The sequence below is a fragment of the Heliomarina baculiformis genome (assembly GCF_019966545.1).
Classification (GTDB): Bacteria; Pseudomonadota; Alphaproteobacteria; order Rhodobacterales; family Rhodobacteraceae; genus Heliomarina; species Heliomarina baculiformis.
This window is the reverse complement of the sequence record NZ_JAIMIC010000005.1, coordinates 400,730-458,239: the sequence shown is the minus strand read 5'-3', so window position 1 is coordinate 458,239 and position 57,510 is coordinate 400,730. Positions and strand designations below refer to the sequence as shown.

53 protein-coding genes and 1 tRNA gene (2 of these 54 only partly in view) are annotated in these 57,510 nt (G+C 59.9%); 38 read left to right on the top strand and 16 right to left on the bottom strand.

All coding sequences use genetic code 11. The features are described from left to right. The 6 genes from MF268_RS14265 to MF268_RS14240 all read left to right on the top strand — a co-directional run. Positions 1-383: the 3' end of an iron-siderophore ABC transporter substrate-binding protein gene (locus tag MF268_RS14265; RefSeq protein ID WP_238371531.1), read on the top strand. The gene continues 607 nt to the left of window position 1, outside the view; 383 of the gene's 990 nt are visible here — the last part of the coding sequence; the start codon falls outside the window, past its left edge; the stop codon is at positions 381-383. Beyond that, positions 380-1,411 (top strand): FecCD family ABC transporter permease, encoded by a 1,032-nt coding sequence (locus tag MF268_RS14260; RefSeq protein WP_238371530.1) that lies wholly within the window; start codon positions 380-382, stop codon positions 1,409-1,411. Before MF268_RS14265 ends, MF268_RS14260 begins: the two co-directional genes overlap by 4 nt. Further along, the gene (locus MF268_RS14255; RefSeq protein ID WP_238371529.1) at positions 1,408-2,454 is read left to right on the top strand and encodes a FecCD family ABC transporter permease; all 1,047 of its coding nucleotides are present in this window, start codon (positions 1,408-1,410) and stop codon (positions 2,452-2,454) included. Before MF268_RS14260 ends, MF268_RS14255 begins: the two co-directional genes overlap by 4 nt. Continuing rightward, positions 2,451-3,272: an ABC transporter ATP-binding protein gene (locus tag MF268_RS14250; protein ID WP_238371528.1), complete on the top strand. Its 822-nt coding sequence runs from the start codon at positions 2,451-2,453 to the stop codon at positions 3,270-3,272. Before MF268_RS14255 ends, MF268_RS14250 begins: the two co-directional genes overlap by 4 nt. Then, a complete protein-coding gene (locus tag MF268_RS14245) occupies positions 3,269-4,303 on the top strand; it encodes a siderophore-interacting protein (RefSeq protein WP_238371527.1) in 1,035 nt (344 codons plus the stop codon). Before MF268_RS14250 ends, MF268_RS14245 begins: the two co-directional genes overlap by 4 nt. A gap of 273 nt (positions 4,304-4,576) precedes the next feature. Beyond that, positions 4,577-6,043 (top strand): mechanosensitive ion channel family protein, encoded by a 1,467-nt coding sequence (locus tag MF268_RS14240; RefSeq protein ID WP_238371526.1) that lies wholly within the window; start codon positions 4,577-4,579, stop codon positions 6,041-6,043. Between the two features lie 73 nt (positions 6,044-6,116). Here the strand turns inward: MF268_RS14240 and MF268_RS14235 are convergent, their stop codons facing one another. Continuing rightward, the gene (locus tag MF268_RS14235) at positions 6,117-7,475 is read right to left on the bottom strand and encodes a phospholipase D family protein (protein ID WP_238371525.1); all 1,359 of its coding nucleotides are present in this window, start codon (positions 7,473-7,475) and stop codon (positions 6,117-6,119) included. 1,095 nt (positions 7,476-8,570) lie between these two features. On the opposite strand from MF268_RS14235, the gene MF268_RS14230 reads away from it, so the two are divergent. From MF268_RS14230 to MF268_RS14220, 3 genes are all read left to right on the top strand, one after another. Continuing rightward, positions 8,571-9,086 carry a GNAT family N-acetyltransferase gene (locus MF268_RS14230; RefSeq protein ID WP_238371524.1) on the top strand — a complete coding sequence of 172 codons (516 nt, stop codon included), beginning with the start codon at positions 8,571-8,573 and terminating at the stop codon, positions 9,084-9,086. Between the two features lie 190 nt (positions 9,087-9,276). Further along, entirely contained in the window at positions 9,277-9,630 is a 354-nt protein-coding gene (locus MF268_RS14225) for a carboxymuconolactone decarboxylase family protein (protein WP_238371523.1), read from the top strand. Between the two features lie 320 nt (positions 9,631-9,950). Further along, entirely contained in the window at positions 9,951-10,826 is an 876-nt protein-coding gene (locus tag MF268_RS14220; protein ID WP_238371522.1) for a DUF2189 domain-containing protein, read from the top strand. A gap of 287 nt (positions 10,827-11,113) precedes the next feature. Here MF268_RS14220 and MF268_RS14215 read toward each other — a convergent pair whose 3' ends face one another. Then, positions 11,114-12,988 (bottom strand): amidohydrolase, encoded by a 1,875-nt coding sequence (locus tag MF268_RS14215; RefSeq protein ID WP_238371521.1) that lies wholly within the window; start codon positions 12,986-12,988, stop codon positions 11,114-11,116. 199 nt (positions 12,989-13,187) lie between these two features. On the opposite strand from MF268_RS14215, the gene MF268_RS14210 reads away from it, so the two are divergent. From MF268_RS14210 to MF268_RS14200, 3 genes are all read left to right on the top strand, one after another. Next, a complete protein-coding gene (locus MF268_RS14210) occupies positions 13,188-14,357 on the top strand; it encodes an MFS transporter (RefSeq protein WP_273545023.1) in 1,170 nt (389 codons plus the stop codon). A 1,062-nt stretch (positions 14,358-15,419) separates the two neighbouring features. Continuing rightward, positions 15,420-15,495, top strand: a tRNA-Thr gene (locus tag MF268_RS14205). A 215-nt stretch (positions 15,496-15,710) separates the two neighbouring features. Further along, positions 15,711-16,007, top strand: coding sequence for a hypothetical protein (locus tag MF268_RS14200; RefSeq protein WP_238371519.1), 297 nt, complete (start codon positions 15,711-15,713; stop codon positions 16,005-16,007). A gap of 43 nt (positions 16,008-16,050) precedes the next feature. Here the strand turns inward: MF268_RS14200 and MF268_RS14195 are convergent, their stop codons facing one another. Continuing rightward, positions 16,051-16,707: a L,D-transpeptidase gene (locus tag MF268_RS14195; RefSeq protein ID WP_238371518.1), complete on the bottom strand. Its 657-nt coding sequence runs from the start codon at positions 16,705-16,707 to the stop codon at positions 16,051-16,053. 354 nt (positions 16,708-17,061) lie between these two features. Here MF268_RS14195 and MF268_RS14190 point away from each other — a divergent pair, with 354 nt between their 5' ends. From MF268_RS14190 to MF268_RS14160, 7 genes are all read left to right on the top strand, one after another. After that, the gene (locus MF268_RS14190; protein ID WP_238371517.1) at positions 17,062-18,630 is read left to right on the top strand and encodes an MHYT domain-containing protein; all 1,569 of its coding nucleotides are present in this window, start codon (positions 17,062-17,064) and stop codon (positions 18,628-18,630) included. A 298-nt stretch (positions 18,631-18,928) separates the two neighbouring features. Beyond that, a complete protein-coding gene (locus tag MF268_RS14185) occupies positions 18,929-20,059 on the top strand; it encodes a TRAP transporter substrate-binding protein (protein WP_238371516.1) in 1,131 nt (376 codons plus the stop codon). A gap of 77 nt (positions 20,060-20,136) precedes the next feature. Then, on the top strand, positions 20,137-20,721 hold the full coding sequence (locus MF268_RS14180; protein ID WP_238371515.1) for a TRAP transporter small permease subunit: 585 nt from the start codon (positions 20,137-20,139) through the stop codon (positions 20,719-20,721). Continuing rightward, positions 20,718-22,136 carry a TRAP transporter large permease gene (locus MF268_RS14175; RefSeq protein ID WP_238371514.1) on the top strand — a complete coding sequence of 473 codons (1,419 nt, stop codon included), beginning with the start codon at positions 20,718-20,720 and terminating at the stop codon, positions 22,134-22,136. Before MF268_RS14180 ends, MF268_RS14175 begins: the two co-directional genes overlap by 4 nt. Further along, a complete protein-coding gene (locus MF268_RS14170) occupies positions 22,126-23,496 on the top strand; it encodes an amidase (RefSeq protein ID WP_238371513.1) in 1,371 nt (456 codons plus the stop codon). Before MF268_RS14175 ends, MF268_RS14170 begins: the two co-directional genes overlap by 11 nt. A 1-nt stretch (position 23,497) precedes the next feature. Further along, positions 23,498-23,659, top strand: coding sequence for a hypothetical protein (locus MF268_RS14165; RefSeq protein WP_238371512.1), 162 nt, complete (start codon positions 23,498-23,500; stop codon positions 23,657-23,659). A 3-nt stretch (positions 23,660-23,662) separates the two neighbouring features. Continuing rightward, positions 23,663-24,622, top strand: a complete 960-nt coding sequence (locus MF268_RS14160) for a 2-hydroxyacid dehydrogenase (RefSeq protein ID WP_238371511.1) — start codon at positions 23,663-23,665, stop codon at positions 24,620-24,622. A gap of 51 nt (positions 24,623-24,673) precedes the next feature. On the opposite strand, the gene MF268_RS14155 is transcribed toward MF268_RS14160, so the two are convergent. The 9 genes from MF268_RS14155 to MF268_RS14115 form a co-directional block, all read right to left on the bottom strand. Then, positions 24,674-25,657, bottom strand: coding sequence for a peptidase C39 family protein (locus tag MF268_RS14155; protein WP_238371510.1), 984 nt, complete (start codon positions 25,655-25,657; stop codon positions 24,674-24,676). Next, entirely contained in the window at positions 25,657-26,649 is a 993-nt protein-coding gene (locus tag MF268_RS14150) for a succinylglutamate desuccinylase/aspartoacylase family protein (RefSeq protein ID WP_238371509.1), read from the bottom strand. Before MF268_RS14150 ends, MF268_RS14155 begins: the two co-directional genes overlap by 1 nt. Then, complete coding sequence (locus MF268_RS14145) at positions 26,646-27,701, bottom strand: ABC transporter ATP-binding protein (RefSeq protein ID WP_238371508.1); 1,056 nt, start codon at positions 27,699-27,701, stop codon at positions 26,646-26,648. The genes MF268_RS14150 and MF268_RS14145 overlap by 4 nt, the downstream gene beginning before the upstream one ends. Beyond that, positions 27,698-28,723 carry an ABC transporter ATP-binding protein gene (locus MF268_RS14140; protein WP_238371507.1) on the bottom strand — a complete coding sequence of 342 codons (1,026 nt, stop codon included), beginning with the start codon at positions 28,721-28,723 and terminating at the stop codon, positions 27,698-27,700. The genes MF268_RS14145 and MF268_RS14140 overlap by 4 nt, the downstream gene beginning before the upstream one ends. Further along, positions 28,720-29,571 (bottom strand): ABC transporter permease, encoded by an 852-nt coding sequence (locus tag MF268_RS14135; RefSeq protein ID WP_238371506.1) that lies wholly within the window; start codon positions 29,569-29,571, stop codon positions 28,720-28,722. Before MF268_RS14135 ends, MF268_RS14140 begins: the two co-directional genes overlap by 4 nt. Beyond that, complete coding sequence (locus tag MF268_RS14130; RefSeq protein ID WP_238371505.1) at positions 29,568-30,509, bottom strand: ABC transporter permease; 942 nt, start codon at positions 30,507-30,509, stop codon at positions 29,568-29,570. The genes MF268_RS14135 and MF268_RS14130 overlap by 4 nt, the downstream gene beginning before the upstream one ends. Positions 30,510-30,570: 61 nt before the next feature. Beyond that, positions 30,571-32,175, bottom strand: coding sequence for an ABC transporter substrate-binding protein (locus MF268_RS14125; protein ID WP_238371504.1), 1,605 nt, complete (start codon positions 32,173-32,175; stop codon positions 30,571-30,573). Positions 32,176-32,356: 181 nt separating this feature from the next. Further along, positions 32,357-33,250, bottom strand: coding sequence for a LysR substrate-binding domain-containing protein (locus MF268_RS14120; RefSeq protein ID WP_238371503.1), 894 nt, complete (start codon positions 33,248-33,250; stop codon positions 32,357-32,359). 142 nt (positions 33,251-33,392) lie between these two features. Further along, the gene (locus MF268_RS14115) at positions 33,393-34,358 is read right to left on the bottom strand and encodes a helix-turn-helix transcriptional regulator (protein WP_238371502.1); all 966 of its coding nucleotides are present in this window, start codon (positions 34,356-34,358) and stop codon (positions 33,393-33,395) included. Between the two features lie 128 nt (positions 34,359-34,486). Between MF268_RS14115 and MF268_RS14110 the strand changes: the two genes are divergently transcribed. Both MF268_RS14110 and MF268_RS14105 read left to right on the top strand, forming a co-directional pair. Continuing rightward, the gene (locus tag MF268_RS14110; RefSeq protein ID WP_238371501.1) at positions 34,487-36,595 is read left to right on the top strand and encodes a TonB-dependent siderophore receptor; all 2,109 of its coding nucleotides are present in this window, start codon (positions 34,487-34,489) and stop codon (positions 36,593-36,595) included. After that, positions 36,595-37,458, top strand: coding sequence for an alpha/beta hydrolase (locus tag MF268_RS14105; RefSeq protein ID WP_238371500.1), 864 nt, complete (start codon positions 36,595-36,597; stop codon positions 37,456-37,458). Before MF268_RS14110 ends, MF268_RS14105 begins: the two co-directional genes overlap by 1 nt. Here the strand turns inward: MF268_RS14105 and MF268_RS14100 are convergent. Next, positions 37,455-38,057, bottom strand: a complete 603-nt coding sequence (locus MF268_RS14100) for a LuxR C-terminal-related transcriptional regulator (protein WP_238371499.1) — start codon at positions 38,055-38,057, stop codon at positions 37,455-37,457. The genes MF268_RS14105 and MF268_RS14100 overlap by 4 nt on opposite strands. 101 nt (positions 38,058-38,158) lie before the next feature. Here MF268_RS14100 and MF268_RS14095 point away from each other — a divergent pair, with 101 nt between their 5' ends. From MF268_RS14095 to MF268_RS14070, 6 genes are all read left to right on the top strand, one after another. Beyond that, on the top strand, positions 38,159-39,358 hold the full coding sequence (locus MF268_RS14095; protein WP_238371498.1) for a substrate-binding domain-containing protein: 1,200 nt from the start codon (positions 38,159-38,161) through the stop codon (positions 39,356-39,358). Positions 39,359-39,421: 63 nt separating this feature from the next. Beyond that, the gene (locus MF268_RS14090) at positions 39,422-40,186 is read left to right on the top strand and encodes an ABC transporter ATP-binding protein (protein WP_238371497.1); all 765 of its coding nucleotides are present in this window, start codon (positions 39,422-39,424) and stop codon (positions 40,184-40,186) included. Beyond that, on the top strand, positions 40,183-40,887 hold the full coding sequence (locus tag MF268_RS14085; protein WP_238371496.1) for an ABC transporter ATP-binding protein: 705 nt from the start codon (positions 40,183-40,185) through the stop codon (positions 40,885-40,887). The genes MF268_RS14090 and MF268_RS14085 overlap by 4 nt, the downstream gene beginning before the upstream one ends. Before the next feature lie 13 nt (positions 40,888-40,900). After that, positions 40,901-41,890: a branched-chain amino acid ABC transporter permease gene (locus MF268_RS14080; protein ID WP_238371495.1), complete on the top strand. Its 990-nt coding sequence runs from the start codon at positions 40,901-40,903 to the stop codon at positions 41,888-41,890. 11 nt (positions 41,891-41,901) lie between these two features. Beyond that, entirely contained in the window at positions 41,902-42,975 is a 1,074-nt protein-coding gene (locus MF268_RS14075) for a branched-chain amino acid ABC transporter permease (protein WP_238371494.1), read from the top strand. Then, complete coding sequence (locus MF268_RS14070; protein ID WP_238371493.1) at positions 42,972-43,814, top strand: alpha/beta fold hydrolase; 843 nt, start codon at positions 42,972-42,974, stop codon at positions 43,812-43,814. The genes MF268_RS14075 and MF268_RS14070 overlap by 4 nt, the downstream gene beginning before the upstream one ends. 6 nt (positions 43,815-43,820) lie before the next feature. Here the strand turns inward: MF268_RS14070 and MF268_RS14065 are convergent, their stop codons facing one another. Continuing rightward, the gene (locus MF268_RS14065; RefSeq protein WP_238371492.1) at positions 43,821-44,390 is read right to left on the bottom strand and encodes a PAS and helix-turn-helix domain-containing protein; all 570 of its coding nucleotides are present in this window, start codon (positions 44,388-44,390) and stop codon (positions 43,821-43,823) included. A 99-nt stretch (positions 44,391-44,489) separates the two neighbouring features. Between MF268_RS14065 and MF268_RS14060 the strand changes: the two genes are divergently transcribed. Beyond that, on the top strand, positions 44,490-45,659 hold the full coding sequence (locus tag MF268_RS14060) for an acetyl-CoA acetyltransferase (protein WP_238371491.1): 1,170 nt from the start codon (positions 44,490-44,492) through the stop codon (positions 45,657-45,659). Between the two features lie 5 nt (positions 45,660-45,664). Continuing rightward, positions 45,665-47,185 (top strand): class I adenylate-forming enzyme family protein, encoded by a 1,521-nt coding sequence (locus MF268_RS14055; protein ID WP_238371490.1) that lies wholly within the window; start codon positions 45,665-45,667, stop codon positions 47,183-47,185. A 6-nt stretch (positions 47,186-47,191) separates the two neighbouring features. Here the strand turns inward: MF268_RS14055 and MF268_RS14050 are convergent, their stop codons facing one another. Continuing rightward, a complete protein-coding gene (locus MF268_RS14050; RefSeq protein WP_238371489.1) occupies positions 47,192-47,869 on the bottom strand; it encodes a GntR family transcriptional regulator in 678 nt (225 codons plus the stop codon). Between the two features lie 97 nt (positions 47,870-47,966). Between MF268_RS14050 and dctP the strand changes: the two genes are divergently transcribed. From dctP to MF268_RS14025, 5 genes are read left to right on the top strand one after another with little or no spacing between them, the layout of a single operon-like run. Beyond that, complete coding sequence (dctP, locus tag MF268_RS14045; RefSeq protein WP_238371488.1) at positions 47,967-48,959, top strand: TRAP transporter substrate-binding protein DctP; 993 nt, start codon at positions 47,967-47,969, stop codon at positions 48,957-48,959. After that, positions 48,956-49,555, top strand: coding sequence for a TRAP transporter small permease (locus tag MF268_RS14040; protein WP_238371487.1), 600 nt, complete (start codon positions 48,956-48,958; stop codon positions 49,553-49,555). The genes dctP and MF268_RS14040 overlap by 4 nt, the downstream gene beginning before the upstream one ends. Continuing rightward, a complete protein-coding gene (locus MF268_RS14035) occupies positions 49,555-50,874 on the top strand; it encodes a TRAP transporter large permease (RefSeq protein WP_238371486.1) in 1,320 nt (439 codons plus the stop codon). Before MF268_RS14040 ends, MF268_RS14035 begins: the two co-directional genes overlap by 1 nt. Beyond that, positions 50,871-52,112 carry a malonyl-CoA decarboxylase domain-containing protein gene (locus MF268_RS14030; RefSeq protein ID WP_238371485.1) on the top strand — a complete coding sequence of 414 codons (1,242 nt, stop codon included), beginning with the start codon at positions 50,871-50,873 and terminating at the stop codon, positions 52,110-52,112. Before MF268_RS14035 ends, MF268_RS14030 begins: the two co-directional genes overlap by 4 nt. A gap of 15 nt (positions 52,113-52,127) precedes the next feature. After that, positions 52,128-53,639 carry a malonate--CoA ligase gene (locus tag MF268_RS14025; RefSeq protein ID WP_238371484.1) on the top strand — a complete coding sequence of 504 codons (1,512 nt, stop codon included), beginning with the start codon at positions 52,128-52,130 and terminating at the stop codon, positions 53,637-53,639. An 88-nt stretch (positions 53,640-53,727) separates the two neighbouring features. On the opposite strand, the gene MF268_RS14020 is transcribed toward MF268_RS14025, so the two are convergent. Beyond that, entirely contained in the window at positions 53,728-54,348 is a 621-nt protein-coding gene (locus MF268_RS14020) for a TetR/AcrR family transcriptional regulator (protein ID WP_238371483.1), read from the bottom strand. 110 nt (positions 54,349-54,458) lie between these two features. Between MF268_RS14020 and MF268_RS14015 the strand changes: the two genes are divergently transcribed. The 4 genes in view from MF268_RS14015 to MF268_RS14000 are tightly spaced (at most 3 nt apart) and all read left to right on the top strand, a layout consistent with a single transcriptional unit that may run on beyond the window. Beyond that, the gene (locus MF268_RS14015) at positions 54,459-55,514 is read left to right on the top strand and encodes a polyamine ABC transporter substrate-binding protein (protein WP_238371482.1); all 1,056 of its coding nucleotides are present in this window, start codon (positions 54,459-54,461) and stop codon (positions 55,512-55,514) included. Between the two features lie 3 nt (positions 55,515-55,517). Beyond that, entirely contained in the window at positions 55,518-56,372 is an 855-nt protein-coding gene (locus MF268_RS14010) for an ABC transporter permease (protein WP_238371481.1), read from the top strand. Then, entirely contained in the window at positions 56,372-57,142 is a 771-nt protein-coding gene (locus MF268_RS14005; protein WP_238371480.1) for an ABC transporter permease, read from the top strand. Before MF268_RS14010 ends, MF268_RS14005 begins: the two co-directional genes overlap by 1 nt. Further along, a protein-coding gene (locus tag MF268_RS14000; RefSeq protein WP_238371479.1) for an ABC transporter ATP-binding protein crosses the window boundary here: on the top strand, positions 57,139-57,510 show its 5' portion. The gene runs 654 nt beyond the window's last position; the window shows 372 of its 1,026 coding nt (coding positions 1-372); it begins with the start codon at positions 57,139-57,141; its stop codon lies off the right edge, out of view. Before MF268_RS14005 ends, MF268_RS14000 begins: the two co-directional genes overlap by 4 nt.

The window sequence follows — 57,510 nt, the reverse complement described above, 5'->3', positions numbered from 1 at the left end:
TTGATGTCCGTGATCTCAGTGTCATCCGATTTTACTCTGCCTATGACACACGGGTTCAATTCCTTAACGACCTTGGCCTGAAATCTCCGAAAAGCGTGATCGATGCAGCGGAACCCGGAAAATACTCTGGAGAGTTGAGCGCCGAGAAGATCGATGACCTGTCTGATGTCGATATCTTCATCACCTACGGTGGCGAGGCTCTTATCGACACGGTCAAGGCAAATCCCCTGACATCGCGAATGAAGGCCATTGATGATGGCGCGATTGTCCTCTTGGGTAACGATCCGGTCGGAACGGCTGCAAATCCCACGCCCTTGTCCCTGCCTTGGGTTCTTGAAGAATACGTCTCCCTGCTGGCCGAGGCGGCGCGCAAAGTGGAATGACCGCTAGTTCGTCGCCAGAATTTGTTGTCCGCACGTTGCGGCATTCCAGACGTCAATGGCTGGTCGTCGTCCTGTTTGCGCTCCTATGCGCGAGTGGATTGTCAGTGAGCTTGGGAACACGCGACGTCGTTTGGGCGGACATCTGGGCAGGTGCGACGGGGAATACAGAAACGATGGCGCAAGCCGTTGTGGCCGTCCGCGTTCCGCGCACTGTACTGGCGGTTCTGGCCGGAGCTGCGCTCGGGCTTGCCGGTGCCGTCATGCAGGGTATCACCCGAAATCCGCTTGCCGACCCCGGCATCCTCGGGGTGAATGCAGGGGCGGCAATGGCAGTCGCCATCGGCATCGCGTGGTTCGGTATGGATACGCTTGATGCCTATATATGGACGGCAATATCTGGGGCCGGTGTCGCGGCATGCTTCGTCTATACTATCGGATCGATGGGGCGTGGCGGCGCCACACCATTAAAAATGGCTTTGGCAGGCGCCGCGACAAGCATCGCTGCCGTCTCATTTACAATTGCAATTATCCTTCCAAGAAACGATATCGCCGGCGGAATTCGCATGTGGCAGGTCGGCGGTGTGGGCGGTGCCACTTTCGAGGCTATCTTGCCATGTCTCCCATTCCTGATTGCTGGTGTTACTCTCAGTCTGCTGTCAGCGCGAAGCCTCAATCTTCTTGCCCTCGGAGATGAAGCTGCGGCAGGCTTGGGCGCGCGGATCGCATGGGCGCGCGCAGCAGCCGCACTTGGCGCAATACTGCTTTGCGGCGCGACCACTGCTATCTGTGGCCCGATAGGGTTTGTCGGCCTCGTCGTGCCGCATGTCTGTCGCGTGCTCGTCGGAGTAGATCACCGCTGGCTATTGCCGTTTTCTGCGCTGACTGGCGCAATTCTACTGATCTGCGCCGATGTCGTAGGCAGGATCATTGCCCGTCCGTCTGAATTGGACGTGGGGATTGTGACGGCATTCATCGGGGCTCCGGTATTTATCTGGATTGTCCGCCAGCGCCGGGTGAAAGAGCTATGAGCACGGCATCTCAGACCACACTTGCGGATCAACTCGCGCAGATGCGTCAGCAACGCGCCAGGTCACGCAGTCGGGTCGTTACAACCATCTGTGGCGCCGTGTTGGCTGGGTTCGCCGTGACACTCTGCCTAGGGCAGTCGCTGACGCCGCCGATTGATGTGCTGCGCGTTTTGGCGGGAAGCGACGTGCCCGGAGCAAGTTTCACAGTTGGCACCCTGCGGTTGCCGCGTGCGATCGTGTCAATCATGGCGGGGATGAGCTTTGGCCTTGGCGGGGTGGTATTCCAGGCCATGCTACGCAACCCCTTGGCCAGCCCGGATATCATCGGCATCAGCACAGGGGCAAGCGCTGCGGCGGTTTTCGCCATCGTCATGCTCGGCTGGAGCGGTTTGGCTGTTTCGGTCGTCGCCGTTCTTGCAGGGTTCGGTGTCGCCCTGTTGATCTATCTGTTGGCCTGGCGTGACGGCGTCACGGGCACAAGACTGATCCTCGTCGGGATCGGACTGTCGGCCATGCTTGAAAGCTTTATCGCCTATGTTCTGTCCCGCGCACCAAGTTGGTCGTTACAGGACGCGTTGCGCTGGCTGACCGGCAGCGTGAATGGCGCGACATTGGGTCAGGCTTTCCCGGTGCTTGCATCACTGATCGTGTTCGGCAGCCTGTTGTTGACACGGCAACGTGCTATCGAAGCCATGCGCTTGGGCGACGACAGCGCTATCGCACTTGGCGTGCCCGTCGCACGGGATAGGGCGATTGTAATTCTTTCCGCCGTCGGCCTTATTGCTGTCGCGACGGCAGCATCGGGTCCAATCGCATTCGTTGCATTCCTTTCCGGGCCGATTGCTCTCCGGATCATCGGTTCCGGCAAGTCGCCGTTCATTGCGGCCGCTCTGATCGGCGCATTGCTTGTGTTGATTGGAGACTATGTCGGCCAGCATTTGCTCCCCGGACGTTATCCGGTCGGGATCGTGACCGGCGCATTGGGCGCGCCTTACCTTATCTACTTGATCGCCCGATCCAACAAATCCGGAGAGGGGAAATGACCAGATCGAACCTTGTCGCTGAACAACTTACAGCTGGGTACGATCACCGTGCCATTCTGAGGGGGCTCGACTTAAGCGTGCCGCCCGGTCAAGTCACCGCGATCGTCGGTGCAAACGCTTGCGGCAAGTCCACCCTGCTGCGCTGTCTGGCCCGATTGCTGCAACCGGAACATGGGAACGTGCAGTTGGATGGCCGCTCTATCCACCAAATCCAGACAAAAGAACTGGCGCGAAAGCTTGGCTTGCTTCCGCAATCGCCTCTTGCGCCAGACGGTATCACGGTCGCCGATCTGGTCAGCCACGGTCGTCACCCTCATCAGGGAATGTTTTCCCGCTGGAAGAAGTCGGATGACCTCGCCGTTGCAAAAGCATTGGAAGCGACAGGCAGCAGCGATTTGGCCGACCGGGCTGTCGATGAACTGTCTGGCGGTCAGCGCCAGCGCGTCTGGATCGCGATGGCGCTGGCTCAGGAAACGGATGTTCTCTTGCTGGATGAACCGACGACGTTTCTCGATATCTCTCACCAGATCGAAGTCCTCGACCTGCTGATCGATCTGAACCGGAACCGGGGGACCACCATCGTGATGGTCCTGCACGATTTGAACCTTGCGGCCCGCTACTCGGATTTTCTGGTCGCGATGCGAGAGGGACAAATTCACGCATCCGGGCCGCCCGACAAGGTTCTCACCGAAAGCCTTGTCGAAGACGTTTTCGGCCTGAGCAATGTCGTCATGATGGATCCGACCTCCGGAAAACCGATGATGTTGCCGCTTGGGCGCCACCGAATGATCTGTGACGAAAAGGGAATTGCACAATGACCTTTCCAGCAAAGGCCACAGCCAGGTACAGCGGCGAGATAGCTGGGGATCTATTGGTTCACATCGCGAACCATGTTCGAGAGGTCGATCTTCGGGTGCAGGAAACTGAATGCTCCTTGGTCGTCACACTTCCTCATGCAAGGGTCACCTTTGAGCGCGCGCAGAAAGTGTTGCAGGTGCGTATCGATGCTGCGGATAGGATCAACCTGCACAATATCCGCGAATATGTCCTCTACATCCTTGACCACGTCGCCCCCGGAATTGCCGCTGGGTCCGTCTGGGAGGGTGATATCTCCCATGGCAGCGCTCCGCCAAGTTTCACGACGGCAACAGTTGAAAAAATCTGGCGTGTCGCTCCGAACTTTCTGCGGATTGAAATGAGCTGTGACGACACGCGTCGTCTTGCCGATGGCAGGGGGATGCATTTCTCGCTTCTCTTGCCGCCTGAGGGAAATGCAGCGATCTGGCCCCGATTGGATGAGAATGGCAGAACTGTCTGGCCCAAGGGAAAAGACGCGCTCCACCGTGCGGTCTACACTTTCGTCAGTCTGGACGAAGTAGAAAACCGGTTCACTTTTGACCTGTTCGAGCACGAAGGGGGCAGGGCCACAGCTTGGGCACAAGCGGCCCGGCCCGGGGAAGTCGTTGGTATTATGGGGCCCGGCAGCGGTGATTTCCCGCCGGGACAGGACATGCTGATCGCCGGTGACGAAACAGCCCTTCCGGCCATACGTCGAATTCTCACTTGTTCCGCGCCTGACCGCCAGGGCAAGGTTCTGCTCGAGGTCGAAAGCGCGCGGGACATCTGTGATCTACCGCATCCGGATGCGATGGAAATCACGTGGATCCTGCGCGAAAAAGGCAGCGAACTCTGGGATCATCTCAAGAATGCCGATCTGCCCGCTTCACAAGATCGATACGTATGGATCGCCGCCGAAAAGGAACTGGTCCGAAAGGCAAAAAAGCGTTTTCGTGATCAACTGGGCCTTTGCCATGACAGGGGCTACTTCGCCTATTACTGGGCGTCCTGATTGGCGTTCGTAGGTCGCGGATGGATGTCGACCGCGTAGGATCTCGCCAGGGTTATCAATTAGATCCTAAATCCACCGGCTTTCCTCACGCGGGTAATTGCGTAGAGGCGCAGAGCACCATGCGCCAGCCGTTTCTGGCAGAAAACGGCAACTGAATCCGCACCCACGCCCTTATATTTACAACTTATGCGTGTTGCGACCCATCCGCCTATTCGATATCGTTGTGAGATATGATCTCAGGTTTTCAAGTCGTTTCAGTCTCAGGGGGCCTCCGTGAGCCGAATTATCCATATCTTTATACTGCTGATCCCTCTCTGTTTTTCGCTACAGTCCTCTTCTCTTTACGCTCAGGGCACGGCATCAGACGGCTTGGCAGACGAAACGCCAACGGCTGAAGAAGAAGCGCCGGCCGAGGACGCCGTCCCATCTTATCCAGCGGGTCTCGATAATCCCGAAATGGATATTGAAGAGTTTTCTATTCGCCTGATTCCACTCACAAAAGAAGAGCTATCCGAACTCGCGATCGTTTGGCAGCAGATCGCACGCGAACGAACGCAAGCGGTTGTCGAAAAACAGGTCGAACTGGAAAATTCCACAGACGAAAACGACAGTGCAACCCGTGAAGAATTGGTTGCCCTAACAGAAGAGCGCGGAGACGTATTCGATCATTATTCCGAAGTTGTCGATATGCTCGATAAAAAGGGCGGCGATGAGGCCGAGGTTGCCGATCTGCGATCCTATCGCAGCGCGATCATTGTTGAGGAGAAACAGCGCGCTGATTGGCGCACTCTTGCTCAAGAAGCTTTGAACTGGACCAGTTCCGAAGATGGCGGCATTCAACTGGCCAAGCGCGTAGGTGTCATTCTGATATCGCTGTTGGCACTTTTTATCGCCGCCCGGATCGTGCGTGGCTACGCGCATCGGTTGTTTCGTCGCGTACCAGACCTTTCAAAACTGCTACAGGCGTTCCTCGCAATGATGGTCTACTGGCTGACAATTGCCATCGGTTTGATGGTGGTTCTCTCGGCGCTCGGCGTCGATATAACGCCGCTATTTGCGATGATCGGTGGTGCATCCTTCATCATCGCCTTTGCGATGCAGGATACGCTCGGCAATCTGGCTTCGGGCCTGATGATCATGATAAATCGCCCGTTTGATGAAGGCGACTATGTCACGGTTGCGGGCACCGGAGGTACCGTGAAGTCGGTCTCGATCGTTTCGACGACCATCGTGACCCCTGACAATCAGGTAATCGTCATCCCGAATTCAAAGGTCTGGGGGGACGTAATCACGAATGTCACCGCCTCGGATACGCGACGTGTCGATCTCGTCTTTGGTATTGGATACGACGACTCGATTGAAGAAGCGCAGAAAACACTTGAAGAGACGGTATCGGCACATTCCCTAGTTCTTGCCGATCCTGCTCCGGTCATCCGCGTCAACGAGCTCGCCGATAGTTCCGTAAACTTCGTGGTACGCCCGTGGACCCGGGCCGCAGATTATTGGACGGTATACTGGGACCTCACACGCTCGGTGAAAGAAGCTTTTGATCGAAAGGGCATCTCGATCCCGTTCCCGCAGACCGATATGCATATCCGCGTTATGGGCGAAACGTCCCCGGCCGAGCTCACCGCAGGCTCTTCCGGTCGAGGTCGGCCCAAAGGCGCTCCGAATTTTCGAACAGGCGATGCTGGACCGGAAACGGCTGAAGAAATGGCTGGAAGCGAGCGTGACGGGTAGGTTCACTGCAAGATTTCGTGCAGCAGTGAATATGAACGAGACTTCAGAAGTGTGCGGAGCAGTAATGCTTTGCCTAAAGCTGCGATCCGATGGGAAGCACCGAAAGGATGCCCGCCTTGACTTGTTGCCAAAAGCTACCTGTCGGCTCCTGTCTGTAAACATGTCTCGCACCGTCTTCTCTGATTGTTTGCCAGGTGATCTGCCCGGTTTCATCCAGTCGAACCGCATAGGTATGATCCTGCAAAACGTCATCCAGCACGTCGGCCGCTCGCTGCGCAACTATCGGTGAATCGACGAGGACTCCCATTTCGGTATTTATGTTCACGGATCGTGGATCCCAGTTGAAAGATCCCACAAAGAGGTAGCGATCGTCGATGGTAAATGCTTTCGTGTGGAGACCCGAGCGGGACTGGCCCCAGTTCACACCGCGTTGATCGACCCGGTCGGCATCCGGTCTTAGCTCGTGCAATTCCACGCCACCTTCAAGCAAGGCGCGTCTTCTCTTGGCGTAGTGCGCATAAACTGGCGCGACGTCGTTCGATGCGAGCGAATTGGTAACGACCCTGACGTCGACACCTCGGTCTTCCAACTCGTTCAGCCATTCCACACCGTTCCTGCGCGGGACAAAGTAGGCAGACACGATGTTGACCGAGTCTTTGGCCGCCTCGAAATAGGGAACCAGTTTGGACGCGAGGATCGGCTGCGTAGTCGCATCTCCGGCGGCTTTTTCGGGCGGATCGGAATACAGGGTCGCGGGGACCCAATCGAGGTTCAGCGTGCGAAGTGTAAACTTGTCTTTTGCGGCCTTTCTCACTGCATCGGCATATCGTGTCTGACGCGCCTCGGTGACCAGCGCTCTCAGACGCTCCCGCGCATCATCCAACGCCACCTCCACCGGGTCGCCGATGACGACTTTGGCTGGAACGGCAAAGTCACTGTTCCAATAGGCGTCGAAATTGTCCGAGACCTGATTGACGACCGGCCCGGCGACCAGAATGTCGAGATCCGCATAGTTCATTTCTTCTTTCGCAAGGAAGTATTCGGCACCGATATTTCTGCCGCCAACAATCGAAATGGTGTTATCCGCAGTCATCGACTTATTGTGCATGCGCCGGTTGATGCGGTTGAAATCGGTAATACCGGCAAAGAGCAGGTTCTGGTCTCGCCAGAACGGATTAAAGAGCCGGATCTCAATATTCTCATGCGCGTCGAGCGCGGCTGTCATGGCGTCGTAGCCGGAAGTATCCATATCGTCGAGCAGGAGCCGAACACGCACGCCCCGGTCGGCGGCCTCAAGCAAGCTCCAGGCGAAAAGCTGTCCCGTCGGATCATTGTGCAAAAGATAGTACTGAGCATCCAGCGACACATCTGCCTCAGCGGCAAGCAACATGCGCGCGGCAAAGGCTTCTTCTCCATTGCTTATCAGTTTCACGCCCGATCGCCCATCCCGCGGATCGCCCAGCTTGCGCCGAACCTCCGCAAGCCTCGTGTCCGTCTGGGGTTTGGCTGCATAAGAAGGCGTTTTTGAGTATTCACGAGGTCCCGGCGAACAGGCGGTAAAAGACGCGCTTACAAGTACAAGAAAAAGGATTGTTCTCGCCATGATCTGACATCCGCACTTACTTCAGAAGTAGCCAAGCGCAACATCTTATTGCAACCTTAGCAAGTAATTTATTGTTCATCGCAGCCTCAGGGGGTGGGCCTGAAGGTCGGGGGCAAGCTTTGTGAGAATGGGGATTAGTAGCCAAATCGTGCGCCATCGTTCCCGGCTAACCATCCTTGTGGAAAATATCCGCTGCAGATGTTATAGAGATCCCAAAGCCAAGCATCGCGGGAGGACAAGATGCAACCAGAGCTTTTGACACGCCGGCGCGCAGTCCGCTTGACACTCGAACGCTACGACAAAGCTGACCGAGAGTGGCGTAATGCACTTGTGGAAATGAGAAGCTGGTTCCCGGTGTCTGCGGGGGCATTCACCGGTGCGATGGGAAATCCCGGGTCTCGCATCCGAAAAATCTACGACACCCGCGCCCGTGCACTTATGCAGTTCGAGGTTGCGCTGCGAAAACTCGAAAATGCCAGACAACGGCAATCCGAAAGTCACGCGAGCCGTAGGGTCCGGGTGACGATGTTGCACGGTAGCCAATATTTCTAGCCGGCGGTGTGATCCAAATATCGATCTGTAGCAGCGGCATAAGACGCAACCCTAAGCTAAACGGCTTAGGGCTTTTTCAGCTTGTTGGCGCTGATCTTTTTTGGGTCCACCCATGCGATGCTTCGGTTTCAATGAGGATCAACCATTCGCCGTTCTAAAGCCAATCTCTGCTCGGCACTCTCATGCTCCAAAAGACAGTTATGATGACTCGTTTGCTCGCACATGAACGGAGTGACCTAAGGGCACGCAGCAAGATACTTCCTTACTTTCAACCGCTTGCGCTCGGTGCAACCCGGCCTTGCAGTTAAATCTGTTACGTCTGCGCGGTGGGGCACCGATATAGCGGGAAACCAATCAAACCTGTTGCCTCCAATGTCCACGACCTTAGCCCAAGCGCTGCCAAAACCCGGATTGATCGAAGGAGGCCTCTCGCGCTGGCGCGAAGTTCTCGCAGACCACTACATGCGTCTGAGCGATCGGTCACGGCGTCTGCGTTTTCTTTCGCCTGTCAGCAAGCCTATCATTGAGTCGATGACGCAGAAAACTCGGCCAGCGGCGGTTCTTGGGATCGAGATTGACGGTAAGATGCGAGCTGTTCTCGAAATCTTCCATACAGAGGAAAACCATGCAGAGATCGGTCTCTCGGTCGAGGACGCGTATCAGGGTCGCGGTTTGGGGCGCCGATTGTTCGATGCTGGTCTGAACGTGGCTGCCGAACTTGGTATTGAAACGGCAGACTTCTTCTTTGACTCAGAGAACGTGAGAATTCGCTCCTTGGTCAAACGGGCGGGAGCAAAGATGCATTCCCTAGGCGGCGGAGAAGTCACGGCGGCGATCAACATCGATTCCGCTATGGCCGCGCGTGCTCCTAAGGTGAAACTCCAATAAAGCCATTCACTCGGTGGGTCTAACCAGAATTCCGTTCCTCAGCGCTGCTCGATACACGAGTAAACCGGGTCGTTTGATCTGGGTCAGTAAATCTGGGGCGTAATTCCTGCAAACTCATCAAAGCAGTTGTCTCACCGGATGATTTCGACCGGTGAAACCGCGCTGACTCATTTCTTCAAGGAGACCCCCGTTGAGCGCTTCATCCTATCCAGAACTGACACAAGGTATCTCAAAGCAAATTGCAAACCTCCGCAAAGACATCCCCGAAACCATGAAAGGGTTTTCGGAGATGGCAAAGGGCGCGTGTACCGCCAACGCGCTGGATGAGAAAAGCAAGGAACTCATTGCGATGGGCATCGCGATTGCTTTGCGCTGCGACGGCTGTATCGGTTTTCATACGAAGGCTTTGATCAAACTCGGTACGTCTCGCCATGAGTTCGAGGAAATGCTTGCCGTCACAATCTACATGGGCGGTGGGCCCTCGCTGATGTACGCCGCGCAAGCACTTGACGCATGGGAACAATTCGACGGGCCAGCGTCGTAGCGCAATCTGTAAAACTCTGATTATCAGGCATGGCGTGGACACCTGATACCTGGGCCGGCGCCATGTAGAATTTGCCGCAACGCGGCGGCCAGCGATCAGAGGTGTGACCCTCCAGAATTAATGCCGCCGACAAGAAACAGCGCCGAAAATCGCGCTCCCCTGGCCGTCGAAGTGTCTGTAAATCCATCGCAGAACCGTGAGAGACGGCGAGACCGGTTAATGATACAATAGCGATCATTAAGGCGACCGCTGTGAGTGCAGCAAGGGAGCTGCCTCGATTGTTTCGCCAACCGGTTGGAAACTTGATCGGAGGCTGTTCCATGGAAAATTCACCAACCAAAGACACGACAATAGGAAACCCGTTGTCCTGGACATTGCGTCAGCTGGGATTGACTGGAAGCCACGTTGCTTCCTCGGCAGAGCAGATCGGCGGAGAGCACGAGGTTTCCCATCCAAAGGTCCAGACCTTGGAGATGTCCGATCTGAGTGCGGCTTTGCGGGCGGGCTATCAGGATTTTCTGGCGAGCCGTTCCGACGCTGTTTTTGCCATATTGATCTACCCGCTAATGGGGCTCGTTCTGGTCGGCTTGGGCTTCCACATGAATTTTCTGCCATTGCTGTTCCCCTTGATCGCGGGGTTTGTCCTGATCGGTCCAATCGCAGCGGTTGGCCTCTATGAGATCAGTCGCCGCCGCGAAAAGGGTGAGGATGCGGGATGGCGTCACGTGTTAAGTGTCGTCAGCTCGCCTTCCTTCAGCGCGATCCTTGTCCTTGGACTGTATCTTTTCGTGCTGTTCCTGTTCTGGATGTTTTCGGCTCAGGAGATTTACAGGCTTACACTGGGGCCGGAAGCACCTGTTTCGCTCTCCGGTTTCCTTTCTGACGTTCTGACGACGCGGGCAGGGTGGGTCATGATAATCACGGGATTTGCGGTCGGGTTTGTTTTTGCTCTCGCAGCTCTCGCGATCAGCCTTGTGTCATTTCCCTTGCTTCTGGATCGACACGTTGGTGTGCCAGTGGCCGTGGTGACATCGGTAAATGTGTTTCTCAGGAATCCCCGCGTTGTACTCGCATGGGGCGCTGTCGTCGCGGCGGGACTTATTCTCGGGTCCCTCCCGTTCTTTCTAGGTCTGATGGTGACGATGCCGCTTCTGGGACACGCGACCTGGCACCTCTATCGCAGGGCAGTTCATTAATGCTTTCTGCGCCCGACACCCGAAGCAGATATGTTCGCTGTTAATCTGCGTCAGTGCAGCGCCAATTAGCTTTCCGTAGTACGATCAATTTGCAGCCGGCAACCTACTTTTCTTCACCGAAGGAAGCTATTAACCCAACAGCTCAAGCGGCCTGAAACGTTTTATCAAGAATCCGGCTTCCCGCTTATGCATTGGATTTCTGGCAGCTCGAATACGCCAGTTCTAGCACCGCATCTTGGCATATCCGGAAGCACCCAAATGTCCGTCCCGGCACGTTCACGGCGCACCTAGAGTGGCGCCAAGTAAGTGTCCAAAAGCCGATGGCACTCCTCGGGTTCGGGCATGCAGTCGGGACGTCGCTCCAAACCCATGCCTTGGTTCAGAGCATGCATGGCGCGATGCGCGAGCACTGGATGTCCGAAGAACGGGTGATCCCTAAGCTCGGTCTTCTTCTCGCCCTCCTGCGCTTCATAGATCACTTCGCCGTCCTTAATCGTGACCTGCACCTGAAGTTCGGCAAGCGTCTCTGGTTCGACTGCAGTCGGATCATCGGAAAGGATCACGAAATCCGCGATCTTGCCGGGTTCTATGGTTCCTTTCTGATCCTCTTCAAAATGCTGCCACGCCGGCCAGATCGTCAGGGCTTTCAACGCCTCCATCACACTCACGCGTTGCGCAGGCCCCAAGATATCGCCGGAACGAGTGCGCCGGGTCACGGTCGCCGATAGAATCCTCATACTATCGGGAAACGCCACCGGCGCGTCGTGGTGGCTGCCAAACATCATGCCTCGCTGACGCACCCAGCCGGTGGGCGAGATATTCTCGGCATTCACCGGCCCGACAGTATGGTCCCGGTGCCAGTCTCCCCAATAGTAGGTGTGCATGGGGAAGAGCGAAGGGAATATCCCCAGTTTCTGGATACTGTCGACCTGGTCTTCGCGCAGAAACTGGCCATGTATCAGCACCGGTCGATTGGTCGGCGGGCCATACTTCTCTTCTGCGGCCCCGATAGCTGCAATCAGCATGTCCGAGGCACCTTCGCCATTCGAGTGGACAAGAATCTGAAAGTTATTCTCAAAACACCAGTCTATCGAGTCGTTGATCTGTTGCTCTGTAACCGCCGCATAGCCCTTGTAGCCCGGCGGGTAGTCGCCAACCGGATCATAATAGGGCCGGTCCCGGAGCGCGGTAAAACCCTGTGGCGAGCCGTCGATCGTAAGCTTGCAGCCACCGACCCGTACACGCCCGTCGTAGTCCAATGAATGGGTTTCCTTGATGAAGTCCCGCGCCTCGATCACATCGGGAAAGGCAACCACATCGATGGGCAACTCGCCGGCCGCATCTACCGCTTTAAGGGCAACCACATTGCCAGCGCTCGACCGGCCTTCCTGCGCCGTAGTATATCCAAAACGAGCCCACAATTCGGCGCCGGCTTTGGCAAATTCCTCGAACCCTTCGGGACCAAGCTGGCTCAGCAGGGGAACAAGGGCGCCGAAGAATGCATATTCCTCAAGCACGCCATTGGGATTGCCGTCGTCATCACGGCGTATCACACCGCCCGGCGGATTTTCACTTTCGGTTGTAATGCTGGCAATTTCCAAAGCCTTGCTGTTGGCGACGCCGAGATGTCCGGACTGGTGAATGACCAGGATCGGAACATCTGCGGAAACCGCGTCCAGATCTTCGCGCGTCGGGTGACGAAGTTCCGCCAGTTGCGCATTGTCGTAACCAAAGCCGATAATCAGGTTGATCGCGTCCACGCTTTCTTGATTGGCCTCTATCCATTCGCGCAACCCCTGCTGCAGGCTGGCAATATCAGTCACCGGGCCATCGGGAGGGGCCAGCATGTTCGCCGAAAGCGCCTGAATGCCGCCAATCACCACATGACCATGACTATCGACGAAACCGGGCAGCATCGTTCGCCCGCCTAGCTCGAATATTTCGGTATTCTCACCTCTATGCGCCGAGACATCATCCATCGATCCGACGGCAAGGATCGTGCCTTTCTTCACGGCGACGGCTTCTGCCCGCGGTTGCACGTCGTTGATGGTCAGGATTGGCCCACCAAGATAGATCGCATCGGCAATTTCTTGCGCCTGGCAGGCTCCGAAGGTCACTCCTGTTCCCAGAATCAAAGCGATGCCATTCAAAATATTTCGCATCGAAGCATCCTTCCCACTCATCTTTTGAACTCAACTATAAGGCGAATATCTTTTTGGCGCTACCATATTATGGGTGGTCTCTAAGGTAGGGTTGGCCGGGTTAGCATGCGCGCAGATCTGGGGCCGCTGAACTTCATCACTCTCCAATAGCGTGTAAGCAACAATTCCGCAGTTTGGGTTTTCCGGTCTATTCTACTCTATGCGCTGGAGAATCCTTTTTGTTCTGGCAATCGCCCGCGCGTCGATGGCGCTTCAGTTCGCTTCCATCGGCGCCTTGGGCCCGTTGTACGAGGACGCCTTTCAGATCGATACCACCGATCTCGGCTTGTTGGTCGGCATCTATTTTCTGCCGAGCGTGTTCGGCGCGCTGCCAGCCGCAATGTGGTCGAACAAGTTCGGGGAAAGACGTGTCCTGTTATGTGGTCTCGCCTTGATGGTCATTGGCGCAATTGTCGTGGCGGCGAGCGATAGCTGGCTCGCGCAGGCGGTCGGGCGGATCGTGTCGGGGAAGGGTGCCGTCTTGCTGAACGTTGTTTCGGGAAAACTTGTGGCCGATTGGTTTTCGGGTCGTGAACACGCCACGGCCACGGCTATTTTCGTCCATTCGTGGTTCGCCGGTATCGCCGCAGCCTTGTTGATCATGCCGCCGATCGCGGAAAGCATCGGGCTCGCGGGTGCAGGCTGGGTTGTGGTGGCAATCGCTGTGTTCGCGTTGGTGAGCGTCGCCATTTGCGATCTGAAGTCGGATCACAGATTGCTCTCCAGTCTGGTAGCGCAGGTGTTGCCAGGTAGGCCCATGATCTTGCTCATTCTGCTCGCCGGAATGGCATGGGGAATGTACAACGGCGCTCTTGCCATCATCCTGAGCTTCGGCCCGGCAGACCTGGTCGGACGTGGCAGATCCCTGATAGAGGCAAGCGCCGTTACCAGCATTCTGATCTGGTGCGCCGTGGGGGCTGGTATTATGGGAGGTCTGATCGCCGATCTTTTCCATCGGCCGCTAACTGTTCTCTTCGTTTCAACGACGACCATGCTGGTCGCCATGGTATCCTTCCCATTAATGGATCGGGTCGTTCTGCCTCTGCTGTTCCTCGGGTTCGCCGCAGGTCTCCCATCAAGCCTTTTCCTCGCCTTGGCTGCAAGCGCGCTGCAACCTCAGGAAAGGTCTTTCGGACTCGGCCTCTTCTTTACGGCACATTTCCTCGTTTTCTCATCGGCCCCGGCACTGGCAGGAAAGGTGGTCAGCCTCTCCACCAATTCCGAGGCGTCATTTCTTTTCGGTGCTGCTTTGCTTTTCGTTGCAATGTTGCTGGCGTTTCTATGTCTCAAAATTCATCGAATAACCGCTGCGCGCAACGTACCGATTTGACCGGAAGCGGGCGCGTTAAAAGCCGCCATTCCTACCTTGATTGCTGGCATGGACGCGAAAATAAGCACTTTCAACGCTTTGTTGCACGTGTAGTTCGCTCCTGTAAGGCGACCGGGAAACGAAACGGTTTCCAAAGAAAGCGGCGTCATATCTGGCTGCAGCAAAGTTCTTTGTTAGATGGCCTATGATCAATCTAGTCAAAAGCGGCGCATCAAATTGGAGAGCAGGTTCTATAATGAATTTCCTGACCAGTCGGGCAGGGGCAATAAATCCCGCCTTCGCGTTTTCTTGGGTGCCAAGTCGGTTGTCACGTGCGCACCAGCAATAACGATGCCCTGCACGCCGGGCAGCTGTAAACCGTCTCATCAAAGTCAGGTTAGCAGCGGCGAAAGCGCCTACGCAACGTTTGCTCTCTCCGTTTCCAGCGATGCCTGCATATTGGTCGGCTTTCAGCCGCGCCTGCGACCCGGGACTAATACCGGAACAACGACGGTGTCATGATCCGTCTCTTTGTCTATGCTGGCATACACTTTTCTCGAAGTAACGAAGAACTTGAACAACGGTTCGTTGGGGGCTCCCTCGGGGGAGACACTCAATATGATGATCGACTTGGAAGACACGCCGGCCTCACTTGGACTTAGTTTTCCGTCATTTGTCTGGAACGGAACCGAAGCCAATCCTTGCAATGCCAGTAGTTTCGGCAAGTTCATCTTATCCAAACACAGCCGACGAATAGCTGCAGAGCCCCAGTCTTTGCCACAACCATCTGGGTGCTAAAGGTGGTTGCTTATTCACGCGAGCGTCGCGACAATTTTCTGCAAATCAGCGGAGGAAAACAGGCCTGTTCGCTCGCCAGAAACACCTGCGAAATCTGACGATTTCAGTACTTGCGCGCCACATGTGAACGCGCTAATTGAACGTCGCAAACCTGCCTGCAGACGGGCGCTTACGGTCGGACTGGCCGATATTCGGTAAAGTCTGCATCCCGGTCCGGTTTCGGTCAAACGCGCACAAAGGCGATGGGATCGAGCAGGGCAAGGAAGGCAGGCAGGAAAGAAAGTGGCCGCTGTAGCTCAGCTGGTAGAGCACGTCATTCGTAATGATGGGGTCGGGGGTTCGAGTCCCTTCAGCGGCACCACTTTCTTTGAAACTTTCCCTTTCTAGCCCTTAGACTTCTGTCTCGAGGGTTTATGCTCCAAGAGATCTTCCTGCACAAATCGGAACGAAATCTTATCCCACTCGGCTTATGATGCAGAAAAACATCGCCGGAACATTGCGACATAGCGGCCCGATTGCGCTCGGAACGAAGCGGGGGCAACCTGTCCGGTGACGCGCCAAACGGAAATCGGACACATGAGTTTCAAGCAGATCTGCACCGCCCTTTCATTCGGACTCGTTTCGGGCCTCGCTGCCTGTAGTCCAACGATGCAGTCCTCCACAGGCGGCACCTATGGGCCAGTTCCTGAAGAGGTCCGCGCGCTCGCCGCCAGCTATCAGGATGTGAATACAGCGCGCATTTTGCCGGAAGATGGCTGTTACTGGTACGAACACTCCGGCCCTGTCGAGACAACGCTCTTGCCGCTGCTCACAGCCGAGGGTCGCCCGATCTGCACATCGGCATCGGCATCGGCGGCCACGACCACCGGCTGACGGGGCCTAGCCCCGCTTCAGCCGATAAATGCTTCAAGATAGTTCAGGATTGTGCCGCCAACACGGTTTCTGCGGGGTGCAGAATGGCGCGGCTCCCGATCGTAACCTGATCATATAACCCGATGATATGCGCCATTACCATCCGGACGCATCCCGAGCTTGCCCGACCGCCAATCGAGCGCGGGTGGGGGGTGCCGTGAATCCGCAGATAGGTGTCGCGATTTCCCGTATAAAGATAGAGCGCGCGCGCACCCAGCGGATTGCTCGGCCCGCCATCCATACCATCCGCATGTTGCGCATATAGCTGGGGGTCGCGGGCGATCATGTCACCCGTTGGCGTCCAGCGCGGCCATTTCGCCTTGCGCCGAATCGAGTAGTTGCCCGGTTCGTAAAGGCGACCGCGCGCGATGGCGACGCCATAGCGCATCGCCGTTCCATCGTTCTGGATGTGGTAGAGATAGCGAGCAACCGCATCCACGTGGATATCACCGGGCGTCAGGTTCGATCTGGCCTCCACGCGCGTCGGCAGAAAACGCGGGTGGAACCCCCACGGGTTCGAAACAGAAGGTTCATATCCCGCTGGCGTGACCTGTGCGTCCCACCTTGCCCATTGCCCCGTTGTCGCGGCTTGGGCGGTTGAAGCAAGTGGAGCCGAGAACAGCGCAGCACTGGTTATCAGGAATTGTCTTTTTGTGAACATTTGCGACCTATCGTTGGCTTGGCGTAAACGGGCTAGCCGATAAAAACTATCGATACCTCATGTTTTATCTGGTTGCAGGATGAAACAAGTCAAATGCGAATGGTTGATGAATATACGCGGCATCCCGGCCACTATATCTGCGTGTAGAATTGATCCTTCGTCTCGCCCGCTGGGGTAAAATCGCTTCAAACGCCATGCCTGCAGCGGTTCCGACATGATGCCAGAATAATCAATAAAATTCTCACAATAACCAGATTTGCTGCATCACAGAGAAAGCTTGTTTCAGCCCTAGCTTTGACACGGTTTGCGCCAATCTACGCCGCTGAGAAGTCCCGTCTAAAGGCAATACGCAGTATGATTACAGTTCTTTCGTGCGTCGCGGTACAGCACGATATCAGTCTGGTTGTTCTGGCTGCAATTCTGTGCACCTTCGGAAGCTGGGTCACCTCGCGACTCTATCGCCATTCGCTGGACCGGTCATTCCGGCAGGCGATATCTTGGCATCTGTTGACGGCGCTGACCGCTGGGGTTTCGATCTGGTGCACGCATTTCGTGGCGATGCTCGGATTTCGCCCGGACGTGCCGGTCAATTTCGATCTCGGGCTCACTTTTGTCTCGCTGTTGATCGCGGTTCTGGGCAGCGCGATGGGTATTTTCATTTCCTCCGCGCTCAAGATGCGGTTCGCCCCGGTGATCGGCGGCGCAATTTTCGGTCTTGCGATCGCGGCCATGCACTATGCCGGTATGATCGCTTATCGTGTGCAGGGTATCGTCTACTGGCGCGAAGACTTCCTGATTGCCTCGATCATCCTGTCCGTCCTCTTTTCCTCGGTCGCGCTTTATCTGGGAAGCAAGCCGAGAAAGCAGGGCGAATATCAGATGGCGATCCTGCTGACGGTCGCCATCGTCAGCCTGCATTTTACCGGTATGACGGCGTTTCGCGTCGCGCCGCTCAGCATCTCGGGCGATTTCGTCAATCCCGAAGCTTTCAAAGTGCTCGCAATTGCCATCACGGGAACTGCGCTCATCATCGTCATGGGTGCGCTTTTCAGCTACGCGGTGGAAAACCGCACGCGCATGGAAAGCATTGCCGAACTGACGGCCGCCAGAAATGCCGCTGAAAGTGCAAGCCGCGCGAAATCGGAATTCATGAGCGTGCTAAGCCATGAACTGCGGACACCGCTGACGATCATACTGGGGTACTCCGGTATTCTGTCGCAGCTAAAGGTAATCAATGAACAGAAAAAGCCGCCCGCCGAGGGAACAGTCGACCTTGCCGCCGTGCAACTGGGCGAGCAGGTGGATCTTTACGGAAAGAAAATCTCGGTCGCGGCCAATCATCTTTTAACGCTCATCAACGAGATCCTCGATTACACCAGCATGGAACTAGGCGATGCGAAACTCATCCGGACGTCTTTCCCGGTGCAAGAGTTGCTGGCCGAGGCCGAAGACCAGTTTCAGGAACTCGCAAATCAGAAATCGATCACGCTCCATGTGGAAAGCGACGGTATCGTCGCCCATGCAGATCGCGGTCGTTGCCTGCAAATCCTGATCAACCTCATCGGCAACGCATTGAAATTCTCCAAGTCATCCGACGTGTTCATTCGCGGGAAGATCGAGGAAAACGGGTTCTCCATCGAAGTCGAGGACAACGGCTGCGGCATCAAGGAAGAAAACCTCGGTGTCATCTTCCATGCGTTTCAGCAGATCGAGGACGCGGACAACCGGTCCGAGGGCGGGACCGGTCTTGGCCTCGCCATTTGTCGAAAGCTTGCAATTGCACATGGGGGTGACATTTCGGTGGAAAGCGTTGTCGGCTCCGGCACGACCTTCAAGGTTACGATGCCCGCCTCCGCAGTTGAGGGCGTCGGGCCGGAGGCTGTGAAACGGTTGGAAATGAGCAACCTCCGCATGGCTGGCTGAACACTGGCCCCGACGCATAAATCAATCTGTTGCTGGGCCGCACGCTCGGCCGACCTGTGCGACAGAAGCACCGCAAGGGGCGCAGATCCCTCCCATGCGCCCTGGCAATTCAACGCGACGAAAGCGTCAGTTTTAGCTGTGCCATGCACCCGCCGTTCCGGAAAATGACGTTCAAAGGCTAATACTTTTGGAGTCTTGCCAAGTGAATGCATTTCGTTACGGTCAGACACTAGATCGACATCCCGGCGCGCAAGCGCCCCTCGAAAAAGGATGTGCGGTCGCTTTGGGAGGAGAAAATATGTCAAATAAACCAAGCCTTAACAGGCGTTCATTTCTGACGAAGTCAGCTCTGGCCGGGGGGGCAGCAGCGGGGAGCATGCTGGCCGCACCGGCGGTTCTGGCGCAGGCACCCATCGTCATCAAGATGCAGACCTCGTGGAATGACGCCAATATCTGGCAGGAATTCGCACGTGATTACGCAACCCGCGTGGAGGAGATGTCGGGTGGTCGTCTGAAGGTGGATGTGCTGCCCGCTGGCGCTGTGGTTGCGGCGTTCCAGGTGCTGGATGCGGTCAACGACGGCCTGATCGACGCGGCGCATTCCGTGCCCGTCTACTGGTATGGCAAGAACAAGGCCGCGTCGCTCTTTGGCACCGGGCCGGTTTTCGGCGGTTCCGCAACAACCATGCTGTCTTGGTTCTACGAAGGCGGCGGCAAAGAGCTATACGACGAACTTACCCAGGACATCATGGGCCTCGACATCGTCGGCTACATGGGCTTCCCGATGTTCGCGCAGCCCTTTGGCTGGTTCAAGGGTGAGGTCAATTCCGTCAGCGACCTGCAAGGGTTCAAGTACCGGACCGTCGGCCTGGCCGCAGACCTGATGGCCAAGCTCGGGATGTCCGTGGCGCAGTTGCCCGGCGGCGAAATCGTCCCGGCGATGGAACGCGGCGTTATCGATGCGTTTGAATTCAACAACCCGTCCTCGGACAAGGACTTCGGCGCTCAGGACGTGGCCAAGAACTATTACCTGTCGTCCTACCACCAGGCGTCCGAAAGCTTTGAGTTCCTGTTCTCGCGGACCTTCCTCGAAGATCTTGACCCGGATCTTCAGGCGATCCTGAAATACGCGGTCGAAGCGGCCTCAACCGCCAACACCGCAAAGGCGATGGACCGCTATTCGGCGGATCTTCAGTTCCTGCAGAACGATGCGGGCGTCACCGTGCACCGGACCTCGAAAGAGATCCTCGATGCGCAGCTCAAGGCATGGGACGAACTGATCCCCGAACTCGAAACCGATCCGTTCATGAAAAAGACACTCGACAGCCAGCGCGACTGGGTCAGCCGCGTGTCTTATTATGAACTGATGAACTCCCCGGATTACGGTCTGGCTTACGACCACTATTTCCCGGGCAAGATCAAACTCTGACACGGCCTGTTGATTGGTGAAACACACGGCCTCGGCACCTTGTGTGCCGGGGTCTCTGCGCGAGGCAAAGGGTCTTCATGGTTTCTTTCATTCGGTTCGCCGACAATCTTTCCGCATGGTTCGGCAAGGCCTTTGCCTGGCTGATCCTGCTCATGTCGCTGGGTACGGGCTACGAGGTTTTCGTGCGATACGTACTCAACAGCCCCACTGCCTGGGCGCTCGACGTGTCCTTTATCATGTATGGCACGCTGTTCATGATGGGCGGCGCCTACACCCTGTCCCGGGGCGGTCACGTGAGGGGGGACTTCCTCTATCGCCTGCTGCAGCCCAGAACGCAGGCCAAGATCGATATCGTCCTCTATCTGCTGTTCTTCTTTCCGGGCGTCACGGCGCTGATCCTCGCCGGTTGGAAATACGCGGCACGATCCTGGCAATACGGTGAAGTCTCGGTCAACAGCCCCGCAGGCGTACCGATCTACCAGTTCAAGACGGTGATCGTCGTCGCGGGAATCCTGCTGTTCATTCAAGGCATTGCGCAGGTCTGCCGATGCATACTCGCCATGCGCGATAATTACTGGCTCGAAGCGGAAGAGGATGTGTTCGAAACCGAAGACCTCATGATGCGCGAAGCCAACAAGGCCGAAAAGGGCCATCTGACATGACCGACCCTCAAATCGCCCTGATGATGCTTGGGCTTTTTATCGTTTTCGTTTTTCTCGGCTTTCCCATCGCTTTCACCCTGATGGCCATGGGCATCGGCTTTGGCTACTATGCTTATTTCGACGCGCGCCGGATGTGGCGCAGCTTTGACCGGCTGGACGAAACCACCGGCCAGTGGGAGCAATGGTCGACCTGGGCAGAAGGTTTCTTCAATAATCGAATATTCGACCTCTTCGTGAACCAGACCTTTACGGTGATGTCGAACGAAGTGCTGACAGCCGTGCCGCTGTTCCTCTTCATGGGATACATCGTGGAACGGTCAAATATCGTCGACCGGCTGTTCACCACATTGAACATCGCTTCTAAGAATATTCCCGGCTCGATGGGGGTTGCGGCGCTCATCACCTGCGCGCTCTTCGCGACAGCTACCGGGATAGTCGGTGCGGTTGTGACCCTTATGGGCCTGCTGGCGCTGCCCGCCATGCTCAAGGCGCGCTACAACCCTTCCTTCGCGTCGGGCATCATCTGTGCAGGCGGTACGCTTGGTATCCTTATCCCGCCCTCGATCATGCTGATCGTCTACGCAGCCGCGACCAATGTCTCCATCGTCCGGCTCTACGCGGCGGCGCTCTTTCCCGGTCTCACTCTCGTTGGTCTCTACCTGATCTACATCGTCGGCCGGTCGATCCTGCAACCGTCCTCAGCACCACGTCCCACCGATGACGAAGTGCCCGATATGCCGATGGGCAAGCTGCTGCTGATGATCGTCACGTCTTTCGTGCCGCTCGCCTTCCTGATCTTTGCGGTTCTCGGTTCGATCCTCTTCGGCTTGGCCACCCCGACCGAGGCTGCCTCCATCGGGGCACTCGGCGGCATCTTCCTCGCCTTCATCTACCGGGCGATGACATGGCAGCGCATGCGTGAAAGCGTCTACCTCACCGTGCGCACGACTGCGATGGTATGCTGGCTCTTCGTCGGCTCCTACACCTTCTCGGCGGTGTTCTCCTACCTCGGGGGTGAACATGTCATCTCGGAATTCGTCCAGTCGATGAACCTTTCCCCTATCATGTTCCTGATCCTTGCGCAGCTTATCATTTTCCTGCTCGGCTGGCCGCTCGAATGGTCCGAGATCATCATCATCTTCGTGCCGATCTTCCTGCCCTTGCTCGCGGTATTCGAGATTGATCCGCTGTTTTTCGGCATTCTCGTGGCACTGAACCTGCAGACCAGTTTCCTGACGCCCCCAATGGCCATGTCGGCCTATTACCTCAAGGGCATCGCACCGCCCGAGGTGCGCCTGACCCAGATCTTTGCCGGGGTCATGCCGTTCCTCTTCTGCGTTATCCTGTCGATGGTGCTGATGTATGTCTTCCCGTCGATCGTCTTCTACCTGCCGGATCTGTTCTATGGGCGCTGAAGCAAGACAAAAGGAAACCCGGATCGAGGCCCATGGCGTGACGCTCCTGCGCGACCGTCTCGCCTCGGGCGCGCTCGACGCGCTCGCGCTGGTCGAGTCCTATATCGCAAGGATCGAGGCGCGCGAGCCCGAGGTCGGCGCATGGGCATGGTTCGATCCCGACTTCGTGCGAAGTCAGGCACGCGCTTTGGATGCGCACCGACGGGCAGGGCGTCCGCTTGGCCGTCTCCACGGATTGCCGGTGGGCCTCAAGGATATCATCGATACTGCCCGCATCCCCACGGAAAACGGCTGTACGATGGACGCAGGCCGGGTGCCGCTCAAGGACGCCTACGTGGTCGAACGGCTCAAGAAAGAGGGCGCGATCATCATGGGCAAGACGGTAACCACCGAACTTGCGTTCATGCATCCGGGCAAGACCGCGAATCCTCACAACACGGCCCATACGCCCGGCGGTTCCTCGCAGGGCTCGGCGGCAGCCGTCGCGGATGGCATGGTCCCGTTGGCCATCGGCACCCAGACTGGCGGTTCCGTCATCAGACCGGCGTCCTTCTGTGGCGTGACGGGCTACAAACCCAGCTTTGGCGCCATCCCGCGTCGCGGTATCCTGACCCAATCCCCGTCCTTGGATACGGTCGGCGTTTTCGCCAGCGATCCCGCCGGGGCGGCGCTGCTGGCCGAGGTTCTTTTGGGTCACGACCAGGAAGACCCGGCATCCCACTTCGAACCGGCGCCGGCGCTCGCCGCTGCCGCCGCGACCAAGCCGAGGCTGAAACCTGTCTTTGGCTTCGTCCGCCCGCCGGGCTGGGAAAACGCCGACGATCAGCTAAAGGAAGCTTTTGGCGAACTGCTCGAGGCACTGGGCGAGCAGGTTTTCGAGTTGCCCTTGCCGGGCGTGTTCGACACGGCCAGTGAAAAGCGGTCCGTCATCAACATGGCCGAAATGTCCTATCACTATTACCGGTACGGTCGCGACGGGGCGGACCAGATTTCGGACGTGACACGCGAGGCGATAGAGCAGGGCAACGCGACCCTCGCCCGCGACTACCTTTCGGCTCTCGACTACCCGAAAGTTCTGAATGCTGCTCTGGGCGAGATCTTCACGCGTTGCGACGCGATCCTGTGTCCGTCTGCACCCGGCCCCGCGCCCAAAGGGCTGAACACAACAGGCGATCCCATCTTCAACGGGCTTTGGACACTTTGCGGCGTGCCCTGCATCAACCTGCCGCTGCTGACCTCGCAAGAAGGCCTGCCCATGGGCGTGCAGCTTGTCGGCGCGCGTGGGGACGACGCCCGCCTGATGCGCCATGCACAATGGCTATTCGATTGGTGCGCCCAAGACGCATCGGAAGGAGTTTGAAATGAACCGTTGGCTGGCGCTTATCGCCTTTCTCACCCTGACGGCCTTTCTGGCTATTCTCGCTTTCGAGGTACCAAGCCCAGACCTCATCATCGTGGTCCTCGTGACGCTGGCCTTCGTGGCCTATGACTTCTTCACCTCCAGCAAGAACAAAAAGTCCTGACATATGTCGAAACCTGTCATCTGGATCACCAGAACCCTGTCCGACGCGACGCTTGAACGGGCGCAGCGCGACTATGACGTCATCTGGGACGAAGCTGACCGTCCCGGAACGGCAGAAGACATCATCAGGATAAGCGCCAAAGTCGACGGCATGATCCCCTGTCATTCCGAGCATTTCTCGGCGGACGTCGTCGCCAAGCTGGACCCGCGGCTCAAGATCGTCGCCAACCATTCCGTCGGCGTGGATCATTGCGATCTCCCGGCGCTCAAGGACAAGGGGATCGTTGTAACAAACACGCCCGGCGTTCTGTCGGATGCCACCGCCGAGCTTGCCATGATGCTGATGCTGGCCGCAGCGCGAAATGCGGTGGCCGGAGACAGGGTCGTGCGTTCCGGTAACTGGGACTTCTGGTCGCCCGCCTTTATGGTCGGCAAGCAGGTGACCGGCGCGCGGCTCGGTATCATCGGCATGGGCGGGGTAGGCCGTGCCTTTGCCCGAAAGGCCCGCGGTTTTGACATGGAGATCCACTACCACAACCGCTCCCGCCTATCGTCCGAAGACGAGGCAGGTGCGACTTACCACGAAGATCTCGAAAGCCTGCTCGCGATCTCCGATTTTCTCTCCCTGCATTCTCCTGCGACGCCACAGACCACTGGCATCATCAATGCCGACACGCTGGCGCAGATGCCAAAGGGTAGCGTCCTTGTGAACACCGCGCGCGGCTCGCTTGTCGATGAGGCGGCATTGTTGGAAGCAATCGACAGCGGCCAGCTTGCCGCCGCTGGTCTCGACTGTTTTGTCACCGAACCCGGCGGGAACCCTGATTTCTCATCGCGGGACAATATCGTGATGATGCCCCATGTCGGCAGCGCGACGGTCAGCACTCGAGACGCCATGGGGTTCAAGGCACTGGACAATCTCGATGCGTTCTTCCGGGGTGACACTCCGCCGGATCAACTCTAGAAACCCGGGCTTACAATTGGCATCACCTCCGGGCATGACGTCGCCCCGTCGCTAGTGTTCTTCCAGAACGATTGCCGCGTGATAGGCCGGGTCCCCATAGGCCGCCATCTGCATGAGCGTTTCCCGCGCGATGGGGATCTCGTCCACGTCGGCAACCGTTTCGCCATCGTCCGGCTCGGCCCAAGGATCGTTGACTAGAAAGATGCCATCCTGCTCTGCATGGACGAGGATCCAATGCGGGGCGTGGTGATCATGAGTATGGCACTGGTCGATCAGTAAAAGTACCTGCGCCCCTTTGCCAACCACTTCTGACAGGGTCTGCTCAGTCATTGCCGTGTCCAGAACCAGCAGGGTCTCCTGCGCTTTTTCGCGAAACTCTGCCTGCACAAAGCGCATCAGATCCTTTTTCTCGTCCGTGTTGGCCCGGTCCAGCAGCACAGCCTCACCTGCATCGAACCATAGCGTAACATCGAACCCACGGCGCGCGGCGGCAAGGGCCAGCCCATAGGGATCGCAACCGCCCGGGCCGGTCAGACCGATCATTGTCGTGGCTTCTCGCCAGATCTCAACTTCAAGGCTGCGGTTCACATCGGCGGTCAAGGCCATCGCAAGCGAGACGGGTCCGCAGGTGAACCCTGTCGTCTGGGTGAACTGACCGGTGTCATGCGCGCTATCAATGGCCGTGCCAAGCCAACGCTGCGCATAGCCGCGGCCTGTGTCCGCCAGCGCCAGCGCGTCAATCGCACCGGTCAGCTCCGTGGCCGCGCGGATCAGGATGGCACCCCGATCCTTCGCCAAGGTTTCAACAGCCTGTGCCATTTCCTCTGCATCCGCCCGGTCGCATTCCCAGCCGATGATCATCACCATTGCAGCGGTACGCCGCTGCCGCATAACCGCGTAGCCGCGCGGGCTCGTGGGATCACCGATGCCCACGGCAAAGATATGCGCCGCCTCCGGTCGCGGGGAAGGGAATGCCCCGGCAGGCAAAGCTTCGGGGGACATATCAAAAGCGGAGTGTGGGAAATCTTCGGGCATCAGGCAACCTCGGTCGCTAGGTGGGCAAGGCAATCCCCGGGTTGAACCAGCCCGGGATGGCGCAGGCAAAACACGGTGCCTTCGCGGTGAAAACGCTGTTCCTGCGGCGCGTCGGCCAGATCGTCGGTACTCCAGACCGTGCCGCAGAGCGCGCCGCCATCGATCTTGTCGCCAAGGTCAACCGCAGGTTCGAACACACCGGCTCGGGTCGCGTAGACATAGTAGTCGCGCCCGGCGATGCGGTATTCGACCGCTGCGGGCAGGTCGGGCACCGGTTCCTCGATAATGCCCCAATGGGCCAGCAGCCGCCGCAACCCGCGCTCGACAAGATGCACGCCACTGCGCGACACCGATCCGCCGCCGCCGAACTCTCCGCCAAGCGACACGACCTTCTGCCGGTTGGCTTCCGATGTGGACAGTCTCGGGTCCGGCGAATAATCCCAGATCACGATCCGCTCCGCCCCAAAGGCCCGCGCTGCACCAAGCGCGGTATCGTCCAGCTCGCGCACGCCGCTGCGACGGGTCGACACGAATGGCAGGTATTGCAGCGAAGAACCGCCCGCATGGGTGTCATGGTAGTAATCGGCCATCGGCAGCAACACGCTCGAGACATAATGCGCGATGATCGCGGTCGGCCCGCCCGCCGGATCGCCGGGGTAGGAGCGGTTGAGATTGCCGCCATCTTCGGGCGAGGTCCGCAGGCCGGCGCGAAAGGCGGGGGCGTTCAGCATCGGAATGGCGATGATCCGGCCCTTTATCTGCTCTGGCGACAGCGAACTCAGCAGACGCCGGATCGCAACCGGGCCTTCATATTCGTCCCCATGGGTGCCACCGGTCAGCAGAACCGTCGGTCCCTGACCGTTGGACATGACCGCAACAGGAATGGTCAGAACGCCATAGGCCGAACGATGGACCGAATGCGGCAGGCAGAGATCACCGGTCTGATATCCTTCGGCCTCGAAATCTACGGTTGCCCAGATCGGGTTGGTCAATTGATGGTCTCCTCAAGGGGGTGCGTGCGGCGCGCAGCCGCCAAACGGTAAAGATCGAGCGCGGCCCGCATGCGTTCCGGCGGTGTGGTCTGGCGCGCCGCATAGTCGGGCAGGCTGTCTATATGCCAGCAGGCGGCGGCGTGGCCGGTCGCCTCCAGCGGGGGCTGCGCAGCGGCGCAACGCTCGGTCGCGTGGGGGCACCGGCTTCGGAACGTGCAGCCCGAGGGCAGGGCAAGCGGGCTTGGGATCTCGCCCTCAAGCTCAAGCCGTTTCGCGCCCGTGCCGGGAAGGGGTTCCGGCGTTGCCGAGATCAGCGCGCGGGTATAGGGGTGCAGCGGATTGGCAAAAACCTGTTGCGCCTCGCCCTGTTCTACGATCCGCCCCAGATACATGACAGCCAGACGGTGCGAGATATGGCGGACAAGCGACAGCCCGTGCGAGATGAACAAAAGACTGATGCCGGTCTCTTTCTGGATGTCCTGCAGTAGGTTGGCGATCTGCGCCTGAACCGATACATCCAGCGCCGACACCGCCTCGTCACAGACGATCAGCTCCGGTTCGGTTGCCAGCGCCCGTGCCAGCGCGACCCGCTGCCGCTGCCCGCCGGACAGCTCATGGGGAAACCGCTCCGCAAGCGCGCCGCGCAACCCTACCAGCCGCATCAACTCCTGCACCCGTTGCGGCGCATCGCGACGGCTTATCAACCCGTGCAGCGTTGCCGGTTCGGCAATCAGCGCGCCCACCGACATTTTCGGATTCAGCGACCCGAACGGGTCCTGAAACACGATCTGTATCTGGCGCGCCCGGGCCTTGCCCTTCAGCGCCGGTTTACCGTTGATCAGGATCTCGCCCGAACTCGGGCTTTGCAGCCCGGCCACGATCCGGCCCAGCGTGGACTTGCCACAGCCGGATTCTCCGACCAGCGACAGTGTCTCGCCGCGCGCGATCTCAAGGTCGATCCCGTCAAGCGCCCGCAACACCCGACGTCCGCCAAATAACCCGCCGCGCAGGTGAAAATCTCGGGTAATCTGCTTAAGCGTCAAAAGCGTCATGCCTGCCCCCCAAGCGTTTCCAGAAGCGGCGCGAAATGGCAGGCCGAGCGGCGACCCCGGTCAAGCGCCCGCAACCCCGGTCTTTCCTCGACGCAACGCGCCTGTGCAAAGGGACAGCGCGGGTGGAAATGGCATCCGCTCGGCATGCGCCGCAGGTCGGGCACTGTCCCGCTGATCGGCAGCATCGGCGCGCCCCGCTGGTTCAGCTGCGGCATCGAGCCGAGCAAACCGAGCGTATAGGGGTGCTCGGGACTGGTGAACAAATCGCTTGCCCGCGCGGTCTCGACCATGCGCCCCGCATAAAGAACCGCCACGCGGTCGGCCATCTCGGCCACCACGCCCATGTCATGTGTTATGAATATCGTCGCCGTGCCAGTTTCGCGGCCAAGGTCCCGGATCAGGTCAAGGATCTGCGCCTGAACCGTCACGTCCAGCGCCGTTGTCGGTTCATCCGCGATCAACAACCGGGGCCGGTGGATCAGGGCCATCGCGATCAGCGCCCGCTGTCTCATGCCGCCCGAAAGCTCGTGGGGATAGGCACGCGCCCTTATCTCGGGCGAGGGTATCCCGGTCGCGGCGAGCGCTTCGACCGCGCGAGTCTTTGCCGTGGCCTTGGGCATCGGCTCATGCAGCAGGATCGCTTCGACAAGCTGATCGCCGATGCGTTTCACCGGGTTCAGCGCGGTCGATGGCTCCTGAAAGATCATCGCCATTTCCTTGCCGCGCATGTCGCGCCGGGCGGTCTTGTCCAGCCCGGCCAGATCGCGCCCGTCATAGCGCATATGCCCAACGCTGACCTTTGCCGTTGGTGGCAGCAGCCCCATGATCGCAAGGGACAGAACCGACTTGCCGGATCCGCTTTCCCCGACCACCGCAAGGGTTTCGCCCGGATGGATCGAAAGGCTTACATCGTCGAGCGCCAGCAGCGGCCCGCTGTCGGTGGAAAAACTGACTGACAGGTTCTCGACCGAGAAAAGCGGCGCCGCGACACCCGCCTGTTTCGAAATCGTCATCTGTTTCATACCGATCTCCGGTCGCCCGCATCGCGCAGCGCATCGCCCAGAAGGTTAAAGGACAACACGATCACGAAGATCATCACCGAGGCCGCCGTCGACACATGCGGCGCAAGGAACAGAAACGAACGCCCCTCGGCGGCGATAGAGCCAAGCTCCGCCGTCGGCGGTTGCAGCCCCAGCCCGAGAAACCCGAGCGTTGCGGCCAGCAATACCGCGTCGCCAAAGGCCAGCGTCGTATAGGTGAGGATCGGCGGATAGGCATTGGCCAGAAGATACCCGCTCAGCAGCCGCCGGTCGGGCAGGCCGATGGCGCGACCGCTGTCCATGTAATCCTGAGCCATGATCGACAGCGCCGCGCCCCGTGAAATCCGCGCGATGCCGGGCATCACCGACAGCCCCACGGCAAAAATCAGACTATCAAGCCCGGGGCCAAGCATTGCTGCCAGCGACAGGCCGAACAGGATCGACGGAAACGAAAGAAAAACGTCGATGATCCGCATCAGCACGGAATCCAGCCGCCGGTAAAAGGCAGCGCACAACCCGATCGTACCGCCAAGCAGCGCCCCGAACCCGGTGCCGACAAGACCGATCAAAAGCGTGGTGCGCGCGCCGTACAGCAGCCGCGTCAGCAGATCGCGCCCCTGACTGTCGGTCCCGAGGATATGACCGTCGCCCGGTGGTTTCAGCCGCGCGCGGATGTTGGTCTCGTAGGGGTCGAAAGGTGTCAAAGCGGGCGCAAGGATGGCAGCCAGCGTGATCAGCACCAGCACGCCAAGCGCCAGCGTCATCATCGGGTTGCGACGCAGCCTGCGCCAGGTACGGCCGCGCGCGGCAAAGACGGTTGCGTCGGTCATGTCTTGGCTCCGATCCGCGGGTCCGCCAATTCGTTGAATATGTCCACGGTGATGTTCACGAGGATAAAGGCCGAGGCGAGGAACACGATGGCCCCCTGCGCCATGGGATAGTCACCGGCAATGATCGACCCGACGGCCAGCCGACCGACCCCGGGCCATGAAAAGATGGTCTCGGTCACAACCGCACCGCCCAGCAGGGTGCCGATCTGAAGCCCGATCAGCGTGATGATCGGCAACAGCGCGGTGCGCAGCGCATGGTGTATGATGACCCGCGCCTCGGACGCGCCCTTGGCGCGCGCCGTGCGCACATGATCCGCGTAAAGCGATTCCGACAGGGTGGTTCGCGTCATCCGCGCAATCGGTCCGACAAGGATCAGCCCAAGCGCAATCGCGGGCAGGATGATGTGGGACAACCCGTCAATCGTCCAGAGCGGTCCGCCGCGTCCCTGAACCGGAAAGGCACGGGTGCGGGCGGCAAACTGGATCATCAGCAAACCAACCCAAAATACCGGAATGGACACACCCATCACCGACACGGCCATCACCAGCCGGTCCACGATTCCGCCCCGGCGCAGGGCGGCAAGAATACCAAGCCCCAGCGCGGTCGGCACGGCCCAGAGCATCGCAACCGCCAGCAGCTCGATGGTCGGGCCCGCCGCCCGGAGAAGCTCTCCCGATACCGAGGCGTTGTTGATCACCGACCGGCCCATGTCGCCGGAAAGCACACGTTCGATATACCAGACGAATTGCAGCAGCACCGGCTGATCAAGCCCGAGATGTCGACGGATCGCGTCGATCTCTTCCTGCGTGCCTTGGGGACCCGCGATGGCCACTGCCGGGTCCGCAGGGATCACCTGCAGCATCAGGAACCCGATCAGCAAGACTCCGGTCAGCACGATCAGCGAGGTGACGCCTCTGTGGATCAGTCGTGAGAACATCAATAACGCTCCGAAAATTGCCACGGCCCCGTGAGGGGGCCGTGGCCGTGAGTGGTGGTCGTCATTGCAGTTCGAGGTTCAGGCCGGTCCCAAAGGCCGCACCCGAGATGCCCGCAGGTTCGAACGGAACCAGTCGCGGACCGATGGCAACCGTGGGCTTTTCAAGCAAAAGCGGTTTCCAAAGGATTGCCTCGTGCAGATGCTTGCCAAGCGCCATGAACGCCTCGGCGCGCGCGTCCGCGTTGACCGCGCTGTTGCCCGCTTCAAGCAGACGGTCGGTCTCTTCGTCTTCCCACATCATCCGGTTGGGCGAGGGCACCGAGGACGAGGCGAAATAGAGGTTCAGCGCGTCACCGGCGTTCAGATAGGGGTAGTCCATCTGGTAAAGATCATAGGTCTGCTCGCGCAGCTTCGCCCAGATCGCGGTCGAGTCATACAGTTCGACATTCAGATTGATCCCGGCCTTGCGCAGATCGCCCTGGACGGTTTCCGCCTGCTCGCGCGAGGTGTTGAACCCGTAATAGGTCAGCGTGAGCGGAGTGCCGTCCTTTTGCCAGAACCCGTCGTCGCCTTTGGTGAACCCGGCTTCGGTCAACAACGTTTCGGTCTTGGCAGGGTCATAGGCGAAAGGCGTTGTGTCGATGCTCGGGTCGTAATCCAGCGCTTCCTCGGCATAATAACTTTCGGTCGGTTCGACCGTGCCGAAAAAGATCGCATCGGCGATGGCCGACTGGTCGATGGCATGGCTGACCGCTTCACGCACGCGGATGTCCTTCATGAAATCGCGGGTGACTTTCATGCCAAGGTAATGGGTGCGGAAGGCCGCTTCGGGTTGCAGCAGGGTCACCGACGGGTCGGCCTCGAACTGGGCAATCGACCATGCCGGCAGGGAATAGGATGCGTCGATCTCTCCGGCCTGAAGGCTTGCGGCCAGCGTGGCCTCTTCGGGCACGATCTTCCAGACGACCTTGTCCACTTTCGCAGGTCCGGTATTGCCAAGCGCCGGGCTGCCCCAGCTGTACCCTTCATGCGCGCTCAGAACGACGCTGTCATTCGGGTTCCAGCTTTCAAAGCAGAACGGACCGGTGCCATTAAACGCCGTCACACCGAAATCATCGCCAAGGCTCTCCGCCTGTTCCGGGTCGATGATGATAAAGTTGAACTGCGCCATCTGGTACAACAGCCCGGAACTCGGCGCCTTGAGTTTGTAGACCACGGTCAGGTCATCGGGCGTGGTGACGCTGTCGACAATGCCCGCCTTCCACGTACTGACATAAGGACCGTCGGGCGTCAGCCAGCGTTCCATGCTGCCGACCACATCCTGCGCGGTGAATGCCCTGCCGTCGCAAAAGGTGACGCCGTCTTTAAGGTGAAACGTATAGGTCAGCCCGTCTTCCGAGATGTCCCAGCTTTCCGCTAGCGCAGGCTCGACCGTTTTCAGATCCGAGCTGAGCGTGACCAGCGTGTCGCCGATCATGTAAAGCACTTCGGCCGCGGCAAGCGCCGACGAGCGTTGCGGGTCATAGCGATCCGCATCCGAGGTGCGGCCAATGGTAACGGTTCCGGCATCCTGCGCGGCGGCAGCGCTGGCGCAGGCAATCGCGGCGGCGCTGGCAAAACCGGCAAGGCGGAAGGCGATACCCGGAAACGGGCGTTGGTCAGTCATTTTGGGTGCTCCTGTTGGGGCTATAGGGCGAATATCCTTGCCCTTTTTCCAGTCCCGCAGGTCATGAACGATTCGCGGGGCGTTTCGGATCAGGGCTTTGTTGTGCGGATTACGCTACGCTCATGCTGCATTGCGGCCAAACGATGATTCTGCGTGGATTCATTCCCCTGGGGAATGACCTTCAGGCGTGCCTGTTCCACCCCGCGGCTTCCACAAGGATCCATTCCCGGAACGCGGTCAGCGTGGACAGGTGGCGCTTTTTCTCAGGATGCACGAGGTAATAGGAACCGGCGTTGCGCATGCTTCGTACAAACGGGCGGTCCAGTTCCCCGGCATTGATATGCTCCTGCGCCATGAAACTCGGGATCAGCCCGACCCCCAGCCCATAGCGAGCGCCGCGAATGATCATGTCAAAGGTCTCGAACCGGCTGCCCCGAAAGGCATTTGCGCTGTTCAGCTCGCCCTGTTCCAACCAGTGCTGCCAGTCACGCGGGCGGGCGCGGTGATGCAGCAGCGGCAACATCTCGAGCGCCGCCACATCTTCCGGATCGATCAGGCCCGGACGGCAGACGGGAATCATGTCTTCGCCGAACAACAGATCCGACGGCCCGCCGGGCCAGGGGGCCTCCGCATAGAATATCGCGGCATCGATATTTTCCTGCACCATGTCAAACGGCCATTGGCGCGAGGTGACGTTCAGCGAGATTTCAGGGTGCTGCTTGGTAAAGCCGACGATGCGCGGCAACAGCCAGTGGTTGCCGAATGACGGCAGGGTCGCGATGTTCAGCGACAGACCACCGGGCCGGAAAGCCAGCGTCTCCATCGTCGCTTCTTCCATGATTTCTAGCGCTTCCCGGACACGGCTAAGGTAATGCTGCCCCGCCTCGGTCAGAACGATCCGTTGCCGAACCCGCTCGAAAAGTCGCGTGCCAAGCCAGTCCTCGAGCGCGGCGATGCGCTTGGACACGGCGGACTGGCTCATGTTCAGCTCTTCCGCCGCGCGGGTGAAACTCCCGTGCCGCGCCGAAGCCTCGAAAACAGTAAGCGAAGGGAGTGAGGGCAGAACACGGCGCATGGCGTTGATCTCAGGTGGTTTTATTCACCAGAGCACCAAGCCGCGCGGGCCGCAAGCGGGCTGTCACCGAATTCAAGCCAAAGCGCCTGACACAAACCACATCCGCCCTCAGAGCCAGGCACCGAAGCCAGCATCACTGCCTTTAACCGGATGAACGATCGCCCAACTCCCTGCGGTCCTTCTGCACAAGCGACGGGCTGATCCCGGTTTTCTTCCGATAGGCGGTCGCAAAGGCCGTCGCGGTTTCATATCCGGCCAGTTCGGCGGCTTTGCTGACGGGCATGCCCCGGCGCAGCGCCTCTGAGGCCTGATCGAACCGTGTCTCGCGCAGTCTTGCCAGAACCGATTGCTTATAGGCTTTCTGAAACAGCCGGCGCATCGAAGACACGCTCATGCCACCAACCGCCGCGATGGTGTCCAGCGCGGGCAGGGGGCCGGGACGGCTTGCAAAGCTCTCCATTCGCAGCAACCGGTCGCGTTCCTGCGGGCGCAACCCGTCTGTCTCAGTCAGCAGCGCCCCCAGAACATGCCGGATCACTGACATGGCAAGCGTTTCCCGTTCAATCAGGTCGAGCGCCTCCTGCGTGGGACTTGACGAGGCTCGCCCGCTGACAAAAGCACGTACACGGGCCACATCCGCAGGCGCGGCAACCCAGGAGTCAAGCCGATGCAGCTGGCCGCGCATCACTTCTGACGGATCTACCCCGCGCGCTTCCAGCCAGTCCCACGACAATATGATCGAGAGTTTTTGCATGGGCTCGCCACGCTCCAACCGCCGGCGGAATTCGGCAGGCCGTGCCAGCGCGCTCATCACGATGCGCACCGGCTCGTCCATCCGGCGTCCGAATTCCAGCACATCCGGCCCGATCATACCGCGAACATGTCCCTCCAGCACCATGTGCAGAATGACATTAGCCGGGCGTAACATACGGGTCTCGAAATCCGTCTCGACACGGGTGTTCTGGAAATTCACCGTCAGCCCCGAAGGTGTCCGCGTGCCAAACCGGCCGCCCCGCAGAACGATGTGATCTTCCGGCAGGGTCGCCCCGAAATCCTGAATCGCGGGCTGCGCATTCTGCCTGATCTGACCAACGCTGATCGGTGTCATTTAAGCCGTCCCCCAAAGAAACTGACGGTTTCAAGCATATCTCTGACCGTATCGAAAAGGTATTCGGCTGGTCTGTCCCGGTCCTACCTCTTATTTCTTGATAAAAATAGTAGGAATTCGAGGATACCATGACGCGCCGACTCCCGCATCGCTCAATCCGCCATGTTCTGATGGCAACCACCGTCATCGCCGGGCCCGCACTAGCACAGGACGTGATCGAACTTGACCCGATCACCGTGCTCGGGTCGAGCTATGAGACGGAAGGCACCAACAGCTACACCACCGATCTCATCTCGGTCGGCGAAAAAGCGGCGATGAGCCCGCGTGAAGTACCGCAGTCCACCACCGTTATCACCAGCAAGCAGATCAAGGATGGCGGTTACACCGCGCTCGAAGAGGCGCTGGCCGATACGCCCGGCATCATGATCCTGAACAATAACGTCGGTCGTTCCTCGATCTTCTCGCGCGGCTATGAATTCGACTATCTCTATTTCGATGGTCTGCCCGCGCCGGTCAGCTCGATCTACGGCACCCAGCCCGATCTCTCCATCGTCGACCACGTCGAAATCCTCAAGGGGCCTGCCGGTCTTTTCATCGGCACCGGCGAACCCGCAGGCTCGATCAACATGCGCCTGAAACAGGCCACCGCGACCGCCTTCCAAGGCTATGCCACGGCGTCGGTCGATTCCAACGGTCAGGCGCGGGTCGAATTCGATGTGTCCGACGCGCTGAACGCCGACGGCACCGTTCGTGGCCGTTTCGTCGCGGCCTATGGCGACGGCGACGGCTTTGTCGACGGGGTCGAGAACGGCGTTCAATCGCTCTATGGTGCGCTGGCATGGGACATCACGCCCGATACCACGCTGACCTTCTCGCTCAGCCAGATGAAACGCGACATCACGCCCTATAACGGTCTGCCCGCCTATGCGGACAATTCGCTAATCTGGACCGACGTGGAAACGACGACGGTTCTCGACTGGAACGATTTCGAGAACGAAACGCTCGATGCCGTGGTCGCGGCCGAACATCACTTTGACAATGGCGCGCGCATCAAGTTCTCGCTGCGCCATTCCCAGCAGGACGTTGATTTCCTGTATGGGTATTCCGGTTCCGCCGCAGCGGCGGATAACACGATCTCAAGCATTGCGTGGCTGGGCCGCGATTTCGATCAGGACAGCCTCGCGCTCGACCTGCATGCCGAAATCCCCTTCATGCTGGGCGGCTGGGACGGTAACGCCATCGTCGGTGCCGACTGGCAAAGGGTCGACAGCACCATGCTGCAGGCGCGCGGCAGCATCGCGGGCACATGGGATCTCGACACGTGGGATACCGGCGCCGTGCCCCGGCCGAATGCGGCCTACAGCACGCGAACCGATGCGGATTCCACGTCCAAAGGTCTCTACACGCAGGTCCGCCTGAAACCGATTGAACCGCTGACCCTGATCGGTGGCGCACGTCTAAGCTGGTACGAAGGCACATCCTCGACCACGACGCTTGCAACCGGGGCGGTTGCCTCCGACACCTTCGACGTCGACGCGCAGGTCACGCCCTTTGCAGGTGTCACCTATGATCTGAACCCGAGCACGACGCTCTACGCGAGCTATTCCGAAATCTTCATTCCCCAGTCCGAAGTCGACAGCGCCGGGGGCCTTCTCGATCCGGTCACCGGCGAGCAGTTCGAAATCGGTGTCAAGGCAACCCTTGGCTATGGTCTCGACGTCTCCGCCGCGCTCTTCGATCTGCGCGAGGTCAACCGTCCGGTGTCAGTGATCGGCACCAACTACTTTGTGGCCGAGGAAGAGGTCCGCTCGCGCGGGCTCGAACTGACACTCGCGGGCGAGGTGATGGACAACCTGCATCTTGCTGGGGGCTACACCTACACCGACACAGAATATCTGAACGGCACCAGCGCGGGTCAGGATTTCTCGACCTACACGCCCGAGCATATGTTCAAACTGGTCGGCAATTATGACGTGACCCAGGGTGCCATGGCGGGCTGGAGCTTTGGTGGACGTCTGACCCTGCTGTCCGGCTTTTCCTCGCGCGGTGTCGAGGCGCCCGGCTACGGCATCGTCGATCTGATGGCGGCCAGGGATCTGGGCAACGACGTTATGCTCCGCGTCGGTGTCGATAATGTGCTGGATCGCGACTATTACACCCGCGTCGGCAGCACGACGGTCTTCAACTTCCGGGGTGAGCCGCGCACGTTCAATCTGTCGCTGACGAAAACTTTCTGATGCGCAAACATATCGCCGCCATGGCCGCATCACTCGCAATGATGGGCCTCGCCACCGATATCTGCGCCCAGCAGATCCCGCGCGCCGAGGTTTTCGGCGCGCCTTGGCACCCCGCGCAGACAGCCGTTTTCGACATCGGCGAGGGGCTCTCTCAATTCCGGATCCTGCTCTCCATCCCCGATGCGCCGCCACCACCGGATGGCTACGGCATCATCTACGCCATCGACGCGGGCTGGACCTTTGGCACGCTCCGCGACACCGAAAGGATGCAGGCCAGTCGTTTCGCTGAATCCGCCGTGCAGCCCACCGTGATCGTCGGCATCGGTTGGCCCACGGACACGCTGATCGATTTCGACCGGCGCGGCACCGACCTCATCGGACCGGAAAAATCCGGGCCGGGCAGGGCGGCTACACTCGCCATAATCCGCGACCAGCTTATTCCACGGATCGAGGGCCGCCTCAGCATAGACCCGGATCACCGTATGATCCTTGGCCACAGCTTTGGCGGCGTCTTCGCGCTTCAGGCCCGCAATGCGCAGCCCGGATTGTTTTCCCATGTCGCGGCGGGCAGCCCCTCGATCTGGACCGATCCCGAGGCGTTGGAAAAAGCCGCAAAGGCCGATGGCGCCCCGGTCCTGATCACCGTGGGCGCGCTTGAAACGCCCGAGGCTGCGCTGGCGGCAGGCCAGCCTGCCGACCGGATCGCCCGCCTGCGCGAACGTGACATGGTCGGGCGCGCGCAGCGCATGTCCGACAAACTCAACGCGCCTTTCATGGAAATTCCCGGCGCGACCCATGGGGCATCTGTCACTGGTTTCCTCGTCCGCGCCGTCAGCTTTCTCTGGGAGACGCCAGTGAACTAGTCGCCGCTGCGCGACACCACGTGATCGCTGCCGATCCCGCCGAGCGAATGGAACAAGCCGCCCGTATTGTTGACGCCGAATTTCTTCAGCAGCTTCGCGCGGTAAACCTCGACCGTCCGGTGCGAAATATCCAGCCGCCGGGCGATTTCCTTGCTGGTCAACCCGTCCGACAGGTAGGAAATGATCTCTCGCTCACGCCGGCTCAGCGGTACATAGGGACGGGTGGCCGACAGGTCCGCAAAGCTCCAGACCGCCCGCATCAGTGGATCTTCGGGCGTAAAGGAATGCCCCCGCACGCGGCACCAGAACAGGGTGCCGCTCTTCTGGGCCATGATGCGCTCGTCCCAGTAGGTATTGTTCTCGCGCAACTGTCGAACGCCCCGGTCGCGGATGTTCACGAACTCCTCGTCGCTGGGGTAAAGCATTGCGAAAACCTGATTGCGCAACTCGTCCCGTTCATAGCCGAACATCTCGGCAAAGGCTTGATTACATTCGCGAATAACACGGTTTTCCGTAATCACCAACCCCACCGGCGCAAAGTCGAAAGCGATCCCGGCAAAGTCTCCGGATGCAAATGCCTCGTCGATACGTAGTTCCACTATATTGCTCCGGCGCGCGCCACGGGTGATCCTGCCACTCAAGGTAGCAGGTGAGAATATGGGTGCAATGCCCGTGCGCTACTGCCGAATGGGAGGATACCATGAATATCATCAAGCGACTCGTCGCAACATTTGCGGTGAGTGTTGCCGCAACCGCCGTTTACGCCGAAGATCCAATCAAGATTGCACTGATCCACGGATTGTCGGGGTCCAGCTTCGAGGCCTTCTCGAAACAGGCCCAGACCGGGTTCGAGATGGGCATCGAATACGGCACCGATGGCACCAATGAAATCAACGGGCGTCCGATCGAGCTGATCATCAAGGACACCCAGTTCAAGCCTGACGTCGCCCGCGCCGTTCTGGCCGAAGCCTATGGCGATGACGAAGTTCTGCTCGCCGTCGGGGCGACCTCTTCGGGTGTGACCGTTGGCATGCTGCCGATTGCTGAGGAATACGAAAAGATCCTGATCGTCGAACCTGCCGTTGCCGACAGCCTCACCGGGCCGGATAGCAACCGCTATGTCTTCAAGACCTCGCGTAACTCCTCGATGGATATGCAGGCGCAGGCGCTCGCCCTCCAGCCGGATGAAAACCTCGTAGTCGCCACGCTGGCCGAGGATTACGCCTTTGGCCATGACGGCATCGCCGCCTTCAAATCCGCGCTCGATGGCACCGGCGCGCAGGTCGTGGCCGAGGAATACGTCCCCCAAGGCGCCACCGATTTCACCGCCGTGGCCGAGCGCATGTTCAACGCACTCAAGGATAAAGAAGGCCGCAAGGTCATCCTGATCTACATCGCCGGTGGCGGCGACGCGCCGGGCAAGATCCAGGCTATGGACCCGTCCCGCTATGACATCGAAATCTCGATGGGCGGTCACATCCTGCCGGTTCTGCCGACCTACAAGCGTTTTCCCGGCATGGAAGGCGCGGTCTATTACTACTACGAGGCCTTCGAGAACCCGGTCAACGAATGGCTGGTGAAAGAGCATGAGGCACGTTTCGACACGCCGCCCGACTTCTTCACCGCCGGTGGCATGTCGGCCGCGCTCGCCGTGGTCAAGGCGCTGAAAGAGGCGCCCGACTATGAAACCGAGACGCTGATCGAAACCATGGAAGGCATGACCTGGGACACGCCCAAGGGTTCCATGACCTTCCGCCCCGAAGACCACCAGGCGCTGCAGGACATGCTGCACTTCAAGATCCGCGTGGATGAGGGCGTCGATTGGGCGATCCCGGAAAAGGTCCGGATCATCCCGGCTGACGAAATGGACATCCCGGTCGGTCGCGACAACAACGGCTGATCCAAGCGGCCCGGGCGCAATCCGCCCGGGCCACCCCGTACTCCGATACAAAAGAACAATCACATGAGCGATCCATCCCTCGTCACGCAGGACCTGACAATCCGGTTCGGCGGCCACGTCGCGGTCAACAGCGTCTCCTGCGCGTTTCGCCCGGGCGAACTGACCGTCATCGTCGGGCCGAACGGCGCTGGCAAGACCACCTATTTCAACCTGATCTCCGGCCAGCTTGCCGCGACATCGGGCAAGGTCATCAAGGATGGCACCGACATCACCGCACTCTCGCCCTCGGCTCGCGCACGCCACGGGATCGGCCGTGCCTTTCAGCTGACCAACCTGTTCCCGCAACTGAGCGTGTTTGAAAATATCCGCCTCGCGGTTCAGGCGCATTCCGGCGAGGGCTGGCGCATGCTGCGCCCGGTCAGCCATTTTCGCGCCCTCAGCGAAAAGGCCGAGCACTACCTCGAGGCGACCCGCCTGACCAAGCTCGCCCACCAGACCGCCGCCAACCTGCCACATGGCGACCAGCGCAAGCTCGAGGTCGCACTGCTCATGGCGATGGAGCCCGATATCTATATGTTCGACGAACCCACCGCAGGCATGTCGCTCGACCACGCGCCTGACGTGCTCGACCTGATCGCCGGCATCAAGGCCGACAAGACCAAGACGGTTCTGCTGGTCGAACACAAGATGGACGTGGTGCGCGCGCTCGCCGACCGCATCATCGTTCTCCATAACGGAGAGCTGCTCGCCGATGGCGCTCCGCAAGAGGTCATGTCGAGCCAGATCGTCCGCGATGTCTATCTCGGCACATCCGAGGGCGTCGCATGAGCCTGTTGACCCTCGACCATATGAAGACCGATATCGGTCAATACGCTGTGCTGCATGACGTCAGCCTTACAGTGCCAGAGGGCGGCGTTTTCGTTCTGCTGGGCCGCAACGGCGCGGGCAAAACGACCACGCTGCGCTCCATCATGGGGCTTTGGAACGCCTCGCCCGGTTCGGTCAAATTTCGCGGACAAGACATAACACAGCTCCATACGGCGGAAATCGCAAAGCTCGGCATCGCCTATGTGCCCGAGAACATGGGCATCTTCGGCACGCTCACCGTGGATGAAAATCTCGTCCTCGCCGCCGACAAGGGCCGGATCGACCCGGTGCGGCTCAAGCGGATCCACGAACTTTTCCCCGCGCTCGAACGCTTCCGCGACAAAAAGGCGTGGTCGCTGTCGGGCGGACAGAAACAGATGCTCTCGGTCGCTCGTGCCATCATGGAACCTCGCGAGCTGATCCTGATCGACGAGCCGACCAAGGGTCTTGCACCGGCGATCGTCGATTCAATGGGCGAGGCGTTTCGCGAAATCGGGCAGGACAGCACCATTCTGCTGGTCGAACAGAACTTCAACTTTGCCCGCAAGCTGGGCCGCGACATGGCCGTCATCGACGATGGCCGCGTCGTGCACCAAGGCAGCATGGAAGCCTTCGCAGCAGATACCGGTCTTCAGGACCGGCTGCTCGGACTGGCCATGTGAGGGAAAGAGTCAAATGGACAGAATATCGGAAATCTTGGGGCGCATGGGCGGGGTGAACCTGTTGCCCGTCGCGCTCGCGGCAGTGGCCTTCATCCTGATCGGCGCGCCCTCATCATGGGCCACGCTGACCGTCGCCGGGCTGGCGATGGGCATGATGGTCTTCCTCATGGCCTCGGGTCTCAGCCTTGTCTTCGGCCTGATGGACGTACTGAACTTCGGCCACTCGGCGTTCGTGAGCTTTGGCGCTTTCATCGCCGCCACCGTCCTCGCGGGCCTCAGCACATGGCTCGCCGCCGACAGCGTCGCGCTCAACAGCGCCGCGCTTGTCATGGCCTTTCTTGCCGCGATCCTCTTTGGCCTCGTCGCGGGCTGGTTCTTTGAAACCGTGATCATCCGACCCGTCTACAAGGACCACCTGCGCCAGATCCTGATCACCATGGGTGCGATGATCGTCGCCGAACAGACCATCCTCGCTTTCTGGGGAGGCACGCCCTTTACTGTGCTGCGTCCGCATTTCCTCGAAGGCTCCTGGATTATCGGCGATGTCAGCATCGAAATCTATCGCGGTTTTGCCTTCCTGCTGGGCCTCGCGGTCTTCGTTGGGCTGTACCTCGTGATGAACCGCACCCGCATCGGTCTCCTTGTCCGTGCCGGGGTGGAAAACCGCGAAATGGTCGAGGCGCTCGGCTTTCGGGTTGACCGTCTGTTTATCGCCGTCTTCATGCTCGGCTCGGGACTTGCTGCACTCGGCGGCGCGATGTGGGCGGGGTACGAGACCCTGATCACCCCCGCGCTCGGCTCCGAGCTGATGATCATCGTCTTCATCGTTGTCATCATCGGCGGCCTCGGCTCCATCGAGGGCACGCTGCTCGGCGCGATCCTTGTCGGTCTCATGTCGAACTACTTGGGCTTTCTCGCGCCCAAGATGGCGCTGGCCTCGAACATGATCCTGATGGTGGCGATCCTGCTCTGGCGGCCCAACGGCCTGAAACCGGCCGTGTGAGGGAGCGAATGATGAACCAGACCCAGACCACCGGCGCCCTTACGATCAAGCTGATCGTCCTCGCCATCGGCGCGCTTCTGCTCTTCGCGCCTTTCCTGTTTCAGGACGTGCGCTCCCTCGAAGTCGCCGCGCGCATCTGCATCTTCATCGTGCTGGTCGCGAGCTATGACCTGCTGATCGGCTATACCGGCATCGTCAGCTTTGCCCATACCATGTTCTTCGGCTTCGGGGCTTACGGCGCGGCGATCCTGCTCAAGGGCATGGGCCCGGGCTGGATCCCTGTCATCCTTGGCGCGCTGGCCGGGGTAGGCGTGTCGCTTGTCTTTGCCATCGCCATCGGCTTGCTCAGCCTGCGGGTCAAGGCGATCTTCTTCGCGATGATTACCCTTGCGGCGGCCTCGGTCGTGCTGGTTCTGGTCTCGCAGATGTCCGGCCTCACGGGTGGCGAGGACGGCATCACCTACAAGGCACCCGACCTCTTCAAACCGGCGACCAAGCTGCTGACCGATGACGAAGGCAAGGTCGTTCGCCTCTGGGATGTCCGGTTGAATGGCAAGCTCGCGGCCTATTACTTCGTATTCGCGACCTCGCTGATCCTGTTCCTGCTGATGCTGCGATTTACCACTTCGCCGCTCGGCACCGTGCTCAAGGCCATTCGTGAGAATGAGCAGCGCGCCGAGGCCATCGGCTATCGTGTCGTCGCCTATCGCACCTTCGTTTTCTGCCTCTCGGCCACCATGGCCTCGCTGGCGGGCACAATCTATGCGGTCTGGCTCAAGTACACCGGCCCCGACACGGCCCTGTCCTTCGCGATCATGATCGACATCCTGCTGATGGTGGTGATCGGCGGCATGGGCACCATGTGGGGCGCGGTCATCGGCGCGGTGCTGCTGGTGCTGGCGCAATATTACCTGCGCGACCTGATGGGCGCGGCCTCCGAGGCGATGGCCGGCATTCCCGTCCTGCCGAACCTGCTCGCCGCCGACCGCTGGCTGTTCTGGCTTGGGATCATCTTTATCCTGCTGGTCTATTTCTTTCCCAAGGGCATCGCGGGCACGGCAATGGACAAGGGCGCGGCCAAGTGATCCTGCCCCGGTTTACTCTTGTCCCGGTGATGGATCATGAAATCCACGTGACCGAATGGGGCGATCCATCCCATCCGGCGCTCGTCATGTGGCATGGTCTGGCCCGCACGGGCCGCGATTTCGACGAACTCGCCAGCGCCCTGTCTGATCGCTACTTCGTGCTCTGCCCTGATACAATCGGACGCGGGCTCTCAAGCTGGGCCAGCGACCCCGAGGCGGAATATTCCGTCGAATTCTACGCCGGGATCGCCGCCGACCTTCTGGATCACTACGGTATCCAGCGCACCGCCTGGCTTGGCACCTCGCTTGGCGGCATGATCGGGATGCGGCTTGCCTCCGGGCCCCATGCCGAGCGTCTGACCTGCCTGATCCTGAACGACATCGGCCCCGAAGTCCCCTCCGAGGCGATCCAGCGCATCACCACCTATGTCGGCGACCCGCCGGTGTTCAAATGGCTCAGCGAGGCCGAGACATGGCTGCGCGCGATCTATCGCCCCTTTGGCCCCGCCGGTGATGGCTTCTGGAGCCGCATGGCCCGCAATTCCGTGCGCCGTCGCGGCGACGGCCGGCTGACCCTGCATTACGACCCGGAGATCATCGTGCAGTTCACCGCCTCACGCGACGAACTCACAAGCTGGGACCGCTACGACCGGATCAGCACACCCTGCCACCTGTTCCGCGGACGCGACTCCGACATCCTGCCCACCGATATCGCGCACCGGATGCTGGATCGCGGCCCGGCACCGGCGCTGACGGAATTCGACTGCGGCCACGCGCCAAATCTCTCGACCCCTTACGACATTGCCATGGTGCGCCGGGTTCTTGCCGATCTCGCGTAGCGCGGTCTAAACCGCCACCACGATCTGTGACACCAGCTCGGCGGTGTTGTGCACGTTGAATTTCTTCATCAGCTTGGCGCGATGCACTTCGACCGTCCGGTGTGAAATGCCCAGTCGCTCGCCGATCTGTTTCGAGGTCATGCCGCTCCCAATCAGCGGTGCGATCTCCTTTTCCCGCGCCGTCAACCTTACCGAGCGATAGGGTTTTCCCTCGATCTTCTCGAAACTCCAGATCATCAGCTCATAGGGATCGTCCGGCGTCAGGGTCATCCCCTTGGCCCGCGCCCAGAAAACCTCGCCCCCGTTGGCCTGCATGAACCGTTCATCCTCGTAATAGCGGTTCTTGCCACCCCGCATGACCTCTTCGCACTGATCGCCGATCCGCATGAAGTCAGCGGTCGAGGGGTACAACTTTTGCACCGACCGTCCGATCAGATCGTCCCGCTCAAACCCGAAAAGGCCGGAAAGCGCGCGGTTGATCGTTACAATCCTACGATACCGCGTCATCAGCAGCGCCACTGGCGATTCCTCGAATGCCAGCGCCGCCGCCTTGGCCGGGGTAGAGGTGTCGAACATATGCGCATAAACCTACGTAGTGATACGTAGGTATCTACGTAGTTTCACGGATATTGCAATCGCTACCGCCATGCGATGATCCGCGCAGGAGGATTCACCATGGAAGATATCTCGATCATTGGCTCCGGCCATACCAAGTTCGGCCGTCTCGACGCGAGCCTCGAACAGATGATCACCGATGTCGTCAAGGAGGCTGTCGAGGAATCCGGCATCGCGCCCGAAGACATCGACGCCGTCTATCTGGGCCATTTCAACTCCGGTCTCGTGCCCGACGGCTTCGCTTCGTCGCTGATCTTTCAGGCCTATCCGGAACTGCGCTTCAAACCGGCGATGCGCGCGGAAAACGCCTGCGCCTCCGGCTCTGCTGCGATCCACGCTGGCATCAACGCCATTCAGGCGGGCAAGGCAAAAACCGTGCTGATCGTGGGTGCCGAAAAGATGACCCACCGCAGCACTGCCGACGTGACCACCGCGCTTGCCGGGGCAGGCTACCAGAACGACCCGCAGGAAGCCGGCCTCAGCTTTCCGCAGGTCTTCGGCATCGCGGCCAAGGGATATACCGAAAGCTACGGCAGCCCGCTCGACGCGATGGCCAAGATCTCGGTCAAGAACCACGCCAACGCGATGCAGAACCCGCTGGCTCAGATGCAAAAGGAATTCACCTTTGAAGAGGCAAGCCAGGTCACCAACAAGAACCCGGAAATCGCGCCGCCCCTGCGCCTGACAGATTGCTCGCTCGTCACCGACGGGGCCGCCGCGATCATCCTCACGACCGAAGAAAACGCCGCCAATTTCCCCAAGGCGGTTCGTTTCCGCGCCGCCGAGCATGTCAGCGATTTCCTCCCCATGTCGCGCCGCGATTTTCTCTCCTTCGAGGGACCGGAGCGCGCCTTTAACCGTGCCTATGAAAAGGCGGGCGTCACGGTGAAAGACATCGACTTTGCCGAGGTACACGACTGTTTCACAATCGCCGAACTTCTGACCTACGAGGCCATGGGTCTCGCTGACAAGGGGCAGGGGCAGCGTGCGCTCGACGAGGGCACCGTCTACCGCGACGGGGCGCTGCCGGTGAACCTCTCGGGCGGTCTTAAGGCCAAGGGTCATCCCGTGGGCGCCACCGGCGTTTCCATGCACGCGATCTCTTTCCGTCAGCTGACGGGGCAGGCGGGCGAGATGCAGAAACCGGGCGCGAATATCGGCGCGGTCTTCAACATGGGCGGGGCCGCCGTGGCCAACTATGTCTCGATCCTCGAGACGCAAAAGGCCTGAGCCCCGTGAACATCGCGACCTGGCTATACCAGACCGCGCGTGTCCGGCCGGACGCTCCGGCGATCCGGCTGGGCAACGATCTTTGCGCCACCTATGGCGATTTCGCCCGGTCCGCCGCCCGTATCGGCGCCTTCCTTCGCGACCATCACGGGATCGGTCCGGGCGACCGCATCGCGATCTTCGCCCGGAACGCGCCGGAATATCTCGAACTTCTCTACGGGGTGCTCTGGATCGGCGCGACCGTTGTGCCGGTCAATCACAAGCTGCACCCGAAAGAGGCCGCCTGGATCATCGCCAACGCCGAGGCCCGCATCGTTTTCACGGAGAGCAGCACGGTCTTTTCGTCCGACACGAACTTGCCTACGAACACGCGCGAACTCTCTACCAGTTCGGTGCCGCCCAATGAACCAGGCGCACCCGTTAACCCGCCCGCAAGCGTCAACGACGATGACACCGCGTGGCTCTTCTACACCTCGGGCACCACAGGGCGTCCAAAGGGGGTGATGATCACTCATCGCAACCTGCGCGTCATGGCCATGACCTACCCGCTGGACGTGGACCAGATATTTCCCACCGATCACCCGCTCTATGCCGCGCCGATGTCGCACGGGGCGGGGCTCTATAATTTCCACTACGTCCGGATCGGCGCCTGCCACGTCATCCCGCCCTCGCAGGGCTTTGACCCGGCTGAGATAGCTTCGCTCGCCAAGTCCCTCGGAAACCTCGTCTTTTTCGCGGCGCCCACGATGATCAAACGCCTGATCGCCCACGCGCAGCAAACCGATTGCGACGGCGACGGCATCCGCACGATCATCTACGGCGGCGGGCCCATGTACCTCGCCGATATCGACCATGCGCTCGACGTGTTCGGGCCGAGGTTCGCGCAGATCTACGGGCAGGGCGAATGCCCGATGACGATCACCGCGATGAACCGCGCCCTTGTCGCCGACACCACCCATCCCGACGCCGCGCAGCACCGCGCCTCGGTCGGACTGGCGCAGGCATGTGTCGAGATCCGCATCGCCGATGAAGACCTGAACGTTCTGCCCACCGGCGAGGTTGGCGAAGTCCTCGTGCGTGGCGATACCGTCATGGCGGGCTATTGGCGTAATCCCGAGGCAACCTCTGCCACCCTCGTCGACGGTTGGCTGCGCACCGGCGATCTCGGGCGGCTTGATGGCGACGGTTTCCTAACGCTCACCGACCGCAGCAAGGATGTGATCATCTCGGGCGGCACCAATATCTACCCGCGTGAGGTTGAAGAAGCGCTGCTAACCCACAAGGATGTCTATGAAATTGCAGTGATCGGCGCGCCCCACGCCGACTGGGGCGAAGAGGTCGTGGCCTTTGTCGTGCCCCGCGAGGGCACCAAACCAGATGCCGAAGCCCTGACCGATTGGTGCAAGACACAGATCGCGTCCTTCAAGAAACCATCCCGCTATGTTTTCGTGCCTGACCTGCCCAAGAACAGCTACGGCAAAATCCTGAAAACCCAACTGCGCGCGCAACTGAGCGAACAGTCCTGACCTGTCTCAGCCCTGCTGCTCAAGGTGCGACATGACGTGGTGAAACTTCTCGCCCTGAACCGCCACATGGTCGCGCAGCAGCTCTGCGGCGCGTTCGGGCGCCCCGGCTGAAATCGCCTCGACAATGGATTCGTGCTCATCCATCGACTGCTGCAACCGCCCGCGCAGGAACAATTGCATGCGGCGGTAGGGTTTCAGCCGCCGGTGCAGGCGCGACGCTTCCTGTTCTAAGAACCGGTTGCCCGACAGGGCATAGATCAGGTGATGGAACACGCCGTTCTTGAGGTAATATCGGTCGATATCCCCCGCATCGCAGGCCGCATGGCATTCCGCGTTCACCTCGCGCAGCTCTTCGATCGCGGCTTCCGTGGCCCGTTTCGCTGCAAGTCGCCCACAGACGGCTTCCAGCTCGGCCATGACTTCGAACATCTCGAGGATTTCCACCGGCGAGCTGATTCGCACGAAAACCCCACGTCGCGGCTGCTGCACCACCAGACCGGATTGCGCCAGCCGGTGAAAGGCTTCGCGGATCGGGGTGCGCGATACCTTGTGCTCTTCCGCAAGGCTGGCCTCGTCCAGCCGGGCGCCCGGCGAAAAGCGCCCGGTGAGGATCTGATCCTCCAGTATCTGTGCGATCTGGTCCGACCGGCTGCGCGGTTCGGCGGGCTCGATATCCAATGTCATGCTTCTTGTATACGAAAAGGTTGACAAGGTACGCAATAGCCTGCCTCATTAGCGGATCGGGTGCCAGGAGGAGAACGGCGCCCTGGGAGGAGATAACATGACCAGACGTTTTCTTGCGGCGAGCACCCTCGCCGTCATTGCCGCAATGGGCGCTGCCACCGGAGCCTTTGCGGAGAAATTGAAACTTTCGCATCAGTGGTCCGAAGGCGATGTCCGCCACAAGGTCGCGCAGATGGTGGCCGATGATGTGGCCGCCGCCGGTGTCGATCTGGAAATCCAGATTTTTCCGAACCAGACCCTGTTCAAGGCACGCGAGCAATATACACCGCTCAGCCGGGGCCAGCTCGACATGACGATTTTCCCGCTATCCTATGCGGGCGGCCAGCAACCGGCCTATAACCTCACCCTGATGCCCGGACTCGTGAAGAACCACGAACATGGCGCGCGTCTCTCGGCTTCTCCCTTCATGGAGCAGATCGAAGAAATCATGGCCGGCGATGACGTGAAAACGCTGGTGCACGGTTATCTGGCGGGGGGCTTTGGCTCCAATAAGGGCTGCATCACAAAACCCGCCGATGTGCAGGGCGTGACGATCCGCGCGGCGGGCAAATCGTTTGAGGAAATGCTTGCAGGGGCAGGGGCCTCGATCAGCTCGATGGCCTCGTCCGAGGTCTATTCCGCGCTTCAGACAGGCGTGCTTGACGCGGCCAACACTTCGTCCGAAAGCTTCCTCAGCTATCGTCTTTACGAGCAGCTGCAATGCTACACCCCGGCGGGCGATACCGCGCTCTGGTTCATGTACCAGCCGCTGCTGATCAACAAGACCACCTTTGACAACCTCTCCGCCGAACAGCAGACCGCGCTGACCGAAGCCTCGGCCAAGGCGGAAACCTGGTATCTCGAACAGGCCAAGGAAGGCGACGCGATCACCACCAAGGCCTTTGCCGATGCCGGTGTCGAAATCGCCGAGATGACCTCCGAGGATTTCGACGCATGGCGTGAACTGGCCAAGGAAACCTCGTACCCGTCCTTTGCAGGCTCGGTCGAAGGCGGTCAGGACCTGCTCGACATGGCGCTGTCCGTCGAATGACCAAGTCGCCTGCCGCCAATGTGCGCGCGGGCACGGAAACCGGTGCGCGGGATGGGCGCACCGGTGACCAGCCGCCGCCGGCCCTGCGCGCCATCGCCGCGCTTTCCACCTTTTTCGGCGTGCTCGCCGCCCTGATGATCCTCGCCTCGGTGCTGATCACCTGCCACATGATCTTCATGCGCGGAGTCATGGGCGTGTCGACGATCTGGCAGACCGAAGCGGTGATCTACCTGATGATCGGCGCCACCCTGCTGGGTCTGCCCTATGTCCAGAAGCTGCGCGGCCACGTGGGCGTCGACCTGCTGCCACAGATGCTGCCACCGCTGGGCCGCCGCATCCTAGCGGTGATCGTGATGCTGGCCACCATCGCCATGACGGGCGCAATGCTCTGGTATGGCTGGGAAATGTTCCACCTCGCATGGGCGCGCGGCTGGAAATCTGAATCGGTCTGGGCCTTCCCGCTCTGGATCACCTACCTGTCGGTTCCGCTCGGTTTTGGGCTCTATCTGCTGCAATTGCTGGCCGATCTCTGGTTCGCTGCCTTCGGCGCGCCACAGGCCCTCCCGGAACCTCATCCTGAACGGAGCCCCGACTGATGGAGCCTCTGACTCTCGGTCTTCTGGTGGCACTGGCCACCGTCATCGTCCTGTTTTCCGGCGTTTCAGTCGCAATTGGCCTGCTGATCGTCGCCACGTTGTTCCTGTGGATCTTCGACGGCCCGCGTTCGCTCACCGCGCTGCCGGAACTGTTTTACGCCGAACTCAACAGCTTTGCGCTGCTCTCGATTCCGATGTTCATCATCATGGGGGCGGCCATCGCCTCGACCCGTGCGGGCCCGGACCTCTACGAGGCGCTGGAGCGTTGGCTCACCAAGGTGCCCGGTGGTCTTGTCGTGTCGAACCTCGGCGCCTGCGCGCTGTTCGCCGCCATGTCCGGATCAAGCCCGGCCACCTGCGCCGCCATCGGCAAGATGGGCATCCCCGAGATGCGCCGCCGCGGCTATCCGCCCGAGGTCGCCGCCGGGTCCATCGCAGCGGGCGGCACGCTCGGCATCCTGATCCCGCCCTCGGTCACCATGATCGTCTACGGCATCGCCACCGAAACCTCGATCGGGCGGCTGTTCCTTGCAGGCGTCCTGCCGGGGCTGCTGCTGACGCTGCTCTTTATCCTCTGGGCGATCTTCGACACCTGGCGGCGCGGCGCGGCCAGCGCGGCGCTTGCCTCGGCCAGCTACACATGGCGTCAGCGGATCGAAATCCTGCCCCGCGTTCTGCCCTTCCTCGCGATCATCGCCGGCGTGCTCTACGCGCTCTACGGCGGCATCGCGACACCCTCGGAAACCGCCGCCGTCGGCGCGCTGCTCTGCATCTTTGCGGCGATCGTGATCTACCGGATGTTCAATGGGCGCGATCTCTGGATCGTCCTGCGCGACAGTACCCGCGAAAGCGTCATGATCCTGTTCATCATCGGCGCGGCGGGTGTGTTCAGCTTCATGCTGTCCTCGCTGTTCGTCACCCAGTCGGTGGCCCAGTGGATCGCGGCGCTCGAGGTCAATCGCTGGGTGCTGATGGGGGTCATTAACCTCTTCCTGCTGGTCGCCGGGTTTTTCCTGCCGCCGGTGGCCGTGATCCTGATGTCGGCCCCGATTCTGCTGCCGATCATCACCTCGGCCGGGTTCGACCCCTACTGGTTCGCGGTGATCGTGACGATCAACATGGAAATCGGGCTGATCACGCCGCCGGTCGGGCTCAATCTTTACGTCATCAACGGCATCGCCCCCGATATTTCGCTCAAACAGGTGCTCTGGGGGTCCATGCCCTTCGTCGGCTGCATGATCCTTGCTATCGTATTGATGTGTCTTTTCCCGGGTCTGGCCACCTGGCTGCCCGAAGCCGTCATGGGGGTAGCGCTGTGAGCCTTTTTTCCGATGTCCTGACTAGCGTGTTTTCCCGCAATACGAGGCGGCAGCTTCTTTCCAAAAACGACAGCCGCAGCACCGAGGCGTTGATCGCCGACCTCCTCTCGGGACATGGCGAGATATCGGGCATGACCACGGCGGCGCAGATCCTCGACCGCTACGGCGCGCTGGATGATGACGGCAAGCTGACCTTCTTCGACCATATCTCGGGCGCGCTCGGGGTCGACATTCCCCGCTTGCGCGCCGCGCTCGATGCCTTCGAATCCGAGCCGGATGCCAAAACCTACGGCGAATTCCTCAGATCGGCTGAGCCGACCCGTCAGGAACTGGCGCGCCGTCTCAACCGCGTGCCCGGGGCGACCACGCAGCTTGTCGAAATGCGCAGCGATCTCTTGCGGCTGATCCCGCGCAATGACCCCCGGGCCCGTATCGATCTGGATTTCCAGCATCTTTTCGCCTCGTGGTTCAACCGTGGTTTCCTTGTCCTGCGCCGGATCAACTGGGAAAGCCCGGCCCATATCCTTGAAAAAATCATCGAATACGAAGCCGTCCACGCGATCCATTCTTGGCAGGACCTGCGCCGACGCGTCGAACCCTCGGACCGGCGCTGTTTCGCGTTCTTCCACCCTGCCATGCCGGATGAGCCGCTGATCTTTGTCGAGGTCGCGCTGACCAAGGGCATCCCCGGTTCGGTCCAGCGCCTGCTGGCCGAGGACCGCGACGCGCTCGCCGCGGAAGAGGCCGACACTGCCGTGTTCTACTCGATATCCAATTGCCAGTCGGGCCTTGCCGGGATTTCCTTTGGCAACTCGTTGATCAAACAGGTGGCCGAGGATCTGGCGGCGGAACTGCCCAATATCACCACCTTTGTCACGCTCTCGCCGATCCCGACACTCAGCCGCTGGATGAAGGAGGAAGGCATCGACGCCGACAAGCTCGACGAGAGCGAATTGCAGGCGCTGGCCGCGCGTTTCCTGTTGACCGCCAAGCGACCCGATGGCATGCCCTATGACCCGGTGGCCCGGTTCCACCTTGGCAACGGGGCCTATGTCCATGCCGTCCATGCCGGGGCGGATACATCGGAAAAGGGGATGTCGGAAAGCCGGGGCGCCATGGTCAATTACCGCTACGAGGCCGAAAGCTTCGCCGAGAATCACGAACGTTTCGCCGCGCATAAGGAAGTCGTGGCAAGCAAGTCGGTCCGCGCGTTGGTCAAGACGGCCGCAGCGGCCTGAAGGGAGATAAGAGAATTGCCAAACCCATTATTCGACCGGCTCTTCGCCCCTCTGCAAGGGCGCGGGACGGCCTTCCTGACACTGGCCGACGGCCAGCAGATTTCGGGTGATGCCTTTCTGAAAATGGCCGCAAAACAGGCCAATGCGCTTGTGGGCGCAGGTCTGAAACCCGGCGATCGTCTTGCGGTTCAGGTTGAAAAGTCGCCCGAGGCGCTTGCGCTCTACGGGGCCTGCGTCATGGCCGGGGTCGTGTTTCTGCCGCTCAACACCGGCTACAAGGCGGACGAACTCGCCTATTTCATCTCCGACAGCGAAGCCGGCGCGGTGATCTGCGACCCCGCCGATCAGGCCGAGGTTCAGGGCATCGCCGGTGGCGTGCCGGTGCTGACGCTCGACGCCAAGGGTCAGGGCAGCCTGACCGATGCGGCCGCCACCCAAGCCGACAGTTTCGATCCTGTGGATCGCGCCGATGACGACCTAGCCGCGCTGCTTTACACCTCGGGCACCACGGGACGCTCCAAGGGCGCGATGCTCAGCCAGGACAACCTTCTTTCCAACGCGCTGATCCTGACGCAGGAATGGCGCTTTACGGCGGATGACGTGCTGCTGCACGCGCTGCCCATCTTTCATACCCACGGGCTTTTCGTAGCCTCGAACGTGATGCTGGCCGCGCAGGGCTCGATGATCTTCCTGCCGAAATTCGATCTCGATACGGTGCTGAAATTCCTGCCGCAGTCGACCTCGCTGATGGGCGTGCCGACCTTCTACACGCGGCTGCTCGGCGACGACCGGTTCGACCGCGATCTCTGCAAGGGCATGCGGCTCTTCACCTCCGGCTCGGCACCGCTTCTCGCGGAAACCCACCGCGCCTTCGAGGCCCGCACCGGTCACCGCATCCTCGAACGCTACGGGATGACGGAAACCAACATGAACACTTCGAACCCCTATGACGGCGACCGCCGCGCGGGGACGGTGGGCTTTCCGCTGCCGGGGGTCGAACTCAAGATCACCGACCCCGAAACCGGTGAAACACTGCCCGACGGCGAGGCCGGTATCATCGAGGTGCGCGGTCCCAACGTGTTTCAGGGTTACTGGCAGATGCCGGAAAAAACCGCCGCCGAACTGCGCGAGGATGGCTTCTTCATTACCGGCGATATCGGTCAGCTTGACGATGACGGCTATGTCCAAATCGTCGGTCGTGCCAAGGATCTGATTATCTCCGGCGGCTACAACATCTACCCGAAAGAGGTTGAACTGATCCTCGACGAACAGCCGGGCGTGCTGGAATCCGCCGTCATCGGCGTGCCGCATCCGGATTTCGGCGAAGGCGTCGTCGCCGTCCTCGTCGCGCAGCCGGGTGAAACGCCGGACGCGAATGCGATCCGCGCCGATCTGGGGGACCGTCTGGCCAAGTTCAAGCAGCCCAAGGTGATCGAACTGGTCGACGAATTGCCGCGTAACACGATGGGCAAGGTGCAAAAGAACCTGCTCCGCGACCGTTTCGCCGGGGCGTTCAAAGCCGGTTAGCCTTCAGGCCGTTTCGTCAAAAGGACACCCCTCTGATGTACGGGGGGTGTACAGAGGGTGTACAGGTTGTGCCCCCCGTTTTCCGCCTTTACGCAGCCCCGATCAGGGGCTTCACCACGGCGCGGGTCTGACGCAGCACCCGGTCTTTCAATTCATCCAAGGTAAAGGTTTCGTCGATTGAATACTCGGTGAACATGGCGTTCAGATTGTTGAAAATCACTTCGCCCATCGCGCGGGTATCCATGTCGGCGCTCAGACGGCCGTTCTCCTGCAAGACCTCCAGCAATCCGCAGACCTGCGCACACAACCCCTTGTCCAGCGCGCGGTACCGGATCGAAAACGGCGACTGGCCTTCCTGAATGGCCGCTGCCATCGCGGTGCGCCACATTTCCTTGCTCAGGTAGACAAGCGAGTGGTCATAATAAAGGCGGGTGAGCGCCATCAGCGCCTCGACCGGGTCCTCCGGTGGATCCTTCAGGATGGAATCACCTTGCTGAAGCACTTCCTCGACCTCCATGCTGACCGTCGACAGCAACAGGTCTGCTTTTGTTTTGAAGTAGTTATAGAAGGTGCCAACTGAAACTTCCGCGCATTCGGCGATCTGGTTGATATGAACTTCCTGATATCCGCTCTGCTTAAAAAGTAGGCTTGAGGCGGTGAGAATGCGTCTGCGACGATCAGCTTTCTGTTTTTCTCTCAACCCGGCCATAGGCTTGTCCTTGTGTTTGAAAATTAGCGTTGACTACAAAACTGAACCAGTTCAACTTTTTTCTTCAGTAAGCGCGTGTAAAGCGTTTCAAACAACCGGGAGCTGCCTAAATGTACCTCAAATCTACCACCGCCCTGACTGTCGCCGCGCTGACGCTGGCCGCCACGCCGTCGCTGGCCGCCGAGGATCTGAACGCGCTGATCTGGTGCGACCACGCCGATCCGAAACTTCTCGAACCCTTTGAAGAGGCACATGGAATCCGGGTCAACGTCAAGGAATACGAAGGCACCGCCGCCGGTCTTGCGCTGCTGGAACAAAGCCGTCCGGGCGACTGGGACGTGATGGTGATCGATGGTGTCGACGTGGGCCGTCTGGTCGAACGCGACCTTGCCGAACCCCTCCCGGTCGAAGAGATGCACACCGGCGATTACTTCCCGCAGATCGTGCTGGAAGACAACAACACCGTCGATGGTGTCACCTATGGGGTGACGGAGAAATTCGGTTATAATACAATCGCTTACAACAAGGCCAATGTCGATCCCGCCGATATGGAATCGATGAAGGCGCTGTGGTCGGGTAAGTATGACGGTCGCATTGCGATCTATGATTACTACCTGCCGGTCATTGGCCTCGTCGGCATGGCACAGGGCGTCGATACGGCCGATCTCAACGCCGACAACCTCGAAACGCTCCGTGAGCCGCTGATGAGCCTTAAGGCCGCGTCGCGTCAGGTCTCGGACGTTGTCGCCAGCCAGACTTCTCTCGCCACCGATGAGGTCGACATCCTCGTCGGCGGTGGCGAATGGCTGACCGCCGTGCTGAACGCCGACAATCCGGATCTCGACTGGACCATCCCCGAAGAGGGCGGCCTGCTCTGGAGCCAGTCTCTCGTCGTGCTGAAGGACAGCGAAAACAAGGAGATGGCCGTCGAGTTCGTGAAATACGTGACCTCGCCCGAAGGTCAGGCGCGTCTGGCGACTTCGGAATGCTACTGGGGGATGCCCGCCAACTCCAAGACCGCCGATGTCCTCAGCGACGACGAAAAGGCGGTTCTGCGCTGGGACGATCAGGCAACCTATCTCGAGCGCGCCCAGCTCTACCCGGTACTGGATGCCGATCTCGACTCGGCGATGCAGGACCTCTGGACCGATATGATCCAGAACTGATCCATGCGCATCGAAGCACATGAAAAGAAGGTGGGGGTCACGCTTGTGGCTCCCGCATTGCTTTGGACGCTGGCGTTCTTTCTCATCCCTTTCGCGGCGATGGTCTGGCTCAGCTTTTCCCATATGGAAGGGCGCGATATCGTGCCCGGTCCCGATTTCGGTAACTATATTAAGATCTTCACCGATGACTCGCTGTTTCGCGGCATTGTCGTTTCGCTTGAGATCACGCTGACCGTCACGGTGATTTCCGTTCTGCTCGCATGGCCGCTGGCGTGGATCATCGCCATGCGCGTGCCGAAACGCTGGCAACGGCTCGCGCTGATGCTCGCGGTGCTGCCGTTCTGGACCTCATACGTCGTGCGCTCCTACGCATGGGCGCTGGTGCTGGGGCAAAAGGGCGTGGTGATGGATTTCCTGACCGGCATCGGGCTGCTTGCCGAACCGATCCAGATCATGGCGACCCGGTCCGCCACAGTCATTGGTTTCGTGCATTTCTTCGTGATGCTGCTGACCCTGACGATCTACGCGAACCTCGTCCAGCTCTCGCCAAACTACATGCGCGCGGCGCAGGACCTTGGTGCCTCTGCATGGCAGACGATCCGTCTGGTCGTGATACCGCTGACCCTGCCGGGCGTCATCACCGGTGCCTTCCTGACCTTTGTCCTCTGCATCGGCGATTACATCACCCCGCAGATTCTTGGCGGCAATAACGAACTAACCATGCCGCAGCTCATCATGCTGCAACTAGGGCGTCGCGGCGATTTCCCGATGGCCTCGGCGCTGTCGGTAGTCCTTATGGCCATCGTGACGCTGGCCTATGCGGGCTGCGCACGCTGGCTCAGAATGGATCGTGTCTGATGCGCTATCTGTCGTGGATCTACCTTGTCGCCTGTTTCATCTTCATCCTGCTGCCCGTCGGCGTTCTGGTGGTTTTCTCCTTTCAGGACGGTCGTTTGCCCGTGCCGCCCTTCAATGGGCCGACGTTGAAATGGTACGCTGAAATCACCAGCGACCGCGATCTGATGGCGGCGCTGTTCAACTCGCTTCTGGTTGCGGCGATTTCCTCGCTGGTGGCGCTGTTGCTCGGGTTTCTCGCGGCCTCTGGACTGGCCCGGGTGGTCCTGCCGGGATCGACGCTGATGCGGGCGCTGCTGATCGCGCCAATGACTGTCAGCTACCTGATCATCGCGCTGGGGCTGTTGAACTATTTCAACAACATCGGCATCCGGCCTTCGCTGCTGGCAACAGGCATCGGCCATGTGGTCATCAACCTGCCGCTCTGCTTCGCGATCCTTTATGCGGCGATGGGCGAGCATCAGCGCAACGCCCTGCGGGCCGCGCGCGACCTTGGCGCAAAGGAGTGGCAGGTGCTGGCGCTGGTCTCGGCCCCGATGCTGGCCCCGGCGCTGGGGGCGGCCTTCTTCCTAGCCTTCACCTTCAGCTGGGATGAATTCATCATTGCCTTCCTGCTGACCCGGTTTGACGTGACCCTGCCGGTCGAAATCTGGTCGATGCTGCGCTCGGGGCTTTCGCCCGCGACAAATGCGGTCGGCTCGCTGGTCTTCCTTGTCTCGGTGGCCGTGGTCGTGCTGCTCGAACTCACCCTGTTCAGAAAGGTCGGAAAATGACGGCTGACGTATCCATCACCGGCGTGCGCCAGGAATTCGGCGATTTCACAGCGCTGCATGAAATCGACCTGAAGATCGAGGTCGGCGAATTCGTTGTGTTGCTTGGGCCTTCGGGCTGCGGCAAGACCACGCTTTTGTCGATCCTCGGCGGGTTTCTCAGCCCCACCGCCGGCGCCGTCAAAATCGGCGGCAAGGATATGGCCGGAGTCGTGCCGCGCGCCCGCCCGACGACCACGATGTTTCAGGACTATGCGCTGTTTCCGCATATGTCGCTGCTCGACAATGTCGCCTTCGGATTGCGGATGCGCGGTATGTCCCGCCGCGAGCGCAATGCGAAGGCGCGGGAAATGCTCGATATGGTTGGGCTG

Bases quoted from the DNA above. Each gene is read 5' to 3' on its own strand.
- MF268_RS14260 (WP_238371530.1), top strand. From the start codon at position 380: ATGACCGCTAGTTCGTCGCCAGAATTTGTTGTCCGCACGTTGCGGCAT.
- MF268_RS14255 (WP_238371529.1), top strand. From the start codon at position 1,408: ATGAGCACGGCATCTCAGACCACACTTGCGGATCAACTCGCGCAGATG.
- MF268_RS14250 (WP_238371528.1), top strand. From the start codon at position 2,451: ATGACCAGATCGAACCTTGTCGCTGAACAACTTACAGCTGGGTACGAT.
- MF268_RS14245 (WP_238371527.1), top strand. From the start codon at position 3,269: ATGACCTTTCCAGCAAAGGCCACAGCCAGGTACAGCGGCGAGATAGCT.
- MF268_RS14230 (WP_238371524.1), top strand. From the start codon at position 8,571: ATGTCCACGACCTTAGCCCAAGCGCTGCCAAAACCCGGATTGATCGAA.
- MF268_RS14220 (WP_238371522.1), top strand. From the start codon at position 9,951: ATGGAAAATTCACCAACCAAAGACACGACAATAGGAAACCCGTTGTCC.
- MF268_RS14215 (WP_238371521.1), bottom strand. From the start codon at position 12,988: ATGCGAAATATTTTGAATGGCATCGCTTTGATTCTGGGAACAGGAGTG.
- MF268_RS14210 (WP_273545023.1), top strand. From the start codon at position 13,188: ATGCGCTGGAGAATCCTTTTTGTTCTGGCAATCGCCCGCGCGTCGATG.
- MF268_RS14200 (WP_238371519.1), top strand. From the start codon at position 15,711: ATGAGTTTCAAGCAGATCTGCACCGCCCTTTCATTCGGACTCGTTTCG.
- MF268_RS14195 (WP_238371518.1), bottom strand. From the start codon at position 16,707: ATGTTCACAAAAAGACAATTCCTGATAACCAGTGCTGCGCTGTTCTCG.
- MF268_RS14190 (WP_238371517.1), top strand. From the start codon at position 17,062: ATGATTACAGTTCTTTCGTGCGTCGCGGTACAGCACGATATCAGTCTG.
- MF268_RS14185 (WP_238371516.1), top strand. From the start codon at position 18,929: ATGTCAAATAAACCAAGCCTTAACAGGCGTTCATTTCTGACGAAGTCA.
- MF268_RS14180 (WP_238371515.1), top strand. From the start codon at position 20,137: ATGGTTTCTTTCATTCGGTTCGCCGACAATCTTTCCGCATGGTTCGGC.
- MF268_RS14175 (WP_238371514.1), top strand. From the start codon at position 20,718: ATGACCGACCCTCAAATCGCCCTGATGATGCTTGGGCTTTTTATCGTT.
- MF268_RS14170 (WP_238371513.1), top strand. From the start codon at position 22,126: ATGGGCGCTGAAGCAAGACAAAAGGAAACCCGGATCGAGGCCCATGGC.
- MF268_RS14165 (WP_238371512.1), top strand. From the start codon at position 23,498: ATGAACCGTTGGCTGGCGCTTATCGCCTTTCTCACCCTGACGGCCTTT.
- MF268_RS14160 (WP_238371511.1), top strand. From the start codon at position 23,663: ATGTCGAAACCTGTCATCTGGATCACCAGAACCCTGTCCGACGCGACG.
- MF268_RS14155 (WP_238371510.1), bottom strand. From the start codon at position 25,657: ATGCCCGAAGATTTCCCACACTCCGCTTTTGATATGTCCCCCGAAGCT.
- MF268_RS14145 (WP_238371508.1), bottom strand. From the start codon at position 27,701: ATGACGCTTTTGACGCTTAAGCAGATTACCCGAGATTTTCACCTGCGC.
- MF268_RS14140 (WP_238371507.1), bottom strand. From the start codon at position 28,723: ATGAAACAGATGACGATTTCGAAACAGGCGGGTGTCGCGGCGCCGCTT.
- MF268_RS14135 (WP_238371506.1), bottom strand. From the start codon at position 29,571: ATGACCGACGCAACCGTCTTTGCCGCGCGCGGCCGTACCTGGCGCAGG.
- MF268_RS14130 (WP_238371505.1), bottom strand. From the start codon at position 30,509: ATGTTCTCACGACTGATCCACAGAGGCGTCACCTCGCTGATCGTGCTG.
- MF268_RS14125 (WP_238371504.1), bottom strand. From the start codon at position 32,175: ATGACTGACCAACGCCCGTTTCCGGGTATCGCCTTCCGCCTTGCCGGT.
- MF268_RS14120 (WP_238371503.1), bottom strand. From the start codon at position 33,250: ATGCGCCGTGTTCTGCCCTCACTCCCTTCGCTTACTGTTTTCGAGGCT.
- MF268_RS14115 (WP_238371502.1), bottom strand. From the start codon at position 34,358: ATGACACCGATCAGCGTTGGTCAGATCAGGCAGAATGCGCAGCCCGCG.
- MF268_RS14110 (WP_238371501.1), top strand. From the start codon at position 34,487: ATGACGCGCCGACTCCCGCATCGCTCAATCCGCCATGTTCTGATGGCA.
- MF268_RS14105 (WP_238371500.1), top strand. From the start codon at position 36,595: ATGCGCAAACATATCGCCGCCATGGCCGCATCACTCGCAATGATGGGC.
- MF268_RS14095 (WP_238371498.1), top strand. From the start codon at position 38,159: ATGAATATCATCAAGCGACTCGTCGCAACATTTGCGGTGAGTGTTGCC.
- MF268_RS14090 (WP_238371497.1), top strand. From the start codon at position 39,422: ATGAGCGATCCATCCCTCGTCACGCAGGACCTGACAATCCGGTTCGGC.
- MF268_RS14085 (WP_238371496.1), top strand. From the start codon at position 40,183: ATGAGCCTGTTGACCCTCGACCATATGAAGACCGATATCGGTCAATAC.
- MF268_RS14080 (WP_238371495.1), top strand. From the start codon at position 40,901: ATGGACAGAATATCGGAAATCTTGGGGCGCATGGGCGGGGTGAACCTG.
- MF268_RS14075 (WP_238371494.1), top strand. From the start codon at position 41,902: ATGAACCAGACCCAGACCACCGGCGCCCTTACGATCAAGCTGATCGTC.
- MF268_RS14065 (WP_238371492.1), bottom strand. From the start codon at position 44,390: ATGTTCGACACCTCTACCCCGGCCAAGGCGGCGGCGCTGGCATTCGAG.
- MF268_RS14060 (WP_238371491.1), top strand. From the start codon at position 44,490: ATGGAAGATATCTCGATCATTGGCTCCGGCCATACCAAGTTCGGCCGT.
- MF268_RS14050 (WP_238371489.1), bottom strand. From the start codon at position 47,869: ATGACATTGGATATCGAGCCCGCCGAACCGCGCAGCCGGTCGGACCAG.
- dctP (WP_238371488.1), top strand. From the start codon at position 47,967: ATGACCAGACGTTTTCTTGCGGCGAGCACCCTCGCCGTCATTGCCGCA.
- MF268_RS14040 (WP_238371487.1), top strand. From the start codon at position 48,956: ATGACCAAGTCGCCTGCCGCCAATGTGCGCGCGGGCACGGAAACCGGT.
- MF268_RS14035 (WP_238371486.1), top strand. From the start codon at position 49,555: ATGGAGCCTCTGACTCTCGGTCTTCTGGTGGCACTGGCCACCGTCATC.
- MF268_RS14020 (WP_238371483.1), bottom strand. From the start codon at position 54,348: ATGGCCGGGTTGAGAGAAAAACAGAAAGCTGATCGTCGCAGACGCATT.
- MF268_RS14015 (WP_238371482.1), top strand. From the start codon at position 54,459: ATGTACCTCAAATCTACCACCGCCCTGACTGTCGCCGCGCTGACGCTG.
- MF268_RS14010 (WP_238371481.1), top strand. From the start codon at position 55,518: ATGCGCATCGAAGCACATGAAAAGAAGGTGGGGGTCACGCTTGTGGCT.
- MF268_RS14005 (WP_238371480.1), top strand. From the start codon at position 56,372: ATGCGCTATCTGTCGTGGATCTACCTTGTCGCCTGTTTCATCTTCATC.